Source organism: Rhodococcus sp. 05-340-2 (assembly GCF_002258915.1).
GTDB lineage: Bacteria > Actinomycetota > Actinomycetes > Mycobacteriales > Mycobacteriaceae > Rhodococcoides.
The window spans coordinates 230,687-288,357 of sequence record NZ_NOYU01000027.1 but is presented as its reverse complement, the minus strand read 5'-3'; the positions used below and the strand labels follow the sequence as shown (position 1 = coordinate 288,357).

Annotated in this window: 57 protein-coding genes (2 of these 57 running past the window's edge); 10 read left to right on the top strand and 47 right to left on the bottom strand. The window is 65.4% G+C overall.

What is annotated here, in order from left to right; all coding sequences use genetic code 11:
* Both CH271_RS16360 and mtr read left to right on the top strand, forming a co-directional pair.
* A protein-coding gene (locus CH271_RS16360; protein ID WP_179274652.1) for an alpha/beta hydrolase crosses the window boundary here: on the top strand, positions 1-607 show its 3' portion. Its footprint begins 434 nt before the window's first position; 607 of the gene's 1,041 nt are visible here — the last part of the coding sequence; its start codon lies beyond the left edge, outside the window; its stop codon occupies positions 605-607.
* A complete protein-coding gene (gene mtr, locus CH271_RS16355; RefSeq protein WP_037189611.1) occupies positions 604-1,989 on the top strand; it encodes a mycothione reductase in 1,386 nt (461 codons plus the stop codon). Before CH271_RS16360 ends, mtr begins: the two co-directional genes overlap by 4 nt.
* A gap of 6 nt (positions 1,990-1,995) precedes the next feature.
* Here mtr and CH271_RS16350 read toward each other — a convergent pair whose 3' ends face one another.
* The 3 genes from CH271_RS16350 to map form a co-directional block, all read right to left on the bottom strand.
* Positions 1,996-2,562, bottom strand: a complete 567-nt coding sequence (locus CH271_RS16350; RefSeq protein ID WP_094634225.1) for an alpha/beta fold hydrolase — start codon at positions 2,560-2,562, stop codon at positions 1,996-1,998.
* Positions 2,563-2,659: 97 nt separating this feature from the next.
* Complete coding sequence (locus CH271_RS16345; RefSeq protein WP_094634224.1) at positions 2,660-4,195, bottom strand: cobyric acid synthase; 1,536 nt, start codon at positions 4,193-4,195, stop codon at positions 2,660-2,662.
* A 34-nt stretch (positions 4,196-4,229) separates the two neighbouring features.
* Positions 4,230-5,105, bottom strand: coding sequence for a type I methionyl aminopeptidase (map, locus tag CH271_RS16340; RefSeq protein ID WP_052047578.1), 876 nt, complete (start codon positions 5,103-5,105; stop codon positions 4,230-4,232).
* Between the two features lie 138 nt (positions 5,106-5,243).
* Between map and CH271_RS16335 the strand changes: the two genes are divergently transcribed.
* Entirely contained in the window at positions 5,244-6,116 is an 873-nt protein-coding gene (locus tag CH271_RS16335; RefSeq protein ID WP_037189617.1) for a helix-turn-helix transcriptional regulator, read from the top strand.
* A 21-nt stretch (positions 6,117-6,137) separates the two neighbouring features.
* Here the strand turns inward: CH271_RS16335 and CH271_RS16330 are convergent, their stop codons facing one another.
* The 5 genes from CH271_RS16330 to dxr all read right to left on the bottom strand — a co-directional run bounded on the left by CH271_RS16330 (position 6,138) and on the right by dxr (position 12,605).
* A complete protein-coding gene (locus CH271_RS16330; RefSeq protein ID WP_179274651.1) occupies positions 6,138-7,952 on the bottom strand; it encodes a penicillin-binding transpeptidase domain-containing protein in 1,815 nt (604 codons plus the stop codon).
* 82 nt (positions 7,953-8,034) lie between these two features.
* The gene (locus CH271_RS16325) at positions 8,035-8,871 is read right to left on the bottom strand and encodes a GNAT family N-acetyltransferase (RefSeq protein ID WP_037189622.1); all 837 of its coding nucleotides are present in this window, start codon (positions 8,869-8,871) and stop codon (positions 8,035-8,037) included.
* A gap of 121 nt (positions 8,872-8,992) precedes the next feature.
* On the bottom strand, positions 8,993-10,156 hold the full coding sequence (ispG, locus tag CH271_RS16320) for a flavodoxin-dependent (E)-4-hydroxy-3-methylbut-2-enyl-diphosphate synthase (RefSeq protein WP_037189624.1): 1,164 nt from the start codon (positions 10,154-10,156) through the stop codon (positions 8,993-8,995).
* Between the two features lie 37 nt (positions 10,157-10,193).
* A complete protein-coding gene (locus CH271_RS16315) occupies positions 10,194-11,405 on the bottom strand; it encodes a M50 family metallopeptidase (RefSeq protein WP_094634222.1) in 1,212 nt (403 codons plus the stop codon).
* Between the two features lie 6 nt (positions 11,406-11,411).
* Entirely contained in the window at positions 11,412-12,605 is a 1,194-nt protein-coding gene (gene dxr / locus CH271_RS16310) for a 1-deoxy-D-xylulose-5-phosphate reductoisomerase (RefSeq protein WP_176460647.1), read from the bottom strand.
* A 69-nt stretch (positions 12,606-12,674) separates the two neighbouring features.
* On the opposite strand from dxr, the gene CH271_RS16305 reads away from it, so the two are divergent.
* Positions 12,675-13,196: a DUF1990 family protein gene (locus tag CH271_RS16305; RefSeq protein ID WP_037189627.1), complete on the top strand. Its 522-nt coding sequence runs from the start codon at positions 12,675-12,677 to the stop codon at positions 13,194-13,196.
* 1 nt (position 13,197) lies between these two features.
* Here the strand turns inward: CH271_RS16305 and puuE are convergent, their stop codons facing one another.
* The gene (gene puuE / locus CH271_RS16300) at positions 13,198-14,097 is read right to left on the bottom strand and encodes an allantoinase PuuE (protein WP_037190161.1); all 900 of its coding nucleotides are present in this window, start codon (positions 14,095-14,097) and stop codon (positions 13,198-13,200) included.
* A gap of 217 nt (positions 14,098-14,314) precedes the next feature.
* On the opposite strand from puuE, the gene CH271_RS16295 reads away from it, so the two are divergent.
* Positions 14,315-14,584 carry a DUF2631 domain-containing protein gene (locus CH271_RS16295; RefSeq protein WP_037189628.1) on the top strand — a complete coding sequence of 90 codons (270 nt, stop codon included), beginning with the start codon at positions 14,315-14,317 and terminating at the stop codon, positions 14,582-14,584.
* Positions 14,585-14,592: 8 nt separating this feature from the next.
* Here the strand turns inward: CH271_RS16295 and rlmN are convergent, their stop codons facing one another.
* A complete protein-coding gene (gene rlmN / locus CH271_RS16290) occupies positions 14,593-15,744 on the bottom strand; it encodes a 23S rRNA (adenine(2503)-C(2))-methyltransferase RlmN (RefSeq protein ID WP_052047521.1) in 1,152 nt (383 codons plus the stop codon).
* A gap of 159 nt (positions 15,745-15,903) precedes the next feature.
* Between rlmN and CH271_RS16285 the strand changes: the two genes are divergently transcribed.
* Entirely contained in the window at positions 15,904-16,323 is a 420-nt protein-coding gene (locus tag CH271_RS16285) for a LapA family protein (protein WP_037190165.1), read from the top strand.
* 105 nt (positions 16,324-16,428) lie between these two features.
* Positions 16,429-17,271: an HpcH/HpaI aldolase/citrate lyase family protein gene (locus CH271_RS16280; RefSeq protein ID WP_037189633.1), complete on the top strand. Its 843-nt coding sequence runs from the start codon at positions 16,429-16,431 to the stop codon at positions 17,269-17,271.
* A 45-nt stretch (positions 17,272-17,316) separates the two neighbouring features.
* On the opposite strand, the gene CH271_RS16275 is transcribed toward CH271_RS16280, so the two are convergent.
* The 6 genes from CH271_RS16275 to rpsB form a co-directional block, all read right to left on the bottom strand.
* Entirely contained in the window at positions 17,317-18,015 is a 699-nt protein-coding gene (locus tag CH271_RS16275; protein ID WP_256986462.1) for a class I SAM-dependent methyltransferase, read from the bottom strand.
* 38 nt (positions 18,016-18,053) lie between these two features.
* Positions 18,054-18,953 carry a phosphatidate cytidylyltransferase gene (locus tag CH271_RS16270; RefSeq protein ID WP_231893823.1) on the bottom strand — a complete coding sequence of 300 codons (900 nt, stop codon included), beginning with the start codon at positions 18,951-18,953 and terminating at the stop codon, positions 18,054-18,056.
* Positions 18,954-19,004: 51 nt separating this feature from the next.
* Positions 19,005-19,562, bottom strand: coding sequence for a ribosome recycling factor (gene frr / locus CH271_RS16265; RefSeq protein ID WP_037189636.1), 558 nt, complete (start codon positions 19,560-19,562; stop codon positions 19,005-19,007).
* Positions 19,563-19,617: 55 nt separating this feature from the next.
* Complete coding sequence (gene pyrH, locus CH271_RS16260; RefSeq protein ID WP_032397808.1) at positions 19,618-20,346, bottom strand: UMP kinase; 729 nt, start codon at positions 20,344-20,346, stop codon at positions 19,618-19,620.
* Positions 20,347-20,523: 177 nt separating this feature from the next.
* Positions 20,524-21,348, bottom strand: coding sequence for a translation elongation factor Ts (gene tsf / locus CH271_RS16255; RefSeq protein WP_037189637.1), 825 nt, complete (start codon positions 21,346-21,348; stop codon positions 20,524-20,526).
* Between the two features lie 160 nt (positions 21,349-21,508).
* Positions 21,509-22,396 carry a 30S ribosomal protein S2 gene (gene rpsB / locus CH271_RS16250; protein ID WP_037189638.1) on the bottom strand — a complete coding sequence of 296 codons (888 nt, stop codon included), beginning with the start codon at positions 22,394-22,396 and terminating at the stop codon, positions 21,509-21,511.
* Positions 22,397-22,757: 361 nt separating this feature from the next.
* Between rpsB and CH271_RS16245 the strand changes: the two genes are divergently transcribed.
* Positions 22,758-23,249 (top strand): M23 family metallopeptidase, encoded by a 492-nt coding sequence (locus CH271_RS16245; protein ID WP_094634546.1) that lies wholly within the window; start codon positions 22,758-22,760, stop codon positions 23,247-23,249.
* 3 nt (positions 23,250-23,252) lie between these two features.
* Here the strand turns inward: CH271_RS16245 and CH271_RS16240 are convergent, their stop codons facing one another.
* From CH271_RS16240 to CH271_RS16180, 13 genes are all read right to left on the bottom strand, one after another.
* Positions 23,253-24,461, bottom strand: coding sequence for a MinD/ParA family ATP-binding protein (locus tag CH271_RS16240; protein WP_306437408.1), 1,209 nt, complete (start codon positions 24,459-24,461; stop codon positions 23,253-23,255).
* A 209-nt stretch (positions 24,462-24,670) separates the two neighbouring features.
* Positions 24,671-25,597, bottom strand: a complete 927-nt coding sequence (locus CH271_RS16235; RefSeq protein ID WP_037189641.1) for a tyrosine recombinase XerC — start codon at positions 25,595-25,597, stop codon at positions 24,671-24,673.
* Positions 25,598-25,666: 69 nt separating this feature from the next.
* A complete protein-coding gene (locus tag CH271_RS16230) occupies positions 25,667-26,449 on the bottom strand; it encodes a siderophore-interacting protein (protein WP_094634220.1) in 783 nt (260 codons plus the stop codon).
* Positions 26,450-26,545: 96 nt separating this feature from the next.
* A complete protein-coding gene (gene dprA / locus CH271_RS16225) occupies positions 26,546-27,667 on the bottom strand; it encodes a DNA-processing protein DprA (protein ID WP_094634219.1) in 1,122 nt (373 codons plus the stop codon).
* The gene (locus tag CH271_RS16220; RefSeq protein WP_094634218.1) at positions 27,664-29,169 is read right to left on the bottom strand and encodes a YifB family Mg chelatase-like AAA ATPase; all 1,506 of its coding nucleotides are present in this window, start codon (positions 29,167-29,169) and stop codon (positions 27,664-27,666) included. The genes dprA and CH271_RS16220 overlap by 4 nt, the downstream gene beginning before the upstream one ends.
* A complete protein-coding gene (locus CH271_RS16215) occupies positions 29,169-29,525 on the bottom strand; it encodes a YraN family protein (RefSeq protein ID WP_094634544.1) in 357 nt (118 codons plus the stop codon). The genes CH271_RS16220 and CH271_RS16215 overlap by 1 nt, the downstream gene beginning before the upstream one ends.
* 357 nt (positions 29,526-29,882) lie before the next feature.
* A complete protein-coding gene (locus tag CH271_RS16210; RefSeq protein ID WP_037189646.1) occupies positions 29,883-30,227 on the bottom strand; it encodes a histone-like nucleoid-structuring protein Lsr2 in 345 nt (114 codons plus the stop codon).
* Between the two features lie 403 nt (positions 30,228-30,630).
* Positions 30,631-30,936 carry a DUF2469 domain-containing protein gene (locus tag CH271_RS16205; RefSeq protein ID WP_008717288.1) on the bottom strand — a complete coding sequence of 102 codons (306 nt, stop codon included), beginning with the start codon at positions 30,934-30,936 and terminating at the stop codon, positions 30,631-30,633.
* 37 nt (positions 30,937-30,973) lie between these two features.
* A complete protein-coding gene (locus CH271_RS16200) occupies positions 30,974-31,735 on the bottom strand; it encodes a ribonuclease HII (protein ID WP_179274650.1) in 762 nt (253 codons plus the stop codon).
* Entirely contained in the window at positions 31,732-32,508 is a 777-nt protein-coding gene (gene lepB / locus CH271_RS16195) for a signal peptidase I (protein ID WP_037189647.1), read from the bottom strand. Before lepB ends, CH271_RS16200 begins: the two co-directional genes overlap by 4 nt.
* A 184-nt stretch (positions 32,509-32,692) precedes the next feature.
* Positions 32,693-33,034 (bottom strand): 50S ribosomal protein L19, encoded by a 342-nt coding sequence (gene rplS / locus CH271_RS16190; protein ID WP_032378188.1) that lies wholly within the window; start codon positions 33,032-33,034, stop codon positions 32,693-32,695.
* A gap of 132 nt (positions 33,035-33,166) precedes the next feature.
* On the bottom strand, positions 33,167-34,021 hold the full coding sequence (locus tag CH271_RS16185; RefSeq protein ID WP_094634543.1) for a hypothetical protein: 855 nt from the start codon (positions 34,019-34,021) through the stop codon (positions 33,167-33,169).
* A gap of 115 nt (positions 34,022-34,136) precedes the next feature.
* Positions 34,137-36,488, bottom strand: a complete 2,352-nt coding sequence (locus CH271_RS16180; protein WP_094634217.1) for a Tex family protein — start codon at positions 36,486-36,488, stop codon at positions 34,137-34,139.
* 68 nt (positions 36,489-36,556) lie between these two features.
* On the opposite strand from CH271_RS16180, the gene CH271_RS16175 reads away from it, so the two are divergent.
* Positions 36,557-37,510 (top strand): serine hydrolase, encoded by a 954-nt coding sequence (locus CH271_RS16175; protein WP_094634216.1) that lies wholly within the window; start codon positions 36,557-36,559, stop codon positions 37,508-37,510.
* 5 nt (positions 37,511-37,515) lie between these two features.
* On the opposite strand, the gene trmD is transcribed toward CH271_RS16175, so the two are convergent.
* The 12 genes from trmD to ftsY all read right to left on the bottom strand — a co-directional run bounded on the left by trmD (position 37,516) and on the right by ftsY (position 50,265).
* On the bottom strand, positions 37,516-38,196 hold the full coding sequence (gene trmD / locus CH271_RS16170) for a tRNA (guanosine(37)-N1)-methyltransferase TrmD (protein WP_037189652.1): 681 nt from the start codon (positions 38,194-38,196) through the stop codon (positions 37,516-37,518).
* Positions 38,197-38,199: 3 nt separating this feature from the next.
* Positions 38,200-38,742: a ribosome maturation factor RimM gene (rimM, locus tag CH271_RS16165; protein WP_094634215.1), complete on the bottom strand. Its 543-nt coding sequence runs from the start codon at positions 38,740-38,742 to the stop codon at positions 38,200-38,202.
* Positions 38,743-38,756: 14 nt separating this feature from the next.
* On the bottom strand, positions 38,757-38,999 hold the full coding sequence (locus CH271_RS16160) for an RNA-binding protein (protein ID WP_027496687.1): 243 nt from the start codon (positions 38,997-38,999) through the stop codon (positions 38,757-38,759).
* Positions 38,996-39,472: a 30S ribosomal protein S16 gene (gene rpsP, locus CH271_RS16155; protein WP_037189654.1), complete on the bottom strand. Its 477-nt coding sequence runs from the start codon at positions 39,470-39,472 to the stop codon at positions 38,996-38,998. Before rpsP ends, CH271_RS16160 begins: the two co-directional genes overlap by 4 nt.
* Positions 39,473-39,660: 188 nt before the next feature.
* The gene (locus CH271_RS16150) at positions 39,661-40,491 is read right to left on the bottom strand and encodes a CPBP family intramembrane glutamic endopeptidase (RefSeq protein WP_170946042.1); all 831 of its coding nucleotides are present in this window, start codon (positions 40,489-40,491) and stop codon (positions 39,661-39,663) included.
* A complete protein-coding gene (locus tag CH271_RS16145) occupies positions 40,488-41,594 on the bottom strand; it encodes an amidohydrolase family protein (protein ID WP_179274681.1) in 1,107 nt (368 codons plus the stop codon). The genes CH271_RS16150 and CH271_RS16145 overlap by 4 nt, the downstream gene beginning before the upstream one ends.
* Before the next feature lie 19 nt (positions 41,595-41,613).
* Positions 41,614-43,173 carry a signal recognition particle protein gene (gene ffh, locus CH271_RS16140; protein ID WP_037190175.1) on the bottom strand — a complete coding sequence of 520 codons (1,560 nt, stop codon included), beginning with the start codon at positions 43,171-43,173 and terminating at the stop codon, positions 41,614-41,616.
* A gap of 130 nt (positions 43,174-43,303) precedes the next feature.
* Positions 43,304-44,197, bottom strand: coding sequence for a M23 family metallopeptidase (locus CH271_RS16135; protein ID WP_094634212.1), 894 nt, complete (start codon positions 44,195-44,197; stop codon positions 43,304-43,306).
* Between the two features lie 238 nt (positions 44,198-44,435).
* Entirely contained in the window at positions 44,436-46,967 is a 2,532-nt protein-coding gene (locus CH271_RS16130; protein ID WP_094634542.1) for a [protein-PII] uridylyltransferase, read from the bottom strand.
* A complete protein-coding gene (locus CH271_RS16125) occupies positions 46,957-47,295 on the bottom strand; it encodes a P-II family nitrogen regulator (RefSeq protein ID WP_019664269.1) in 339 nt (112 codons plus the stop codon). Before CH271_RS16125 ends, CH271_RS16130 begins: the two co-directional genes overlap by 11 nt.
* Before the next feature lie 72 nt (positions 47,296-47,367).
* Positions 47,368-48,657: an ammonium transporter gene (locus CH271_RS16120; RefSeq protein ID WP_170946067.1), complete on the bottom strand. Its 1,290-nt coding sequence runs from the start codon at positions 48,655-48,657 to the stop codon at positions 47,368-47,370.
* A gap of 201 nt (positions 48,658-48,858) precedes the next feature.
* Positions 48,859-50,265 carry a signal recognition particle-docking protein FtsY gene (gene ftsY / locus CH271_RS16115; protein WP_179274649.1) on the bottom strand — a complete coding sequence of 469 codons (1,407 nt, stop codon included), beginning with the start codon at positions 50,263-50,265 and terminating at the stop codon, positions 48,859-48,861.
* Positions 50,266-50,359: 94 nt separating this feature from the next.
* On the opposite strand from ftsY, the gene CH271_RS16110 reads away from it, so the two are divergent.
* Positions 50,360-50,992 (top strand): pyridoxamine 5'-phosphate oxidase family protein, encoded by a 633-nt coding sequence (locus CH271_RS16110; RefSeq protein ID WP_094634211.1) that lies wholly within the window; start codon positions 50,360-50,362, stop codon positions 50,990-50,992.
* Positions 50,993-51,008: 16 nt separating this feature from the next.
* Here the strand turns inward: CH271_RS16110 and smc are convergent, their stop codons facing one another.
* The 6 genes from smc to rnc all read right to left on the bottom strand — a co-directional run.
* Complete coding sequence (gene smc, locus CH271_RS16105; protein WP_094634210.1) at positions 51,009-54,710, bottom strand: chromosome segregation protein SMC; 3,702 nt, start codon at positions 54,708-54,710, stop codon at positions 51,009-51,011.
* A 60-nt stretch (positions 54,711-54,770) separates the two neighbouring features.
* Positions 54,771-55,046, bottom strand: a complete 276-nt coding sequence (locus CH271_RS16100) for an acylphosphatase (protein ID WP_094634209.1) — start codon at positions 55,044-55,046, stop codon at positions 54,771-54,773.
* On the bottom strand, positions 55,043-55,942 hold the full coding sequence (locus CH271_RS16095; RefSeq protein ID WP_143546063.1) for an SMP-30/gluconolactonase/LRE family protein: 900 nt from the start codon (positions 55,940-55,942) through the stop codon (positions 55,043-55,045). Before CH271_RS16095 ends, CH271_RS16100 begins: the two co-directional genes overlap by 4 nt.
* Positions 55,942-56,370 (bottom strand): OsmC family protein, encoded by a 429-nt coding sequence (locus tag CH271_RS16090; protein ID WP_094634208.1) that lies wholly within the window; start codon positions 56,368-56,370, stop codon positions 55,942-55,944. The genes CH271_RS16095 and CH271_RS16090 overlap by 1 nt, the downstream gene beginning before the upstream one ends.
* 124 nt (positions 56,371-56,494) lie before the next feature.
* Entirely contained in the window at positions 56,495-57,361 is an 867-nt protein-coding gene (gene mutM / locus CH271_RS16085; RefSeq protein WP_094634207.1) for a bifunctional DNA-formamidopyrimidine glycosylase/DNA-(apurinic or apyrimidinic site) lyase, read from the bottom strand.
* Positions 57,361-57,671 carry the end of a ribonuclease III gene (gene rnc / locus CH271_RS16080; protein WP_037189675.1) on the bottom strand. 472 nt of this gene lie beyond the right edge of the window, so 311 of the gene's 783 nt are visible here — the last part of the coding sequence; its start codon lies beyond the right edge, outside the window — the gene reads right to left on this strand; the stop codon is at positions 57,361-57,363. The genes mutM and rnc overlap by 1 nt, the downstream gene beginning before the upstream one ends.

Here is a 57,671-nt window from a genome sequence, read left to right as displayed (position 1 = left end):
AGGTGGGTCGGCCGGTCTCGGCCTGGCAGGCGTGGTCCTCAACAGCCCCTGGTTCGACCTGCAGGGTCCACCCGCCATTCGCAGCGTCGGCACCGCAGCGATCGACGTCATCGGCCGATTCAGGTCCAAGACACAGGTCCCCGGCGGCGGCCTCGACACCTACGGACTGTCGCTCGCTGCGTCCGAGAACGGCGAATGGGACTACGACCTCGACTGGAAGCCACTCGCCGGCTTCCCCATCACCTTCGGCTGGATCCGCGCCGTGCGCCACGGTCATGCCGAACTCCATCGCGGCCTCGACATCGGAATCCCGGCACTGATTCTGCGCTCGAAAGTGACGCACTTCTCACGCCGGTACAGTTCCGCAGTCGACGCCGCAGACGCCGTACTCGACGTTCGCCAGATCGCCCGGTGGGCCGGCTGCCTGGGCGACCGCACCACGATCGTGCCCATCGAGGGAGCCCGGCACGACGTCTTCCTGTCCACCGAGGATCCACGCGCGCGGGCGTTCGAGGAAATGGACGAGTGGATCGAGTGGTTGCATCGAAGCGAGAGCACCGACCACGCGTCGGGCAAAGACCATACCGAGAGCGGGCACATTTCATGACCGAGCATTTCGACATCGCGATCATCGGCTCAGGATCGGGCAACTCCATCGCCGATTCGCGCTTCGAGGACAAGAAGATCGCTCTGCTCGAAGAGAATTCCACCTTCGGCGGCACCTGCCTCAACGTCGGCTGCATTCCCACGAAGATGTTCGTCTACGCCGCCGAAGTCGCTCGCACGGTGCGCGATTCCGCAAAATACGGCGTCGACGCCCACGTGGACGGCGTGCGCTGGCCCGACATCGTCGACCGCGTCTTCGGCCGCATCGACCCCATCTCGGAGGGCGGCAAGCGCTACCGCGCCGAAGGCAGCCCCAACGTCACCCTGTTCGAGGGGCATGCCACCTTCGTCGGCCCACGCACCATCGACACCGGCACCGGTTCCGTCATCACCGCCGACCAGGTCGTCATCGCCGCCGGATCGCGGCCGGTGGTGCCGCAGTCCATCGCCGATTCGGGCGTCACGTACCACACCAACAGCGATGTGATGCGTCTGCCCGAGCTCCCCGAGCATCTGGTGATTCTCGGATCCGGTTACATCGCAGCAGAATTCGCGCACGTGTTCTCGGCACTCGGCTCGAAGGTCTCGCTCGTCGCTCGCAAGGACACCTTGCTCCGCGCATTGGACGCCGACATCTCGAAGCGGTTCACCGATCTCGCCCGCGCCAAGTGGGACGTCCATCTCGACTCCGGGGATACCCGCGCAGTGTCCGAGGGCGCGCTGCACGGCGTCGAACTGGCCGACGGCACCAAGGTTCTCGGCGACGCCTTCCTCGTCGCCGTGGGCCGCGAGCCCAACGGTGACCGTCTGGATCTCGGTACCGCAGGCATCGAGCTCGACGACGACGGCCGCATCGTGGTGGACGAATTCGGACGCACCACGGCCGAGGGTGTGTTCGCGCTCGGCGACGTGTCGTCTCCGTACCAGCTCAAGCACGTGGCCAACCAGGAAGCTCGGGTCGTCCAGTACAACCTGCTGCAGGACGCGTGGCACGGCGATACCTCGGCCCTACGAACGAACGACCATCGGTTCGTTCCCGCGGCGGTGTTCACCGATCCCCAGATCGCCGAGGTGGGCATGACCGAAGAGCAAGCCCGCGACGCCGGCCTGGACATCACCGTCAAGGTCCAGAACTACGGAGATGTCGCCTACGGCTGGGCCATGGAGGACAGCGAAGGTCTGTGCAAGATCATCGCCGAGAAGGGCACCGGAAAGATCCTCGGCGCGCACATCATCGGTGCGCAGGCCCCGACCCTGATTCAGCCCCTCATCCAGGCGATGAGCTTCGGGTTGTCGGCCCAGGACATGGCACGTGGCCAGTACTGGATTCACCCCGGCTTGCCCGAGGTGGTCGAGAACGCCCTGCTGGGGCTCGAACTGTAGTTCCGACTACCAGGGGCTGGTGCGGAGCACGATCTCGGTGGCCAGCGCAGCCGGCTCGTCGGCGACGACATTCGCGCCGCCGTCGAGTTGGACCACCCGGAAGTCCGAGTAGACGAACCTTCCGCTCGCGTCGGCGGATGCGCGGCCCAGCGAGGACCCGACGACCAATGTCGTCGGCAACTCGACCGGGGGGCAGTCCGCGGCACGCACGGTGCCCTGCTCGTCCGCGATCGCGGGGTGACAACGGTTCACCGCGATCAGACTGGCGAAGCGCCCGAAGGTCTTGGCAGCCAACGTCCATGCCGACTCCGCACCCGCTCCGCTGCCGACGAGATGCACCCACGACAGTTTCAGCTCGTCGAGAACCGTGAGGATCGCGTCGTCGCTGACGCCGTCGATGCTTTCCAGCGCAACGGTTTTCAGATCCGAATTGTGCAGCCGTTCACTGACGGCGTCGTACACATCCACCGGATCGCCTGCATCGGGAAGCAAGAGAACGGCGTGCCTGCTGTCCGGGCCTGCCACTCGCACCGAACATTGCCCACCCGCAGCACTCACATGCGTGAACTCCATGGGGACGACGGTACTGCCTGCGGTCGAGGCGGAGGAAGAGCAGGCCCCCGACCGACTCACGAAGACCTGGTCGGCATACCGGTGAGTCTCCGGCCGTTCACGACACGCGGCTGACAATCGTGTCGAGGCCCGGATCGACGCCGTGCTCGATGAGATCGAGGACGGCGTCGACGTCGAGGTTGTCTTCCACCAGATCCGCCAGCAGGTCCAACTGCTGCTCGCGCATCGCAGCGACCGACGTGTCGGATGCCACCCCGAATCCCGTGCGACCCGACTTCTCCGCCACCCAGGTGAGAAACGAACGCCGGAAGTCGTCGGACTCGAGCAATCCGTGCCAGTGGGTACCGAGAACGCTGCCGCGCAGGCTGCCTTCGGAGATACCCGACGCGGAGGTCGACAACGCGTCGTCGCCGTTCCGCACAACCCGCCCATGGTGAATCTCGTAGCCCGACACGGAATGCGTGCCGAACTGCACCGATCGCCCCGCCACTTGCGCGAGCACTTTGTCGGCCGCGAACTCGACCGAGAGATCGAGCAGACCGAGACCTCGGACTGCACCGGCTCCGGATTCGACGGTGTCGTCGATCGTTCGGCCCAACATCTGATAGCCACCGCAGATCCCCAGAACCGGGAGGCCCGCAGCCCCGCGTGCCGCGATCGCATCGGCAAGACCGTTGCGCCGCAACCACTCCAGATCAGACACGGTGGACTTGCTGCCCGGGACGACCACCAGGTCCACGTCCTCGAGCCGGGACGGCTCGGTGACCCAATGCACCGACACCCCGGGCTCGCAGGCCAACGCCTCGACATCGGTGGTGTTGGAGATTCTCGGCAAACGCACCGCCGCGACGCGCAGCCACTGCGAGCCGTGCGGTGCACGCGGTCGCCCCACCGGAGCATCGGGAACGGTTCCGAGTGAGTCCTCGGCGTCCATCCACAATCCGTCCGCGAACGGAACGACACCGTACGTCGGACGTCCCGTCAACGCGCGCAACTGCTCGAGACCGGGTGCCAGCAGAGCAGGATCACCGCGGAACTTGTTGATCACGAACCCAGCGACGAGCGCCTGATCCTCCGAAGACAGCACCGCAACGGTGCCGAACAGATGAGCCAGCACTCCCCCGCGATCGATATCCCCCACCACGATCACCGGAAGAGACGCCGCCGTCGCCAACCCCATGTTGGCCAAGTCCGTTGCGCGCAGATTGATCTCGGCGGGCGAGCCTGCGCCTTCACAGATCACTACATCGAATTCCGCCCGCAGAGAGGCCAATTCGTCTGCCACCACAGCGCGCAACGACTGCCGATGCTCGATGTAGTTGCTCGCACTCACCTGCGCCACGGCACGCCCGCGCACCACCAACTGCGAGGTCCGGTCACTTCCCGGTTTCAACAACACGGGATTGAAGCGCACACTCGGCTCGAGGCCACAGGCCGCCGCCTGCATCGCCTGCGCCCGCCCGATCTCACCGCCGTCGAGCGTGACCACCGAATTGTTGGACATGTTCTGCGCCTTGAACGGAGCCACCCGCACCCCGCGGCGCGCCAGCATCCGGCAGAGCCCGGCGACCAACACACTCTTGCCCGCATCCGACGTCGTCCCCGCAACCAGCAGGGCACCTTTCGGACTCACGGCATCGTATTTCTGTTCACTCCGCAGGCTCCGCTCACGGCAGGGTCAGAATCTCGCTACCCGTCTCGGTCACCACGAGCGTGTGCTCGAACTGCGCGGTCCACTTCTTGTCGTGCGTGACCACCGTCCAGCCGTCGTCCCACATCTCGGCGTTGATCGTGCCCAGGTTGATCATCGGTTCGATCGTGAACGTCATTCCCGGTTCGATGACGGTGTCCACCGACGGCTGGTCGTAGTGGAGAACGACGAGACCGTTGTGAAAGGTAGTACCGATGCCGTGTCCGGTGAAATCCTCCACCACGCCGTACCCGAACCGGTGCGCATACGACTCGATGACGCGGCCGATCACGTTCAGCGCGCGCCCGGGCTTGACGGCCTTGATGGCACGCATGGTGGCCTCGTGCGTGCGCTCGACCAGCAGGCGCGCTTCCTCGGAGACGTTGCCGGCCAGGAAGGTTGCGTTGGTATCACCGTGGACGCCGTCGATGTACGCGGTGACGTCGATGTTGACGATGTCACCGTCTTCGATCACCGTGGAATCCGGGATGCCGTGGCAGATGACCTCGTTGAGGGAGGTGCAGCAGGACTTCGGAAAGCCCTTGTAGCCCAACGTGGACGGGTAAGCGCCGTGATCGATCATGTACTCATGGGCAATTCGGTCCAGCTCGTCGGTGGTGACTCCCGGTGCCACTGCCCGGCCCGCTTCCTGCAGCGCCCTGGCCGCGATCTTCGACGCCACCCGCATCTTCTCGATGACCTCGGGGGTCTGAACCCAGGGCTCACTACCTTCTGCGACGGTCGACTTCCACGCGTATTCGGGGCGCTCGATCGACTTGGGTACCGCGAGGACGGGCGATACGACGCCTGGTACGAGGGGCTGACGGGGCTTGCTCTCGGCGGTCACAGACATGGCGTCCACAGTAGTCGGCTCGTATTCGGCTCCGAACCGCAGCGCAGTGCCCGTACCAGTCGAAACAGCGCACGGCGTTGTGGATATGATCCGGATCACGTTCGTCGCTCGTGCAGCCGACACGAGAAAGGAAGCACCGTGGTCCATTCGAATCTGTTGCGGCCCCGTGACGGTGATGCTCTGCGCGCCGAACTGCGCCAGGTGGCAGCGATGTCCGACGTGCCGGTCGTGTTCGGCGGTGAGGTCTCGTCGGAGACCCTGCACCTGAGTGAGTTCCACGGGACCAGAACCCGGGGCCTGGACGGACTCGCCATCCCACCCAGATCCGGCCTCGGCGGACGGGTCATGGAACAGCGCAGGCCCGCGGCAGTGAGCGATTACGGTGCCTCGATGTCTATCACTCATCACTTCGATCGCCCGGTGCTCGGCGAGGGCCTCAAATCGATACTGGCGGTGCCGGTGGTCGTGGCGGGTGTCGCGCGAATAGTGATGTACGCGGCGCTCCGCGAACGCGGCCCCCTCGGAGATCGTGTCGGCGACATCATGACGACCGCCGCCAGGCGCCTCGGTCAGGAGATCTCCGTACGTGACGAGGTCGACCGCAGGGTCCGTCTGCTGGCCACCACCCGTTCGATGCTCGACTCGGATGTCTCGCGTACGGCCGAACTGCGCAGCGTCCACGAGGAACTGTCCGATCTCGCCCGGTCGATCGGGGACGCAACGATCCGGCGCAGACTCGACGCAGTCGCAGCGCGGGTGGCCGCATCGTTCGGTCAGGACATACCCCACGACATACGGGCCCAGGAGGTGTCGCAGTCGTTGACACCACGCGAGATCGACGTGATCTCGCAGGTTGCCTTGGGCTGCACCAACATCGAGGTCGCTGCGCGCCTGTCGATCGGTGCCGAGACGGTCAAGTCGTACCTGCGCAGCGTGATGCGCAAAACCGAGTCGCACACCCGATACGAAGCCGTGGTCGCGTGCCGTCGACTCGGCGTGCTGCCCTCCTGAACCAGGGACACCGCAGCGCGGTCAGTACCCGGGCGGCAGTTGCTCGAACATCTCTCGGGTCACCGCAACGGCGTTGTCCGAGCTGCCGCCCCGCACCACGAGGGTGGCGAACGCAATGTCTCCGCGGTAGCCGACGAACCACGAGTGCGAGCCGCCGTCGACCTCTGCTTCACCGGTCTTGCCGTAGACCTCGCCCTGGTCTGCGATGCGCTCGGCCGTACCGCTGGTGACCACCGAACGCATCATTCCGCGCAGCCCGTCGACCATCGCAGGCTCGATCGGCGGATGCTCTCCGGTGATCACGGTGTCGCGTCCGACCAGGAGGTTCGGCACCGGCGTCGAGCCATGAGCCACCGTCGCGGCGGCCAGGGCCATACCGAACGTCGACACGACCACTCTGCCCTGACCGAAGCCGTCCTCGGTGCGTTGGACGAGCTCCTCGGCCGGTGGCACCGAACCGGAGTCGGTCGGCAGTCCGACGACGTCGTAGTCCGGGCCGACGCCGAACTGGGACGCCGCGACGGTCAACGCGTCGGGCGACATCTCGCTGGCCAGCTTGGCGAACGAGGTGTTGCACGATCGGGTGAACGCAGTACTCATCGTCACGTCACCGAGCGCGAACTCGTTGTAGTTGGGCACGCTGCGCTCACCGATCACGATGCGACCCGGACACGGGACGGTGCTGCCCGGAGTCGCAAGTCCGCTGGAGATCGCGGCACCTGCAGTGATGATCTTGAACGTGGACCCCGGCGGATAGAGTCCGGCGGACGCGACCGGCCCGTCCCGATCGGCAGCCGGATTCTGTGCCACCGCAAGGATGGCACCGGTGGACGGCTGGATGACCACCGTCATCGCCTGCTCGGTCCGCGCGTTCACCGCTCGCTGAGCCGCGACCTGAATGTTGCGATCGAGACTGATCGAGAACGACGGAGAGGGCTCCGGCGGGGTGTCGGTGAGGACATCGATGTCGACGCCGTTGCGGTTCGTGGTCACCACGCTCCACCCCGCCTTGCCGTCGACCTCGTCGATGACGGCCTTCTTGACCTGGCCGACGAGGTCCGGTGCGAACGTGGGGTCGGTGGACACGAGATCCGATTCGTCGGACGCGGTGACTCCCGGGATCTCGGTCAGTGCGGCCGAGATCGGCTGGTAGTCACTGTCTCGAAGCAACGCCACCGGGTAGTCGCCGTCGACCGAGGTGGCGGACTCGACGATGGACTGCGCGGTGATGGACGCATCGAACGGCGTCAGCAACGTCGACAGCGCCGTCGCCGAGGCCACCACATTGTTCGCATTCGCCGCGTCGAACTTGATTCGGTGCACCACGCCGGGCACCAACACATCGGTCCCGGAGCGCTCGTTGACTCGTGCGCGCGGAGCCGCCGTGGATCGCAGGGACATCGTCTGGGTGTCGCCGAGCTTGGGATGGATGTCCGACGCCGTCCAGCGCACCACCCACTCGCCCTCGCTGCGCCCCATGTTCAGCTGACCGTCGTACGTCCACACGCGATCCTTCGGCAGCCGCCACGTGTAGGTGTAGCCGACTGTGGCGGTGTCACCGTCGACCTGCACCGACGTCGTCTCGGCATCCAGGGTTTCGGCCTGAAGATTGGTCCACGCCTCGGTCAGTGCCGTGGCCGCCGCGTCGGGCTTGTCGGTGTCCGCCGCCGCGGCGGCGATGTCGTTGGACTCGAACGCGGCAAGAAATGCCTGGGCGGCCGGCTCGGGCCCGTCGGGCTTGGGGGTACATCCGGTGAGGGCGGCAGCAATGACGGCTGCGACCACCGATACCGCTCCGACCCGATACCGCACTTCGGTTGCACCACGTGATCTCATTGCGCCCCATCGTAATAGGGCGCTGCCTCCGGCTGCGGCAACGAATCGCGGTTCGCCACAACCCGATCGAGAGACGTTCGAACTAGTCGAGGAGCACCGTCGTGAAGGTCGCCACCTGGGTCAGGCCGATTTTCGCGTAGGCCCGTCGGGCGACGTAGTTGAAACTGTTGACGTACAGGCTCGCGGTGCGGCCCTGGCGGACCACCGAGTTCACCACCGCGGCGGTACCGGACGCGCCGAGACCGTGCCCCCGCCGATCGGGGTGAACCCACACCCCCTGGATCTGTCCCACCGTCGCCGACTGCGACCCGATCTCGGCCTTGAACACCACCCGACCGTCCTCGAATCGAGCCCACGCGCGCTGCGCAGCAATCAGACTCGAGATCCGTCGTCGGTATCCGCGGCCGCCGTCGTTCTGTCTCGGGTCGACACCGACTTCCTCGATGAACATCGCCACTGCCGCAGTCAGATACACGTCCAGCTCCTCGGGGCGAACGAGGCGGACGTGTGGATCGGGCGTGATGGACGACCGAACGGACGTGGCCAGCAGCGGCTGCTCACCGCGGACCTCGCGGGCGGGACCCCAGTCGGTCTCGAGCATCTCCCACAGCGGAAGCGTCAGTTCGGCTCGACCGACCAATGAGGAACACAGCCGTGGTCCGCGGCATGCGCGATCGGCGAACGAACGCAGATCGTCGCTGGATCCGAGCAGAGGAACGAGGTTGGCTCCGTAGAAACACAACGACTCGTCGGGGCCGCCTCGGCTCCACATCTCACCGTGAAACGATCTCGGATCCAGTCCGGATTCCTGCACCCGAGCGGCGACCATGCAGGTGGCGACCGGGTCGGCGTCGAGCACCCGCAGGACGTGCGCCACGTCCCGATTACCGAGAGGCTTCGCACCGAGGAGCTTGAGCACCTACCGACCTCCTGACCCACCTACCGCATACACACCGACCGAGCGTGTACCGCATCATTCCAGAGAACCTGTTCCGCCGGTGGCAGAGCGGCAAACCGGACACCGAACCGGTCGAACCTGCTCAGCTGACCGTCACGACCGGTGCGCCACCGTCTGCAGTCTCATCCTTGTCGAATTCCTCGGCGATGCGCATTGCTTCCTCGATCAAGGTCTCCACGATCTGAGCCTCGGGCACGGTCTTGATGACCTTGCCCTTGACGAAGATCTGGCCCTTGCCGTTGCCCGACGCCACGCCGAGGTCGGCGTCGCGCGCCTCGCCCGGTCCGTTGACGACACATCCCATCACGGCGACGCGAAGCGGAATCTCCATGCCCTCCAGTCCCGCGGTGACCTCGTCGGCCAGGGTGTACACGTCGACCTGCGCCCGTCCACATGACGGGCAGGAGACGATCTCGAGCTTGCGGGGGCGGAGATTGAAGGACTGCAGAATCTGGTTGCCGACCTTGATCTCCTCCGCAGGCGGGGCCGACAGGGAGACGCGAATGGTGTCGCCGATCCCCTTGGACAGCAACGCGCCGAAGGCGACTGCGGACTTGATTGTCCCCTGGAACGCGGGCCCGGCTTCGGTGACGCCGAGGTGCAGCGGGTAGTCGCACTGCGCAGCGAGTTGCTCGTACGCGGCGACCATGACGACCGGGTCGTTGTGCTTGACGGAGATCTTGATGTCGCCGAACCCGTGCTCCTCGAACAGACCCGCCTCCCACAGCGCGGACTCCACCAGGGCCTCCGGTGTCGCCTTGCCGTACTTCTTCATCAGGCGAGGGTCGAGCGATCCGGCGTTGACGCCGATGCGGATCGGAATGTTCGCGTCACCGGCAGCTTTGGCGACTTCCTTGACCCGGCCGTCGAATTCCTTGATGTTGCCCGGGTTCACTCGTACCGCGGCGCAGCCTGCGTCGATCGCGGCGAAAATGTACTTGGGCTGGAAGTGGATGTCGGCGATCACCGGAATCTGACTCTTCTTGGCGATGATCGACAATGCATCCGCGTCGTCCTGTGTGGGGCATGCCACACGCACGATGTCGCAGCCCGATGCCGTGAGTTCGGCGATCTGCTGCAGCGTGGCGTTGATGTCGTGGGTCTTGGTGGTGCACATGGACTGCACCGAGATGGGGCTGTCGCTGCCCACCCCCACGGACCCGACCTGGAGCTGCCTGGTCTTTCGACGCGGCGCGAGTACTGGCACCGGCGGTGCCGGCATTCCCAATCCGACTGACACGGACACAGTGGCCTTCTTTCCTAGCTACGACTGACGAGTCTACTTAGAACAATTGAATCGGGTTGACGATGTCCGCCGTGAGTGTCAACAAGGAGAACCCGATGAAAACGACGATGACCACGTAGGTGACCGGCATCAGCTTCATGTAGTCCACCGGCGCACCGTCGGGCAGGCCGCGACGGTTGCGGAAGATGTTCCTGATCCGCTCGTAGATGGTCACGGCGATGTGGCCGCCGTCCAACGGCAACAACGGCACGATGTTGAACGCTCCGAGGAAGAAGTTCAAGGACGCGAGCAGTCCGACGAACGTCGCCCAGTTGTTCGTCTCTGCGGCCTGACCACCGATGACGCTGGCACCCACGACGCTCATCGGAGTGTCGAGGCCACGTTCGCCGCCGAAGATCGACTCCCACAGCGCCTGCACCTTGGTCGGTAGCTGCACGAGAGCTTTGCCGGTCTGCACGAAGATCTCTCCGGTGAAGACGAACGTCTCGGGCACCGCTTCGATCGGGTTGTACGTGATGTTCGGCGGCGGACCTCCGGTGACACCCACCGCCCCGACCGTCGTCGATTCCTTCGCGCCGGTGTCGGGATCGATGACGTATCGCTGAACCTGTGTGACCGGGACCGTGATCGTCCGCGAAGCACCGTCACGGTCGACTGTCAGGTCGACCGAGCCCGACGACGCCTGGATGGCGAGCACGGCGTCGGACCAGACCTCCGTGGGCTTGCCGTCCACCGCGGTGATGATGTCGCCCTGCCGCAGACCTGCCGCCGCGGCCGGACCGTCACCCGTGCAGTCCGCGATCTCCCCGTCGACCGTTTGCGTCGTCCCGACACAGACGACACCCTGAACCGTCGTCGTCGGTGTCTCACGGTCGACCGTTCCCCAGCCGAGGACCAGCGCATAGACCAGCACGATGCCGAGTACGAAGTTCATCGCGATGCCGCCGACCATGACGACGATCCGCTTCCACGTCTTCTGGCGGTACATCGCGCGCTCGACCTCGTCGGGTGCGAGTTCGTCGATCGCGGTCATTCCGGCGATATCGCAGAAGCCACCGGCCGGGATCGCCTTGAGGCCGTATTCGGTCTCGCCGCGCCGGAAGGAGAAGATCTTGGGACCGAACCCGATGTAGTACCGGCGAACCTTCATGCCGAGCGCTTTCGCGGTCCACATGTGTCCTGCCTCGTGCAGTGCGATCGACACACCGATGCCGACGGCAAACAGAACCACGCCCAGAGCGAACAGCATGTGAGTCTAAAGGCCCTTCTGTTTCAGTAGCTCACGCGCATGTGCGCGAGCCCAGGAATCCGCCGCGAGGACGTCGTCCACGGTAGTCGGCACCGCCGACCAGTCCCCTCCGCCGTCGCTGACAACGGCCCGCACCGTGTGCACGATCTCGGGGAATTCGATGCGGCCGGCCAGGAACGCCTCGGCAGCGATCTCGTTGGACGCGTTGTACACCGCCGTCATGCACCCGCCCATGATTCCGGCCTCGCGGGCCAGCTGAACGGCGGGGAACACTCGATCGTCGAGTGGTTCGAAGTCCCAGGAGAACGCTGCAGTGAAATCGAGTGCACGCGCGACGTCGGGCACTCGCTCCGGCCACCCGAGCGCCAACCCGATCGGCAGCTTCATGTCCGGCGGGCTGGCCTGCGCAATGGTGGATCCGTCCACGAACGTGACCATCGAATGAACGATGGATTGCCGGTGCACGGTGACGTCGATCTTCTCGTACGGCACCCCGAACAGCAGATGCGCTTCGATGAGCTCGAGGCCCTTGTTGACCAGCGTCGCCGAGTTCAACGTGTTCATCGGACCCATCGACCAGGTGGGATGAGCCGCGGCCTGGGCAGGCGTCACCGACTTCAGTTCCGTTTCGCTCCAGCCTCGGAACGGTCCACCCGATGCGGTGAGGATCAGTCGATCCACCTCGCTTCGGTGGCCACTGCGCAGGCATTGCGCCAGCGCCGAATGCTCCGAGTCCACCGGAACGATCTGTCCTGGCGCGGCGGCAGCGAGTACGAGTTCGCCGCCTGCCACCAGCGATTCCTTGTTGGCCAACGCCAGCCGGGCTCCGGTCTTCAGCGCCGCCAACGTCGGTTCGAGACCGAGCGAGCCCACCAGCGCGTTGAGCACCACGTCGGCCTGCGTCGATTCGACGAGCTCGGTCACCGCACGGGGCCCGCTCAGAACCCCGGGAAGGTCGAGCTCGGCGGCAGCGGCGGGGTCGGCGACAGCGACACGCCGAACGCCGGTCTCGGCGATCTGACGACGAAGAAGGTCGATGTTTCCGCCGCCGGCCGCAAGACCCACGACGACGAAGCGATCCGGGTTTGCTGCGATGACGTCGAGCGCTTGGGTTCCGATCGAGCCGGTGCTCCCCAGCAGCAGCACGCGAATCGGCTCGGGGCGATCCGAGGTGGTCGTTCGCTCACGATGGTCTGACACCGGTCCATTGTTGCCTACCGAGCCTGAGAAACCCCTATGCGCTCCGCCGATGCTGGCAGGGTGGAAGACATGGACGTCTCGAAGTACACCGCAGCATCGTTCAACTACGCCGACGTAGGGGCAACGAGCGGCAGGCTCCCGACCGGTTACCACCACGTCGAGAAGTCGCGGGTCATCGGATCCGGAGTCGACGACTTCGTAGCCGCAGCCGACGCACTGATGCGCTGGGACATGCATCGCGGCACCGGGCTGAAGGTTCACTCCAGCAACGACAACGCCGTCCCCGACGCCGTGGTCGTGCTCACCCTCGGGCCCGTCCGCATCCCGTGCCGGGTCGTCTACGTCATCGACGAAGCCAACCGACAGGGCTTCGCCTACGGCACGCTCGACGGCCATCCCGAGTCCGGCGAGGAACTGTTCTACGTCGACTACTCCCCCGAGGACGGGACGGTCTCCGCGCACATCACCGCGTTCTCGAACCCCGGCCGCTGGTACACCAGGCTCGGTGGTCCGGTGGGCAAGCGGGTCCAGGCCCTGTTCACCGATCGCTATCTGGCCGCGCTGGAGTCTGCGTGCCGGTCGCCGCGCTGAGTCAGGAGGAGGGCGGGTGTACGGCGCGCCAGTGCTCGGCGATGTCGATTCGCTTCGCCACCCACACCTTCTCGTGAGACTGAACGTGATCGAGAAAACGTTCGAGGGCGGCGATGCGAGCCGGCCTGCCGACCAGCCTGCAGTGCAGTCCGACCGAGAGCATCTTGGGGCTGCCGTTCTCCCCCTCGGCGTACAGCACGTCGAACGCGTCCCGCAGATGCGCATAGAACTCGTCCCCGGTCGAGAAGCCGCCCGGCGAGGCGAATCTCATGTCGTTCGTGTCGAGGGTGTACGGCACCACCAGATGATCGACCACCTCGGAGCCGCGAGAGACCTTCTCCCAGTAGGGAAGATCGTCGGCGTAGGAATCCGAGTCGTACACGAATCCGCCGTGCTCGACGACGAGCGACCGGGTGTTCGGAGAGTCACGTCCGGTGTACCACCCGAGCGGGGCCGAGCCGGTGAGGCCCTGAAGGATGGCCACGGCCTCGGCCATGTGCTCGCGCTCGACGTTCTCGTCGATCTGCTGGTAGGACAGCCACCGCAGACCGTGGCATGCGATCTCGTGGCCCAATTCCGCCAGTGCGGCAACCACTTCCGGGTTTCGTTCCATGGCCTTCGCGACAGCGAACACCGTCAGGGGTAGGTCGCGTTTCTCGAACGCCCGCAGCACCCGCCACACGCCGGCCCTCGAGCCGTACTCGTACAGCGACTCCATGCTCATGTGGCGGTTCGGAAAGGCTTGTGCCCCGATCATTTCCGAGAGGAACGTCTCGGATTTGGTGTCACCGTCGAGGACGTTGTTCTCCGCACCCTCCTCGTAGTTGAGGACGAACTGAACAGCGATGTTGGCCTCACCCGGCCACTGGGCATGCGGCGGCGTGCGGCCGTACCCCACCATGTCTCGGGGGTAGCTCAACGGAAACTGGGTCAGCGGATGCGGAAGGCGCTCGGACGTCACCGCCGCAGTCTCTCATCGAAGTCGGCTGTCGCGCCGGATGAGCACACAACCCTGATGGCTACGACGGGCGGTCGTATGCCAATATTGTCCGAACGCGGCAGGCTCGACGCCCCGTGAAGGACGACTTCGAGAATTCATCACCCGAGAGGACCGACCGGTGGCCAATACCGAACTGGAATCCGCTTCGTACGACCAGGTCGTCGATACCCGCCACGAGGTGCCGGACGTGCCGTCCGCCGAGTGGGGGTGGAGTGGTGAGTCGAATCGCGCGATGCGGGTGGCCGCCATCGTCGTCGCCGTGTTCCTGCTGTTCATGATGATCGGCAACCACACCGGCAAGGTCGAGGATCTGTGGTTGATCGGATTCGCGGCGACGCTGGTCGGGCTCGTCGTGCGAGACGTGATCGTCCGCCGCAAGCCCCGCTAGCAACCGATTCAGTTCTCGGCTGCCAGCTGACCGCACGCCGCGGCGATCTCCTGACCGCGGGTGTCACGGACGGTGCACGAGACACCCTGCGCGATCACCCGACGAACGAATTCTCTCTCCACCGGCTTCGGGCTGGCGTCCCATTCGCTACCCGGAGTCGGATTGAGTGGGATCAGGTTCACGTGGACCCGCGAGCCGAGCGCCTTGTGCAGCTTCTTGCCCAACATGTCCGCTCGCCACGGCTGATCGTTCACGTCCCGGATCATCGCGTACTCGATCGACACACGCCGACCGGTCTGATCGGCGTAGTACCTGGCCGCCGACAGTACTTCGGCCACCGACCAGCGATTGTTGACCGGAACCAGCGTGTCGCGGAGCTCGTCGTCGGGCGTGTGCAACGACACCGCCAGCGTCACCGACAGTCCCTCGTCGGCCAGCTTCCGAATGGCCGGTGCCAGTCCGACCGTCGACACCGTCACCGATCGCTGTGAGAGGCCGAGTCCGTCGGGTGCGGGCGAGACGATCTTGCGCACCGCGGAGACGACCCTCTTGTAGTTCGCCAGGGGCTCGCCCATCCCCATGAAGACCACGTTCGACAGTCGTCCTTCGCCCCCGTGAACCACGCCGTCACGCAGATCGGCTGCAGCCGAACGGACCTGGTCGACGATCTCGGCCGTCGACAGGTTCCTCGTCAGACCGGCCTGGCCGGTCGCACAGAAGGGACAGGCCATTCCGCAGCCGGCCTGACTCGAGATGCACAGAGTCGCCCGATCCGGGTACCGCATCAGGACACTTTCGAGAAGTGTTCCGTCGTTGGCCTTCCACAGGGTCTTTCGAGTGTCACCGTCGTCACATGCCAGGTGCTTGATCGGCGTCAGCAATGTGGGAAAGAGATCGGCACCGACCTTCTCGCGGGCCTCGGCCGGAAGGTCGGTCATCTTGGTGGTGTCGGCCTCCAGACGCCCGTAGTAGTGCCGGGCCAGCTGATCGGCGCGAAACGCAGGCAGACCGAGCGCCTTGACCGCATCCCGCAGACCCTCTTTGTCCAGGTCGGCGAGGTGACGCGACGGCATGCCGCGACGCGGCGCAGTGAAGACCAAGGGGAGATTGGGCCTCTTCTGCTCGGTCGACGTGTTCGTTGCCTCGGCGGAGTCACTCATGCTCCACCCCCCATCTTTCGCTGACGCTGCATGTTTCCATTGTCCACCTCATTGCCTCGCAGTCCTATTCGCGCCGGTTTCCGTCCGTTACCCGATGGGTATCGAGGTCGTGGCCGGATGCGCGTGCATTCGGCCTTCACGTGCGGAAGGATCATCGACATGGCCACCAGAGCTGACGACAGTCACGAGACATCGCTGGACACATCAGGTGCGGTTCACCCCGGCGACCACAGCGCCTCGGGTGACCTCGCTCCCATCACGACTCCGGATTCGGACGGTCATTCCGCGCCGGATCCCGAGTTCGTCCCGGAGCCCCAGGCAGGCAGCTCGACCGACATCGCCCACACCCGCACCGCTGCGCTGTGGACCGGCCTCGTGGTCGGGGCCGTGGTCCTGGTCGTTCTGCTCGTGTTCATCGTGCAGAATCTCGACTCCGTCACCGTACAGATCTTCGCCTGGCAGCTCGATCTGCCATTGGGCATCAGCATGCTGCTGGCCGCGATCGCAGGTGCACTGGTCATGGCGATGGTCGGCGGAGCTCGAATCCTTCAGGTCCGGCGCGCAGCGAAGAAGAAGTAGCAGCACAGATCGTGAACACTATGTACAGAAGGTGGCGCGCATCGACTGAATCGATCAGGCTTGGGGTGCCCCACTTCACTCGAGGAGCATGACGTGACAACTTTCATGGAGACACCCGTGGCATCCGGCGTAGCCCCCGACCGAGCACGGTCCTGGCTGCTGGTACCGGCCACCAAGCCCGAAACCTTCGGCGACGCCGTCGCGTCGGGAGTCGATGCCGTCATCCTCGACATCGAAGACGCAGTCGCGCCCGCCAAGAAGCCGGCCGCGCGCGAGGCCGTTGTGCGGTGGCTCGGCGAAGGAAACTCTGCGTGGGTCCGCATCAACGACGCAACGACCCCGTACTGGGCCGATGACCTCGCCGCTCTGTCCGGCCTACCCGGTCTGGTCGGTGTCATGCTCGCGAAAACCGAGAGCGGCGGCCAGGTCGAGGCAACAGCTGCTCGCCTGGCACCCGGCACCCCGATCCTGGCACTGGTGGAGTCGGCGATGGGCCTCGAAGCCGCAACGGAGATCGCCCGCGCGGATTCGACGTTCCGTCTCGCCTTCGGCAGTGGCGACTTCCGCCGCGACACGGGCATGAGCGACGACCCGCTGGCGATGGCATACCCCCGCTCGCGCCTCGTCGTGTCCTCACGCGCAGCGCGCATCCCGGGGCCGATCGACGGACCGACACTGACGGCCAACGACAGCATCCTCGGACGCGATGCAGCTCTGACCCTGTCGATGGGCATGACGGGCAAGCTGTGCATGCATTCGGAGCAGGCTGCCATCGTCAACCGCGAGCTCGCCCCGTCACCCACGGATGTGTCGTGGGCCCGTGACGTCATCGATGCCCTCGGTGCCGACGGAGCACACGTCAAGGACGGAAGCGACCTACCTCGTCTGGCGAAAGCACTCAAGATCAACGAACTGGCGGAGATCTTCGGAATCTCTGCCGCCTCCTGATACAGCCCCGCAGTCGAGGTGCGTCGGCCGTTGCCCACCGGCTCGCTAGCGCAACTCGATTCCGGTCGGCTTGTATCGGACGTGGACTCGATACCGGACATCGAACGACACCCCGTCCACCGACTTCATGGCATCACGCGCAACGCGTGGGCCGAACTCGATTCCCAGCACATCGCGCATCACGCGTCGATTCGGGAACGACCACCTCGTGTCGACGCGGGTCAGTGCAAAACCCTGTGCCTCGAAGAACGCCTCGACCGTGAACGGGTCGTAATGCGGTAGATCGGCCCGCATCCAATCCCCGTACGGCGACGCGGTGGCGTCCAGATCCACGACGACCAACGCTCCGCCCGGCCCGAGCACGCGCATGGCGTCGACGATTCCCGGCCCGCAGCCCGGTCCGAAGAAGTACGCGGTGCGCGCATGGACGACGTCCATTGTGCCGTCGCCGATCGGCAGGGAATCCGCCTGCGCCGTCCTCACCTCGACGTTCGGCAGGTTCGCGACTCGTGCTCTCGCCGAGGCAGCGAGTGGTTCGTGCGGCTCGATTCCCAGTACTCGTTGGGCGTCGGCCGCGAAGATCGGAAGATGGAAGCCGCTTCCGCAGCCGACGTCGACGACAGTCTTCGCCGACCAGTCCGCAACCGACCGGATCGCATCGAACAGTGCACCGTCGACGTCCTGAGCGCGGTTCTCCGCCTCGTACAGGTGTGGCCAGTTCCAGATGTTGGGGCTGGGAATCACCCCGGTGACATCACTGCGCACGCCCGAGAGCAGTCTGCTCAGAGGAGAACGGTGAAGACGAGCCATGCCACGAAAGCCGAGGGCAGCAGCGAGTCGAGCCTGTCCATGATGCCGCCGTGGCCGGGCAGCAGGGTGCCCATGTCCTTGATGCGGAGATCACGCTTGACCTGCGACTCGATCAGATCGCCCAACGTGCCGGTCACCACCAGCACCACGCCGAGAAGGATGCCGATCATCGAGTTGGCCTCGAGGATGAGCGTGACCGTCAGCAGACATCCGATGATGCAGAAGATGAGTGACCCGGCGAGCCCCTCCCAGGACTTCTTCGGGCTGATGGCAGGTGCCATCGGGTGCTTTCCGAACAACACACCCGCGATGTAACCGCCGATGTCCGAGCACACGACGCCGATGACGAACACCAGGATGCGGCCTGCGCCGTTGTCCTGCAGCACCATCAGGACGGTGAACGAGGCCAGCAGCGGCAACCAACATGCCACGAGGACGGTGACGGAAAGTTCTTCGAGGTAGTTCTTCGGAGCGGTGCCGAATCCCTGCCGCAGCAGCAGCCACACCATGCACACCAGGACAGTGCCCACCGCAGCGCTGAGCACACCGACCGCCCCGAACGGCCAGCCGAGCCAGATCATCGCCTGACCGCCGAGGATCAGGGGAATGCGGGGCACCAGTACCCCACCCTCGCGCAGGCGCTTCGACACCTCGTAGGTGGCAACGGCCAGCGCGACGGCCACCACCCCGATCCACACCAGCGGCACGAAGACGAGGACGAGAATCAGACCGATGCCCAACGACCCGCCGACTCCGATCGCGGCGGGCAGATTACGGCCTGCCTTGCCCGTCGACTTCGCTGCGGCGACCCCGGACGAGGCAGCGGGCGTACCGCTGCCCTCCTGCCGATCCGGTCCCACCACTGTCGTCATCTCCTCGAATTTCATCGTCGTCCGTCGTGAAAAGCAGCTGTCGAGGTCGGGTCAGACCTCCATCAGCTCGCCCTCTTTGCGCTTGACGAGTTCGTCGACGGAGGCGGTGTACTTCGCAGTGGTCTTGTCGAGATCGTTCTCGGCGCGGACGACCTCGTCCTCGCCTGCTTCGCCGTCCTTCTGGATTCGCTTGAGCTCTTCCATCGTCTTCCGGCGGACGTTGCGAATCGACACCTTCGCGTCCTCGCCCTTGCCCTTGGCCTGCTTGACGAATTCGCGGCGCCGTTCCTCGGTGAGCTGCGGAACTCCGATTCGAATGAGGTTGCCGTCGTTGGTGGGATTGACACCGAGGTCGGAGTTGCGAATGGCGGTTTCGATGGGCCCGAGCTGATTGGACTCGTACGGCTTGATGACCACGAGGCGCGCTTCGGGGACGCTGATACTGGCGAGCTGGGTGATCGGCGTCAGGGCACCGTAGTACTCGATGACGATGCGGGAGAACATTCCGGGGTTGGCACGTCCGGTGCGAATCGAGGACAGATCGTCACGTGCAACCGATACGGCCTTTTCCATCTTCTCTTCGGCATCGAAGAGAGCTTCGTCAATCACGATCTGTCCTCCATCGTCTTCGTCTTCGATTCGCTCACGTCACTGTCGGCGACGATCACGACGTGACCAGCGTGCCGATCTTCTCACCGGACACAGCGCGAGCGATATTTCCCTGAATCAGCAAATTGAACACCAGCATCGGCATCTGATTGTCCATGCACAGGCTGAAGGCCGTCGCGTCGGCAACCTTGAGTCCCTGTTCGATGGCTTCGCGGTGCGTGATGGTGTCGAACATCGTGGCATCGGGGTCGAGGCGCGGATCGGCCGAGTACACGCCGTCGACCGCCTTGGCCATCAACAACACCTCGGCACCGATTTCCAGCGCGCGCTGGGCAGCCGTGGTGTCGGTGGAGAAATACGGCATGCCCATGCCGGCTCCGAAGATCACGACGCGCCCCTTCTCCAGGTGCCGTCGCGCACGCAGCGGGAGGTACGGCTCTGCGACCTGACCCATCGTGATCGCGGTCTGCACCCTGGTGGCAACGCCTTGCTTCTCCAGAAAGTCTTGCAGCGCAAGACAGTTCATCACGGTACCCAGCATGCCCATGTAGTCCGAGCGAGACCTGTCCATGCCGCGCTGCTGCAGTTCGGCACCACGGAAGAAATTGCCACCGCCGATCACCACCGCGACCTGAACCCCGGTGGCCACCACCTCGGCGATCTGTTCGGCAACGTTGTTCACGACATCCGGATCGAGACCGACCTGGCCGCCTCCGAACATCTCCCCACCCAGTTTGAGCATCACGCGTCGGAACCCGGGACGGTCAGGGGCCGGATCGGTCATAGCTCTCCTCGGTACTCGTCGAACACTACGGTTTCTTCTTGGATCATCCTGCCCTATCGATGCCCGGGTGGTGGACAGGGCTCCGTCCTGCACACCCACCTGCCCCGCGCACGAGCGATGCCGCCCACTCGATGGAATCGAATGAACGGCATCGCCTCGACCGAACCGGTGCGCAGACTAGCTGGCGCCGACCTCGAACCGAGAGAAGCGGGTGATGGTGACGCCGGCCTCGTCGAGAATGGCCTTGACGGTCTTGTTGCCGTCCTGCACCGACTTCTGTTCGGTGAGAACGACGTCCTTGAAGAATCCGTTCACGCGACCTTCGACGATCTTCGGCAGTGCCTGCTCCGGCTTGCCTTCTTCGCGAGCGGTCTCCTCGGCGATGCGACGCTCGGCGGCCACGAGGTCCTCGGGGACCTCGTCGCGCGTGACGTACTTGGCCTTGAGGGCTGCGATCTGCATCGCAGCTGCGCGTGCGGCATCTCCTGCGGCATCGCCGTCACCGGTGTACTCGACCAGCACGCCGACGGCAGGCGGCAGGTCCGCGCTGCGCTTGTGCAGGTACGTGGCGGTGTTGCCGTCGTAGGACACGACGCGACGCAGTTCGAGCTTCTCGCCGATCTTCGCCGACAGCTCGTTCAGAGCCGTTTCGACCGTCTTGCCGTTCAGGTCGAGCGCCTTGAGGGCATCGACGTCGGCCGGCTTGCCTGCTGCAGCCGTCGCCGCGACGGACGCGGCGAACGTCTGGAACTCGTCGTTCTTGGCCACGAAGTCGGTTTCGGAGTTGATCTCCACGAGCACTCCACCCTCGGCGACGACGAGGCCTTCGGCGGTGTTGCGCTCGGCGCGCTTGCCGACGTCCTTGGCACCCTTGATACGCAGGTACTCGACGGCCTTGTCGTAGTCTCCGTCGTTCTCGGCGAGCGCGTTCTTGCAGTCCATCATTCCGGAGCCGGTGAGCTCACGGAGCCGCTTGACGTCGGCGGCAGTGTAGTTCGCCATCGTGGGCGAGCCTCCTCAAAAGTCTGGGTACGGGCGTTGACGAAAAATGCTGTTCACAGGGCGGGATCGACGGGCTCACTGCGGAGCCGTAACGACCACAACCCTGACATACCGAAGCGGCCCCGGCCCACCCCTGAGGGTGAACCGGGACCGAATTCGATCAAGCCTGAGCGGCCGGTGCTTCTTCTGCTGCCGGAGCGTCCGCTGCGGGAGCCTCTGCTGCCGGAGCGTCCGCCGCGGGGGCCTCTGCTGCGGGAGCCTCTGCTGCCGGTGAAGCCTGAGCGAGCTGCTCGAGCTCCCACTCGGCGAGGGGCTCGCCTGCGCCGACCTCGGGCTTGGCGTCGGATGCAGTGTTCTGACCCGCTCGCGCCTGCACGCCCTCGGCGACTGCGGATGCGACGACTTTGGTCAGCAGCGCAGCGGAACGGATCGCGTCGTCGTTACCCGGGATCGGGTAGTCGACCACGTCGGGATCGCAGTTGGTGTCGAGGATCGCGATGACCGGGATGTTCAGCTTGCGAGCCTCGGCAACCGCGAGGTGCTCCTTGTTGGTGTCGACGATCCAGATGGCCGACGGAACCTTGGACATGTCCCGGATGCCACCGAGGGTGCGGTCGAGCTTGGTCATCTCACGCGTGAGCATGAGGATTTCCTTCTTGGTGCGTCCCTCGAAGCCACCGGTCTGCTCCATGGCCTCGAGCTCCTTGAGGCGGAGCAGACGCTTGTGCACCGTCTGGAAGTTGGTGAGCATGCCACCGAGCCAGCGCTGGTTCACGTAGGGCATGCCCACGCGGGTTGCCTCAGCGGCGATGGACTCCTGCGCCTGCTTCTTGGTGCCGACGAACAGAACCGTGCCATTGTGGGCAACGGTCTCCTTGACGAACTCGTAGGCCCTGTCGATGAAGGTCAGAGTCTGCTGCAAGTCGATGATGTAGATGCCGTTGCGGTCGGTGAAGATGAATCGCTTCATCTTCGGGTTCCAGCGACGGGTCTGGTGTCCGAAGTGTGTGCCGCTGTCGAGCAGCTGCTTCATTGTTACTACAGCCATGGCTGAAGAACTCTCTTTCGATGGTGCGGTTGACGCAGAGTGTCGGTGACCTCTGCCCTGGCGCCCGCTGAAGTTGCCGGACCTGACATCACGAAGATCTCAGGACCGCCGACAACCGGTTCTCGTATCGGTGATTCTGATCGAAGCAGACGATGCGATGACGCGGACGCGCGAAGTCGACCCGTGCACGCACAGGCCGCAAGTGACGAGTGTAGACCTGCCACCGCCCCCGTCATAACCAGGCCCGACTGTCAAGAGATTCCGGGGCCTGTGGACAAAGAAATCACTTGTCCACAAATCACCCTCGGGTCCGTTCGATCGCTCCGATCCAGGAGATGGTCGACGGGTGAACACCTCTCCCATGCGCCGCACACTCGCCGTGTGCCTCGCGACGGCGGTAGCTCTCTCGACGCCGGTCGCATCGGCGCAGCCAGGCACGTTCGCCTGGCCGCTGCAGCCGCGGCCGCAGGTCGTCACCCCGTTCGACCGTCCCGAGCAGAACTGGCTGCCCGGCCACCGTGGTGTGGACCTGGCCGCACAGGAGGGCCAGTCGGTTCTGGCCGTCGCCGACGGCACCGTGGTGTTCTCTGGGTCGGTCGCGGGAAAGCCCGTCGTATCGGTGGATCATCCGGGCGGACTGAGATCGACGTACGAACCTGTGCTGGCCTCGGTTGCCGCCGGCGCGCGAGTTCGTCGAGGGACCGTGCTGGGTTCGTTGACCTCGGGGCACGAGAGCTGCACGTCAACGTGCCTGCACTGGGGCATCAGACGTGGCCGCGACTATCTCGATCCCACGGCGTCGGTGCGCGCGACTCCGATCAGGTTGAAACCCCTCGACGAAGACGGCAGATGATCGTCAGCGCTGTGGGCCGGAGTGTCTGCCGGACGCCGCGGGAAAATCGTCGGCGACCATCGCCGCGAGTTCGACGAACGCACTTCGAGTCTGGGGACGCAACAGGTCGAGATCGACCACGGCACCCTCGGCGAGGTGCTCGTCGAACGGAACCACCAGCACGGCGCGACAGCGCTCGAGGAAGTGCTGTTGCAGCAAGTTCATGTCCACCGCCGACGAACCCGGGCGGACAGAGCTGATCACCACCACGGTCCGTTCGACCAGATGGCCGTAGCCGTGCAGCTCCAGCCAGTCCAGCGTCGCCGCAGCACTGCGCGCACCGTCGACTGCCGGCGAGCTGACCAGAACCAGCGCGTTCGCCAGTTGCAGCACCCCGTTCATCGCCGAGTGCATGATCCCGGTGCCGCAGTCGGTCAGGATCAGGTTGTAGTACACCTGCAGCATGTCGATGACGGCGCGGTAGTCCTCTTCGCCGAACATCTCCGACGCGGCGGGGTCGCGCTCGCCTGCCAACACTTCGAGTCGACTCGGCGCCTGCGAGGTGTGCTCGCGGATGTCGGAGTAGCGACGAATGTTGGGTGCGGCGGCCAGCAGATCGCGCACGGTCGACGCCGTCTGACGCGGAACTCGCTCCCCCAGGGTGCCGAAGTCGGGATTTGCGTCCACCGCGATGACGCAATCTCCGCGCAGCGATGCGAAAGTCGAACCGAGGCCCAGCGTGGTCGTCGTCTTACCGACGCCACCCTTGAGCGACAGGAAGGCGATCCGGTAGTCGCCGAGCACCGGCTGCCGAATGCGTTCGACCTGGTTTCGGTACCGCTCTTCGGCCGTCGATTCGCCTGGGTTGATGACGCCGCCGGTGAGCCGGTGCACGCCTCGCCGCCAGCCCGAGTTCGACGCTCGCTTGGGACGCTTGAGCAGCGAGTCCGCGCCCAGATCCTGACTGTTGGGTCGATAGGCGTTGGGTGCCCCCGACCAGGGTTGTGGCGACCATCGATCGGGGTGCGTCCGAGAATCCTCGGTGTGCGGCGGCACCGGCAGGTATCGGTCCGGCTGGTATCGGTCCGGCTGGTATCGGTCCGGCTGCACGGCCGGAGGCCCGGGCTCGACCGGCACCGGCGGGTTGTACCGCGGCGGCATCGGCTGTCGGTCGCCCGAGTCGGGTGTCTGCCAGGGTGGCGGCTGCCGAGGCGTCGAGCGGGGAGTGGACATCGAATTCGACGATACGGGCCCGCCGGCAGTGTCGCGTGCGCTGTCCGACCGACCAGAGGAGCTCTGATGATCGGCGGCGGAGCCGTTCCGGACATGCATGGACCACGTCTCCGAAGTACCTTGCGGTCGGTCGCGGTCCACGGTCCCCCGTATTCGGTGTTGTCAGTCGGTACACGACGCTACCAAACGTTGTGCTGCCGACGCTCGGCTCACGCTCGGGGATGAGCCTGATCGTGCACGGCACGCAGCCGCTCCACCGACACGTGTGTGTAGATCTGGGTGGTCGCCAGAGAGGCGTGGCCGAGCAACTCCTGCACCACCCTCAGATCGGCTCCACCTTCGAGCAAGTGAGTTGCCGCTGTATGACGCAGGCCGTGTGGGCCGAGGCTGGGACCACCGGGGACGGTGTCGAGTACGGCGTGTACCGCCGTTCTCGCCTGCCGTTGGTCGAGCCGTCCACCTCGACGTCCCAGCAGCAATGCCGCACCGGATCGATCCGAGACCAGTTCGGGTCTGCCGCTGACCAGCCAGTTCTCGACCGCGTGGGCTGCCGGTCCACCGTACGGAGCCGAGCGTTCCTTGTTTCCCTTGCCGATGACGCGGACCAGGCGGCGCTCGGTGTCCACGTCGTCGATGTCGAGTCCACACAACTCCCCCACGCGCACCCCGGTCGCGTACAGCAACTCGACGATGAGCCTGTCCCGCAGCGCGATGGGGTCGAGCTCGGCGGCACCCGATTCGGCAGCGGCCAACGCCTGTGCCGCCTGGCTGTGGCGAAGAACACCGGGCAGCGTGCGGTGGCCGGCCGGACCGGCCAGGCGTTCTGCCGGTGCCGCCGTCACTGCTCCCACCCGCTCGAGCCACTTCCCGAACGTCCTCGCCGACGAGGTTCGCCTCGCCATCGACGTTCTGGCCGATCCGGCCGCCGAGTGCGTGGCCAACCACGAACGCACTGCCCGGAGGTCGAGGTCGGCGATCGTGGCATCCGGCGAGGACTCGGCGAAGTGCGCGAGCAGTGAACGAGCATCGGAGACGTAGGCCCGGATGGTGTGCTCGGATCGCTCTCGACCGAGTCGAAGATGCTCGGCGAACTCCTCGACGTGAACGCCGAGGTGAGGCGGCAGCGAATCGGTCATCGGCTCAGCTTGAGCGCTGGCCGGCCGCGCGACAACCGGACACGCCGTCCGAGCTGGGTTGTCGCCGGATCAGGCATCGACTCCGGATTCGGCCTGTGCGAGTTCGCGCTTCCACACGCGGAACGTCTCCTCGGTTCGGCCGCGACGCCAGTACCCCGAAATCGAGGCCCACTCGGCACCGACCCCGCGCTCCTTGCGGATGTAGGGCCGGATGTTGTGCATGACCGCCTGCGCTTCCCCGTGTACGAAGACCTGCGCTTGCCCCGGCAGCCATTCGGTTCCCTTCACCGCTGCGATCAACGGCGCGTTGTCTCCCGCCCGGTCGTCCCCGACCTCGTTCGAGGAGGCACCCCGGTGGACCCAGGTCACATCGACGACGGCGAGCGTCTCCATGTAGATCTCGTCGTGCCGGTCGGCGACTTCGATGAAGACCTTGGCGATGGCGTCTTCCGGGAGCGCCTCGACGGCAGCCGAGATCGCCGGAATCGCCGATTCGTCGCCGGCGAACAGGTGCCAGTCGGCGTCGGGGCGCGGGGCGTACCCACCGGAGGGGCCGAAGAACGACATCTCGTCTCCCGGCTTCGCGCGGGTGGCCCACGGCCCGGCTACTCCCTCGTCTCCGTGCACCACGAAGTCGATGGCTATCTCCCGCGCGCCGGTGTCGACCGAGCGAACGGTGTACGTGCGCATGATCGGTTCGTCCTCGGTACCGAGGAACAACTTGACGTAGGCGTCGGTCTCGTCGATCGCATCGAAGTCGTCGAAGTTGGCCCCACCCAGGTAGACCCGGTGCATGTGCGGGGTGAGCGCTTCGGTGCGCTGGACGGACAAGGTGGTTTTCTTGCGTGGCACTTCGGACCCCTCTTCGAGCGAACGACGCCGATACCCGATGCATCGACTAAGCATTACCTAACACCCTACCGTCCGAGCTCGTGAACGATAGTGCGCTCACCCACGCACCACGCGGAACCATCCGGTCTCGTCGCTGGCCACGAATCCGTCCATCTCCATTACCGGCAGGGATGCGCGCACCTTGCTCAACGGCACACCGGAGTGCTCGGACAATTCTCGACTCGACAGTGATCCGGATGCCGGCAACGCGTCGTAGATCAACAGGGCCGTGTCCGAGAGCGCATCGGTTTCACGAAAGAGGTCGGGCCGAGACTCCTCCGGGGACCCGAGAGCGCCCGCCTCGGCGACCACGTCGTGAGAGTTCGACACCAGCACGGCCTCGCCGTCCCGGATCATGCGGTGACAGCCGGTGGACGAGGGCGACGTGACCGGCCCAGGGACCGCCAGCACCGGCCGACCCAGTTTCGCTGCCCATGCCGCCGTGTTGCGAGCACCGCTCCGCCACCCGGCCTCGACGACCACCACAGCCGATCCGAGTGCCGCGACGAGCCTGTTGCGAGCGAGGAAACGATGCTTCGCCGGCGTCGTGCCCGGCGCGTACTCACTGAGAACCAGCCCGTGAGCAGCGATCTGCCGCAGTAGCCGCGAATGGCCCGCTGGATACGCACGATCGACGCCACAGGCGAGCACCGCCATCGTCGTACCCTCGACTCCGAGGGCCGCCCGATGTGCCGCGGCGTCGATGCCGAAAGCCGCTCCCGAGATGATGGTCCAGCCGTCGAGCGCCAGATCGGCGGATATCTCCGCCGTCACATGATCGCCGTAAGGACTCGATGCACGAGTCCCGACGATCGACACCGATCGCTCGGTGATCGTTGCCACCTGTCGAGTTCCCAGCGTCCACAACGCAATCGGCGGACAGGTGTCCACCCCTGCGGTCATTCCCGGTCCGTCGAATCCGAGAAAGCGCCACGCCGGCCATTCGTCGTCGTCCGGCGTGATCAACCGGCCACCGAGCGCAGCGATGTGGTCGAGATCTGCTGCTGCGGTGTCGATGTGGGCGCGAACCGCTAGCCGCTCCCCCAATCTGCCCGCCCGCACGGCTTCTGCCGTCGCTTCGGGACCGTGAGCTGCAGCATGCTCGACCACCGGCCGATGCGGGCCCTGCGCCACGCGAGAGAGATACGCCCAGGCGAGTCGCCGTGCGTCGTGCGTCATGCCACGCCCCTGTCACGGAAGTCCAACGCGGCTCCGACCTCGTCGGCGCCGGGGACCGAACCACCGGCCAGATCGTTCAGCGTCCACGCCACCCGAATGGCGCGGTCCGCGCCGCGCGCGGTCAGCGATCCGTTGCGCAACGCGCGCTCGACCGGAGCGAGCGTCGAGCGCGCCAATCGAAATCGTTGGCGCAGAGCGGGTCCTGGAACCTCCGCGTTGGTTCTCCAGCCGAACTCCCGCCACCGCTGCGCAGCGGCGTCCCTGGCCCCGGTCACGCGTGCGCGGATCTCGCTCGTACCCTCCCCCACCTCGTCGACCAGTGCACCTGTCGCGACACCCATCATCTGAATGCGCAGATCGACGCGATCCAGCAACGGCCCGGACAGCTTGCCGAGATATTTGCGTCGCGCTGTGGGCGGGCAGACGCAGTCCACCTGCCGCGCGGGTGCACACGGGCACGGATTGGCTGCGAGAACCAACTGAAATCTGGCCGGATACCTGGCCACACCGTCGCGACGGGCAATGCGAATCTCGCCGTCCTCCAACGGAGTACGCAACGCCTCGAGTACCCGAACGCTCATCTCGGCGCACTCGTCCAGAAACAGGACTCCTCGATGTGCGCGACTGACCGCTCCCGGTTTGGCCATTCCGGTTCCGCCCCCTACCAAGGCGCTCACCGAGGTCGAATGGTGTGGAGCGATGAACGGCGGCGACGTGATGAGCGGCCGCGCCGTGGTCAACAGGCCCGCCACCGAGTGGATCGCTGTCACTTCGAGCGCTTCCGATTCGGTCAGCGGGGGCAGAATCCCCGGAAGACGTTGCGCGAGCATCGTTTTTCCGATGCCCGGTGGCCCGGTCAGCATGATGTGATGTGCGCCTGCGGCGGCGACCTCCAGAGCCCATCGCGCATCCGCCTGTCCCGCAACGTCACTGAGGTCCGGGTAGATCTCCTCGTGCCATTCGGTCGGGATGGGTGATTCGAGGGCCTCCTCACCACGTAGCCAGGCCACCACGTCCCCGAGCGAACCCGCACCCAGCACCTCGATCCCGTCCACCAGCCCCGCTTCGGGCAGACACTGCAGCGGAACGACCACCCGCTGCCAGCCAGCACTCTTGACCGCGAGCACCCCGGGCAGGACCCCACGAACTGCGCGCAGCCTGCCATCGAGTGCCAACTCACCCAGAAACACGGTGTCGGACAGGCATCCACGCGGAATCGCTTTGGCAGCGTCGAGAACCGACAGCGCCAATGCCAAGTCGTACACCGATCCGCCCTTCGGCAGGGTCGCGGGCGACAGAGCGAGAATCACCCGGCTGTCCGGCCACGTTCCGCCCGAGTTCTTCACCGCAGCCTTGACTCGATCACGCGATTCGTTCAGAGCAGTATCGGGCAACCCAACCAGATGCGTACCGGGCAAGCCCTGCCCGATGTCCGCTTCGATCTCCACCAACACACCGTCGACCCCGTTGACCGCAACCGAATGCGCTCTTCCGAGTGGCATCAGAACGCGGACCGAACGTGCGTGATGACCGGTTCTTCGTGACGACCGACCACTATTGCGATCACATCGAACCTGATCTGTACCCACGGTCCCTGCTGCAGCGAAAGCCACCGCAGCGCGAGACCTCTGATTCGCGTCTGCTTCGCGTACGTCACCGCTTCGGCCGGTGTTCCGTAACCGATTCCCGAGCGAGTCTTCACTTCGACGAAAACCATGGTGTCGCCGTCGCGCGCGATGATGTCGAGTTCTCCGGACCGATGCCGCCAATTCCGCTCGATCACATCCAGGCCGATGTCCTCGAGATGGCGCACCGCGAGTTCCTCACCGCGCGCACCGAGCTCCTGGTTGGTTGCCATGTCCGCCATTCCTCCACTCTCCGACCGTGTATTGCGGCCGATTCGGTCGTCTCGACGGTGGCACGACCCGAAAGAGGAGAAACGAAGAAAGTGCAGGTGGGAAATTGCCCTGTGGACAACTACTCGACTGTGGACCGACGGTCCGATTGTCGGCGGCGATCGGTCCGCTGTGTCGGACCGCCGTGCTACGGCCCGAGCGTGTTCGAGCGGCCGGGTGAGAGCAGACCCGATACGCAAAAAGCTCCGTCCGGATTCATGAAATCGGACGGAGCTGATGCGGTGTATCGGTACCGAAACCCGAAAGTACCGATACGTAGAACGTCTGCCGAGACTTCATGCCTCGGTTTTGAAGGACTGTCAGTGAGCAGCCTCGTAGGCCGCCTGCACATCCTGACTGATGCGGCCGCGGGCACTGACCTCGTGGCCGTTCTCGCGTGCCCATGCTCGAATGTCCTGCAGATCGACCTTGCCGCGAACCGGTGCTGCTGCAGCACCGCCCTTACGGGTACGGCGTCCGGAAATCTTCTCGGCATGCTCGATCCAGAATGCCAACTGTTCGTGCAATTCGTTGGCATGCTTGAGATTCAAATCGATGCGGTACTGGTTTCCACCGATGCCGAATTCGATGGATTCACCTTGGCCGTCTTTGATGACCGATCCGTCCACATCGTCGATCATCTGCACAAGTGTCTTGCGTGCCATCTCGTACCTCTTACACGTCTGGGGGATGTGATATTCAAGTTCTACCACCCATTCTCGTATCCACGCAAAGAACTGCAGGCGTTTCGCATCGTGTCGAATCGACGAATATCGGTGCAGAAATTGATCAGCTTTTCGGGTGACTAATCTCTGAATTCGAATATCGCTGTTGCGCAGTCGGTTTCACGCGCGTAGCCCACGTGCATCATTCGACCGAGCACAGCTTTTCCGTGACACCGGACACGAAAACAGGACATGCGGACCGATTTGGCCGGGTGTCCAGTTTTTCGTGCGGCATTACGCTCGGAACAACAGCGATCGCATCGAATCAGGCGGTTCACAGCTCGCTGCTCCGACGTCCGACGCTCGGGCGACTCCGTCACGCCGGACCGTCGGACGAGGAGAGCTATTCCGGCAGACGAAGATCTGGTTTGTCCAACTCTTCGATGTTGACGTCCTTGAAGGTGATCACCCGGACATGCTTGACGAAACGGGCGGGGCGATACATGTCCCACACCCACGAGTCGGACATTCGCAATTCGAAGTAGATTTCACCGTCGGCGTTGTGCGGAATGAGTTCGACGGAGTTCGCCAGATAGAACCGACGCTCGGTTTCGACGACGTAGTTGAACTGACCCACGATGTCCCGGTACTCGCGATACAGCGAGAGCTCCATCTCGGTTTCGTACTTTTCGAGATCTTCGGCACTCATCGGTCTCTTTCATCCTCCAGTCGGGCGTGAGAGGCAATCATCGCGCACGTGCGTCCGGGCAGTCCATTCGCCCCAGGGCGTCGACTCTCTCGCGTGACATGCCTGCCGCCGCTGCCGCGACGTTGGCGTACGACATGCGATGTTCCCTACTCGGGCCGAGTGCCGTCATCGCGGCGGAATGCGCGCGCGTGCTGTACCCCTTGTGCACGGCGAACCCGTAGCCGGGAATCGTCTCGTCCAGCTGCACCATCCATCGGTCCCGGGAGACCTTCGCCAGCACGCTCGCCGCGGCGATGCACGCCGCGGTGGCGTCGCCGCCGATCACCGGCAACGACGGAACCGGAAGACCGGGTACTCGGAAACCGTCGGTGAGTACGTAACCCGGGGTCATGCCGAGCCCGGCAACCGCGCGTCGCATTCCTTCGATGTTCGCCACGTGGACTCCGATGCGGTCGACCTCGGCCGCATCGATGGACACCACGCTCCATGCCAGTGCCAGCCTCTGAATCTTGGGGAAGAGCTCCTCGCGTCGTCGCTCGGTCAGCTTCTTCGAGTCGTCCAGGTCCGCGAGAGCCGCATGAGCCCGCGCACCGAGCACACACGCCGCGACCGTCAACGGACCGGCGCATGCTCCTCGTCCCGCTTCGTCGACTCCCGCGACCGGTCCCAGACCACCCCGCTCCAGCGCCGATTCCATCGTTCGCAAGCCGGCCGCTCGTCGGATGATCGGACGCGGCGGCCACGACGACCGCGTCAGAGAGGCGCGTGCGCGCGGCGCGCGGCGACCGGATACCGTCATCGACCCTGGATGTCGGGAGAATCCAGGAGGCCGGTTCGTGACGGTGGAAGCGCGATGAACACGGCCTTGCCGATCACGTTGTCGAGCGGGACGGTGCCCTTGAACTCGTCCTCGATGTGGTACCGGGAATCCCGTGAATTACTTCGGTTGTCGCCCATCACCCAGATGTTGCCCTCCGGCACCGTGATGGGATCGAAGCATCGTCCGGACTTCAATTCGGTGTCGCACGTCATGGTGCCGGGAGTGAAGGGGAAGTCCATCTGTATGTACGGCTCGTCCAACGGCTGCCCGTCGACGAGAACTCGACCCTGGTCGTCGCAGCATTCGACCGTCTGACCGCCGGTGGCGATGACGCGCTTGACCAGATCGTTCTCGTCGGGAGCGACAACTCCGATCAACGAACCGACTTCCTGTGCCCCACGAATCACCGAATTGTCGGACCGCTGTGACACGAACTCGTCGTTCCACGAATCCGGGCCGCGGAAGACGACGATGTCACCGGGCTTCGGGTCGCCGAATCTGTATCCGATCTTCTCCACCACGATGCGGTCACCGGTGCAGCCGGTGCAGCCGTGCAAGGTCGGCTCCATCGATTCGGACGGGATCAGATACACCCGAGCGACGAATGTCTGGAGCAGAAAACTCAGCACCAGCGCTACCAGAATCAGAATGGGAAGCTCGCGCCAGAACGATCGGGGCTTGCGTTCCCGACGCTTCTTCCGTGAAGACTCGTCGTCGGGCTCGTCGGTTGGATCCTGTGGGGACTGCGTCACGTGATCAGGTTAGCCGGAACCGTCGACCACACGGCCGGACGGTCTGCGCATCGGCGGTTCACGGCTCTCGATCCGCCCGTCGGCAGGGTGGAACGCGGGACGATCGCGGGCAAAACGAACCATGCCGCGTCGCCCTGACGGGCGACGCGGCATGGTGTGAACTGATGTGTCCGGGCGGAACCGGTCAGCGCTTTTCCTTGATCTTGGCGGCCTTGCCACGCAGATCGCGGAGGTAGTAGAGCTTGGCGCGACGGACGTCACCGCGGGTGAGGACCTCGAACTGCGCAATGTTGGGGCTGTGCACCGGGAAGGTGCGCTCGACGCCGACGCCGAACGAGACCTTGCGGACCGTGAACGTTTCGCGAACGCCTCCGCCCTGACGTCGGATGACGACGCCCTTGAAGATCTGAATGCGCTCCTTCGAGCCTTCGATGACCTTGACGTGCACGTTCAGTGTGTCGCCGGGGCGGAAATCGGGGATGTCGCCACGCAGCGACTGATTGTCGAGAAAGTCCAGTGTGTTCATCGGTTGTGCCATCCTTGCGTTCTGCGCATGAGTAGAGGAACCGAGCGGCTCGCTGATGCAACGGCTCGACTGGTTCGTACTCCGAGTGAGGTCCGTGCCTGCTAGAGGCAACCCGACCATTGTGCCAGACCATCAGGCGTTCGAAGAAATCGGCGCTTCCCGGCTTGTAGCCGTCCCACTCGCCATCGGCGCAGGTAGTACCGTCCGCGCCAGTTCCTGCTCGGTGGCCTCACGTGCGTGCACGATGCTCGGCTTGCCTGCGATCGCGTCCTGGAGATAGATCTTGGCCCGGATGATCGGCCGTCGCCACCGCTTCTCCCGGCGCAGAGCGCGTTCCATCTTCTTCGGCCTGGTGGTGTAACGCCACCTCGCCCATGGGGCGCTCGGCCTGCTCAACCGCACTGCGGCCAGGACGAGGATCGGCAGGACGAACAGCCCGAGCAGTCCAGTCCAGATCTTTCCCTTGAGCAGGACGACGACACCGAGCGCGAGATTGGCAAGGGCCAACACAGCCAGGGTGCCGCGCACCCACGGGTCGGGATCGGCGCGGAAGCCGGCCGGGCTCAGCAACTCGAGAGGGTGGAAGCCGAGCAGCAGCAGGCCGGTGAAGCCCACTGCCGCGAACACGGCGTCCACCGACGTTCGCCCCTGTTCGGACCAGTAGACATCGCGGAGATAGAAGATCAACGCGAACTCGTCGAGGACGAGAGCGGCGCCGATACCGAAGATCGCCGCCAGCACCGCGCCGACCGACTCGGAACCGTCGACGTACACCGCGATCAAGCCGATACCCGCCAGCAGCATCAGCACGATTCCGAACACGACATGGTGGATGTGCTGACCGCCCGGCGTGATGTTTCCCGGCCACCACTTCACATCTGCGCGAATCATCCTGACGCTGAGTCGGATCAGCAGGAAGCCCACCAACAGTCCCAGTAGGAAACACAGCAGCGGCAGGCGGCCGTGATCGATGACCCCGTGTTGCAACCACCTCACGTGTGCCTCACGTCCTTCCTGCCGAACGGCCGAACGACCGGTGAACGCGTTTCACACTATTCGCGTCCGGGACCGCCCACGGCAGCATCGACCGAGGAACCGCTCGCTATTTTCCGAATCCTGCCTTCCGTAGCGCGTCGGCCATCGAACCGGCAGCCGGTGTCGCCGCGCCAGCACCCCCGGCCGTTCGGCGATCCCGTTGCGGGCGTGCGTCTCGACCGCGGCCACCCTGGTTCGCGCCCGGGGCCCGTCCCTGACCCCGAGGCCGATCCTGCTGTCCGCGGGCGGAGTCCTTGCCACCACCGGCACCGGGCTCGTCGTCCAGCCGCAGACTCAGACCGATGCGCTGACGGGGGATGTCGACCTCCATCACTTTGACGCGCACGACGTCCCCGGACTTGACGACCTCGCGGGGGTCCTTGACGAAGTTGTGCGACATCGCCGAGACGTGCACGAGCCCGTCCTGGTGCACACCGACGTCGACGAATGCCCCGAACGCCGCCACGTTGGTCACGACTCCCTCGAGCATCATGCCCGGCTTCAGGTCGGCGACCTTCTCGATTCCGGCGGCGAAGGTCGCGGTCTTGAACTCCGGACGAGGGTCGCGTCCCGGCTTCTCGAGTTCGGAGATGATGTCCGTGACGGTGGGCAGACCGAATCGCTCGTCGGCGAATTCGGCGGGGTCGAGTCCGCGCAACAGCGCCGTGTTGCCGATGACCTCCCGCACTCCGACGCCGGCCTTGCCGACGATGCGCCGCACGACGGGATATGCCTCCGGGTGAACACTCGACCGGTCCAGTGGATCCTCGCCCCCGGAGATGCGGAGGAATCCGGCGCACTGCTCGAAAGCCTTGGGGCCCAGACGCGGTACGTCCTTGAGTGTGCTGCGGCTGGAGAACGGACCGTTCTGATCGCGGTGCGCAACGATGCTCTCGGCAAGAGAGCCGGCGATACCGGAGACCCGTGAGAGCAACGGTACCGACGCGGTGTTGACGTCGACGCCGACGGCGTTCACCGCGTCCTCCACGACGGCCCCGAGGGAACGGGCCAGCAGGGTTTCGGAGATGTCGTGCTGGTACTGACCGACGCCGATCGACTTGGGATCGATCTTGACCAGTTCGGCCAGCGGATCCTGCAACCTGCGGGCGATCGAGACGGCACCGCGGATCGAGACGTCGAGTTCGGGTAGCTCGCTCGAGGCGTACGCGGACGCGGAGTACACCGACGCTCCGGCCTCGGACACCACGACCTTCGTCAGGTTGGCGGCAGGGAACTTGGCGATCAATTCTGCTGCCAACGAGTCGGTTTCACGCGATGCGGTGCCGTTGCCGATGGCGATCAGTTCGACGTTGTGCTTGGCGGCCAGGCCTGCCAGGGTGGCCACCGCCTGGTCCCACTTGCCCTGCGGTTTGTGCGGGTAGATGGTGTCGTGGGCGACGACCTTGCCGGTGGCGTCGACGATGGCGACCTTGGTGCCGGTACGGAAACCCGGGTCCAGGCCCATCGTGGTGCGGTTGCCCGCCGGAGCGGCGAGCAGCAGGTCCTTGAGGTTGCTGGCGAAGACGTCGACGGCGTCCTTCTCGGCCGACTGACGCAGGCGCATCCGGGTATCGAGGGAGACGGTCACCAGCATCTTGGTGCGCCACGCCCATCGGACGGTGTCGAGCAGCCATTTGTCGGCCGGCCGTCCCCGATTCGCGATTCCGAACTTGGTGGCGATCCGACCCTCGTAGACGCTCGGCACCCCGGGGGTCGGTTCGTCGCGCTCGGGTTCGAAGCCGAGCGAGAGCACCTCTTCCTTCTCGCCTCTGAGCGCGGCGAGGATGCGGTGCGAGGGCAGGCTCGTGAACGGTTCCGAGAACTCGAAGTAGTCGGAGAACTTGGCACCTTCCTCCTCCTTGCCCTTGCGGACCGACGCGACGAGCTTGCCGGATGTCCACATCAGTTCGCGCAGCTCGCCCACCAGGTCCGCGTCCTCGGCGAAGCGCTCGACGAGAATCGCCCGTGCGCCGTCGAGTTGCTCCTGATCGAACTGGGCCGGGTCGGTGGAGGGGTCGGAGAACAGGGCGTCGGCGACGGGCTCGTGCCCGGCCTCACGCGCGATCTGAGCCTTGGTGCGACGCTTGGGCTTGAACGGCAGATAGATGTCCTCGACGCGCGCCTTGGTGTCGGCCAGCATCAGCGACTGCTCGAGCGCGTCGTCGAGCTTGCCCTGCGAGCGGATGGACTCGATGACGGCGTCTCTGCGCTCGTCGAGCTCGCGCAGGTACCGCAGCCGCTCGTCGAGCTGACGCAGTTGTGCGTCGTCGAGGGTGCCGGTGACTTCCTTGCGGTAGCGCGCGATGAACGGGACCGTCGACCCGCCGTCGAGTAGTTCCACGGCGGCACGAACCTGTTCTTCACGAACGTCGAGTTCTTCGGCTATGCGCTTGTTCACAGATTTCAGAGCAGTGGTCACGGCGATGGACCCTACCGCTACTGTGGGACAAGTCGGTCAGCGGTTCAACGTGTGGGAGAGATACGCGGATGGTCAGGGGGTCTCGGTTCCTGGCTGCAGCCTGCGCCTCACTGATTCTGGCCGGGTGCTCGGTTCCTCCCGACGATCAGATCGGTGACTCCGCCTCGAAGGAAACCGCAGAGACGTCGGCATCGCCCTTTCCCGATATGGAGAAGGTCGACGGTGTAGCTCTCGAAGCTCGTATCCCGATGGCGATCGCGTCGGCCGAGTCCCGTGGTGCCGATGTCGATTTCGCGCTGTTGGATCGTCAGACGGGCTCCTACTACAGCAGCAATGCCGATGTTCAGGTCGAAACCGCGTCGGTGTCCAAACTCTTCATCGCCGACGAGGTGTTGTTCCGCGCGCAGTCGGAGAACCGTCCGGTCTCCGCCGATGACCTGGACACCATGACCAGCATGCTCGAGTTGTCCGACGACAACGCCGCATACACGCTCTGGTACCGCTACGGCTCGTCCGAGATCGTGCGGACGGTCGCGGCTCGCTACGGCTTGACGAACACCACGGCTCCCGGTGACGACCAGTGGTACAACACCGAGACCACGCCCAGCGACCTGGTCGGTTACTACGCGGGGTTGCTCAACGGTAGCGGCGGTCTGACGACTGCCTCGACGGACGTCGTGATCGAAATGCTGCGGCGTTCGGCACCGATTGCCGCGGACGGCTACAAACAGCATTTCGGGATCGTCGACGGTCTGCCAGGCGAGAGCGTGCACGCTGTGAAACAGGGCTGGATGTGCTGTGTGTCCGATCGGTGGGTACACCTGTCGACAGGCACGATCGGCGTCGACAACCGCTACGTTCTGGCTCTGTCGTCACGCGAGGACATCTTCTACGCAGACGACATGGAACGCTATCCGGACACCGCCGTCGTCGACGTCAGCGACGACGCCAGCGCCCTGCATGCGCGGGAAACTCTCACCGGCTTCGTCTCGATGCTCTTCCCCGCCGGCACCGTCAGCTGAATTCGTCAGTCCTGCAACAGGTCCGGACGACGCTCGGCGGTCCTGTCCAGTGATTGCTGTCGACGCCACGCAGCGATCTTGGCGTGATCACCCGAGAGAAGTACCTGCGGAACGTCGAGATCACGCCACTGTGCGGGGCGCGTGTAACTCGGTCCTTCGAGCAGACCGTCGGAGAACGAGTCCTCCTGATGCGACTGCTGATTGCCCAGGACACCCGGCATCAATCGCACCACGGCCTCGGCCATGACGAGGACGGCCGCCTCGCCGCCGATGAGCACGTAGTCGCCGATGCTGACTTCCTCGACCCGGACGCGACGTGCGGCGTCGTCGAACACGCGTTGGTCGATGCCTTCGTATCGGCCGCAGGCGAAGACGAGATGCTGCTCGGAGGACCATCGCTCGGCCGTCCGCTGGGTGAACGGCACTCCGGCCGGCGTCGGCACGACGAGGAGAGAATCGTCTGTCAGCACGTCGTCGAGTGCGTCTCCCCAGACAGTCGGTTTCATGACCATTCCCGGTCCGCCGCCGTAGGGCGAATCGTCGACGGCCTTGTGCACGTCGTGCGTCCACGACCGCAGATCGTGGACCTCGACCGAGACGAGGCCGCGGTCGATTGCTTTGCCCAGCAACGCAGTTCGGAGCGGCGTGAGGTATTCGGGGAAGATGGTGACGACGTCGAGGCGCACGATCTACTCCGGATCCAGCAGACCCTCGGGCGGATCGATCTCGATCGTCTTGTCTGCCAACGACACCGACGTCACGATGGCCGCCACGAACGGCACGAGAATCTCGGTGCGTGTGGCTTCGCCGGAGCCCGGACTCGGCGTGATGGAGAGCAGCTCCCCCGCTGCGGAGTGGAGGACTTCGCGGACCGTTCCCACGACTGTGCCGTCGGTCAGGATCACCGTGAGGCCTTCGAGTTCGTGGTCGTAGTACTCGTCCGGGTCGTCGGACGGCGGAAGGTCGGTGGATTCGACGACGAACAGAATGCCCCGAAGTTGGTCGGCGGCCGTCTTGTCGTCGATACCGTTCAGACGCAGCAGAAGCCGCCCGGAGTGTTCCCGGACGGCGTCCACTGTGTACGAGGCTGGTTCGGCGTTCGATCGAGGCTTGCGGCCCGAGAGAACGGTTCCTGCGGCAAAGCGATCGTCGGGGCTGTCGGTGCGAACCTCGACGACGACTTCGCCTTTGATGCCGTGCGACTTCGCAACACGGCCGATGACCAGCTCCATGATGGGTGTGTGACCTACTGGTCCGTGTCGACCACGTCGACACGGATGCCGCGACCACCGATACCCGAGACGAGCGTGCGCAGTGCCGTGGCGGTGCGACCGCCACGGCCGATGACCTTGCCCAGATCGTCGGGGTGCACGTGGACTTCCACGGTGCGGCCACGACGGCCGGTGATCATCTCGACGCGAACGTCATCGGGATTGGCGACGATGCCGCGAACGAGATGTTCGACGGCATCGGCGACAACGGCACTCACTTCTCAGCAGCCTCGGCGGCCGGCGCGTCTGCCGTCTCGGTTGCTGCAGCGTCGGTGGTCTCCGCAGCGGCGTCGTCGGCCTTCGGAGCCTTCTTCTTCTTGGCGGTGGTGGCCTCGCCCTGGGGCTCGGAGTCGGCCTGCGCCAGTGCGGCGTTGAACAGGTCGAGCTTGGACGGCTTGGGCTCGGCGAGGCGGAGGGTTCCCTCGGCGCCGGGGAGGCCCTTGAACTTCTGCCAGTCACCGGTGATCTTGAGCAGTGCCTCGACAGGCTCGGTGGGCTGTGCGCCGACGCTCAGCCAGTACTGCGCCCGCTCGGAGTTGATCTCGATGATGCTGGGGTCCTGCTTGGGCTCGTACGTGCCGATGGTCTCGATCGCACGGCCGTTACGACGGGTGCGGGCATCGGAGATGACGACGCGGTAGTGCGGGGTGCGGATCTTGCCGATACGCATGAGCTTGATCTTGACAGCCATGTTCTGGTGAAGCCTTTCGAAAGTTGGTCACGGCGCAATTCAGCGGTCCGCACGGCATGCGAACCCGGTTTTGCGTTGAGGGTTGTTGTGACCGCCGCTCGGTACGTAACCGGATGACGGGCGAACAACTGTTCATTGTGCCAGACGGATAGCACGATCGGTGAATCGGGCCCGCAGAACCGCTCCCGTCAGGCCAGCAGAATCACCAGGGCAGGGAGAGTGTTGTTCAGCGAGTGGGCCGTGGTCGACGCGACGATCGAACCGGAGCGCATTCGAGCGATGCCGATCGCGAACCCTCCCCACAGCAGTACCACGAAGCGCCACCACTCGCGGTGCCAGATCGCGAACAACACCGCGGTGATCGCCAGCACGACCCATCTATTGCCCAACCAGGCCATGGGCATGGGGCTGGTGCGTTTCTCGAGCGCTCCCCACAGCATGCCGCGGAACATCGTTTCCTCGCAGATCGGTGCACCGATCCAGATCCACAGTGCCAGAACGATCTTCCATCCGACGGCCGTATCGGTGACGTTGCCCAGCGGCGTCGGGTCGTCGAAATCGATACGGGACAACAGAATCAGAGCCAGCACGATGCCACCGACCACCGCGACGCCACCCCACGCCAACCCGGATCGGAGGTGACCGAGGAATTCGGGGGTGGATCTGGGGAGGCCGAAGTCGACGACGGGTCCGTTGCCCCGCGCCTTCGAGATGGCCACCGCCAGTCCGGCAGCGAGCAAGCTCGGAATCATGATGCCCACCACGAAGACGGCCGACGCGTCCGACGACACGACGACGCCGAGCATCAGGAATCCCGCGAGATTTAGCCCCAGTACCAGCGCCGCGGCCGGTAGTCCCCACCGTTGACCGCTCGTGCGTTCGAGCGCGGCCTGCTCGGCCCGCCAGTAGGTTTCGGACAATCCCGATCCTTGCTGCTGAACGTGATTCATCGGTGCCATTCCCGCCCAGCTGGGGCGGTCCGGATCGGATTGTCCTGCAGCGCTTCTCGGATCGGTCACCCTCGGGCCGCCGCTCCACTCCTCGTGCGACCGCGCCGGTCGGTCACGCGTCCGCGCAGGATGACCAGCTCCGGGTTCGACAGCACATCCGGTCCCCCGCGCGGATCTTCGGCGTAGACGACGAGATCTGCGGGCGCGCCGTGCTCGAGCCCCCGTCGACCCAGCCACGACCGGGCGTCCCAGCAGGCAGCGCCGAGCGCGTCGGTCGGTGAGAGTCCGACGGCAGCGAGCGCGGCGACCTCGTCGGCGATGCGGCCGTGCGCGATCGAACCACCTGCATCGGTGCCCGCGTAGATGGGAATGCCTGCGTCGTGAGCACGTCCGATGGTATCGGCGACGCGTTCGTGCAGCGCCCGCATGTGCCGGGCGTACACGGGGTATCGGGTGGCCGAGTCCGCGATTCCGGGAAACGTCTCGATGTTGATGAGCGTCGGTACCAGGGCGGTGCCGTGATCGACCATCATCTCGACGGTCTCGTCGGTCAGGCCGGTGCCGTGTTCTATGCAGTCGATTCCCGCCGCGATCAGTCCGGGCAGGGCATCCTCGCCGAATACGTGGGCGGTCACTCGCGCACCCTCGGCGTGAGCAGCCGCGATGGCGTCGACGAGGATCGAATCGTTCCACAGCGGTCGGAGATCTCCCACCGAGCGGTCGATCCAGTCGCCGACGAGCTTGACCCAGCCATCTCCGAATCGAGCCTGCTGAGCCACCGCCTCTGGCAGTTGCGATTCGTCCTCGATGTCGATCGCCAGACCCGGGATGTATCGCTTGGGTGATGCGATGTGGCGGCCCGCTCGGATGATCCGAGGAAGGTCCTCGCGCTCGTCCAGAGCGCGCGTGTCGACCGGCGACCCGGCGTCGCGCAACAGCAGAGCGCCGACGCCTCGCTCGGTCTCGGCCTGCCGGATCGACCCGCTCAGGTCGGTGTGTCCCCCGCCGTATTCGATTCCGACATGGCAGTGGGCGTCCACGAGACCGGGCAGAATCCAGCCGCCGTCGTACACGAATTCTGCATCCGAGATCGGCTCGGTCGACAGAACGCCGCCGTCGATCCAGAGATCGATCTCGGTCCCGTCCGGCAGCCCGCGGCCCCGCACCCGCATGGCCGACACGTGTACGCGCTTACTTCTTGGGCAGTTTCAGCTGCGACAGATCGATGCCTTCGAGCCCCGGCGGCAACTGGTCGAGACCCTTGGGCATGGACGACAGGTCGGGCATACCTGCGGGCATTCCGCCCGGCATGCCGGGGAATCCACCGCGGATCTTCGGCTGCGTCGGACCGCGAGCGCCCTTCTTGCCTTTCTTGCCCTTCTTGTTGTTCCGCACCTGCTTGCGCGCACCGGGCATGCCCATTCGACCGGCCATGGCCGACATCATCTTGCGCGCCTCGAAGAACCGATCTACCAGCTGATTGACGTCGGAGACCTTCACGCCCGAACCGTTCGCGATACGCAACCGACGTGATGCGTTGATGATCTTCGGGTCGGTACGCTCCTGCGGCGTCATGCCGCGGATGATCGCCTGAACGCGATCGAGCTGCTTCTCGTCGACGTTGGCGAGTTCCTTCATCTGGCCGGCACCGGGCAGCATGCCCAGCAGGTTTCCGATCGGCCCCATCTTGCGGACGGCCATCATCTGCTCGAGGAAGTCGTCGAGCGTGAGCTGTCCCGATCCGATCTTGTTGGCCGTCGCCTCGGCCTGCTCGGCATCGAAGTGCTGTTCGGCCTGCTCGATCAGGCTGAGCACGTCGCCCATGCCGAGGATGCGGCTGGCCATACGATCGGGGTGGAAGACGTCGAAATCTTCGAGCTTCTCGCCGGTCGACGCGAACATGATGGGCTGTCCGGTCACCTCGCGGACACTGAGTGCTGCGCCGCCACGCGCGTCGCCGTCGAGCTTGGTGAGCACAACGCCGGTGAAGCCGACTCCGTCGCGGAACGCCTCGGCGGTGCTGACGGCATCCTGGCCGACCATCGCGTCGAGAACGAACAGTGTCTCGTCCGGCTGGACCGCGTCACGAATTCCCGCGGCCTGACTCATCAGCTCGGTGTCGATGCCGAGGCGACCGGCGGTGTCGACGATGACCACGTCGTACTGCTTGCTCCGAGCCTCGGCGATGCCGGCCCGGGCGACCTCGACGGGATCCGCGGCCGATACGCCGAGCGCATTGTCGCCGCCGCCGATGGACGTGCCCGGATGCGGCGCGAAGACGGCGGCACCGGCGCGCTCGCCCACGATCTGCAGCTGGCTCACGGCACCGGGACGCTGGAGGTCGCACGCGACGAGCAACGGGGTGTGGCCCTGGCCCTTGAGCCATTTCGCGAGCTTGCCCGCGAGCGTCGTCTTACCCGAACCCTGCAGACCGGCGAGCATGATCACCGTGGGCGGGTTCTTGGCGAAGACGAGCCTGCGAGTCTCGCCGCCGAGGATGCCGACCAGTTCCTCGTTGACGATCTTGACTACCTGCTGGGCAGGGTTGAGCGCGCCGGAGACCTCGGCACCCTTGGCCCGGACCTTGATGCGGTTGATGAACTCACGTACGACGGGCAGTGCCACGTCCGCTTCGAGCAGGGCCAGACGGATCTCACGGGCGGTGGCGTCGATATCCGCGCCGGACAGTCGACCTTTGCCACGCAGGTCCTTGAGAGTCCCGGTCAACCTGTCTGAAAGGGATTCGAACACCGATTGCACTCCTGAGCTAGCCGATCACCGAAAACGAGCCGAATCCGGCACGGTCACCACACTAGCGGCAGCACGCCGCGTCGTCGCTGGGGCGTTCGACTGTCGAGTCGAACGTGGCGATGTCGAGCGGTCAGGCCAGCCGCGCGGAGTCGTTCCACGTCACTGCCACGCCCCGCGTCGCGAGCCACTGCGCGGGGTCGACCTTGACGCCCGAGGGATCGTGTACCTCGAAGTGCAGATGTGGGCCCGTCGACTGGCCACGGTTGCCCACGGTGGCGATCTGCTCACCGGCCGACACGCGCTGGCCTGGCTGGACGGAGAAGTCGTTGACGTGTCCGTAGACCGTCTCGGTGCCGTCGTCGTGCCGCACCTTGACCCAGAGACCGAAGCCGGATGCCGGTCCTGCGTCGGACACGGTGCCGTCGGCAGCCGCGTGGATGGGCGTCCCGATGGGTGCCGCGATGTCGAGGCCGCTGTGTTGAGTGCCCCATCGCGAGCCGAAGTTGGACGTCAACACCCCCGCCACTGGCTGCACTGTGCCCTTCTTCAGCGAGCGCAGGCTGTCGAGGGGTGACTGCGCACCCAACTGCCCCAGGCCCACATCGTCGAGCCACTGCTGGGCGGCGGCAGCGGGATCGGTGACTCCGAACGCGGCCAGTGGCTCGGCAGCCGGTGCCGGTGCGGCCTCGGGCGGTACGGGCTGTGACGGTGCGGGCGGGGGCGCGAACTGTGGGGGTACGAACTGCGGAAGCTCGAACTGGGGCAGCTCGAATCCCGCGGGGAGCAGACCCTCCGGTACCGCGAACGAGAGTCCGGCTGCTGGTGCCTCCTGGATCGGCGCGGCCCCTGCAGTTGCGGCACCCATCGACGTCGCTCCGACGACGATCGCGCCGGTCGCGGCGACGATCGTTGCCGCGCGTCGACCGAGGTCGGGGGTGTCCTGAACGGCGCGGTGTCTGCCGCGCGTCGGACGCGCTGCGATGTCGGTCGGTACGTGGACGGTCGACCGTCGGTGGGATCCCACAGTTCGTGCCTCTCGAATGATCAGGAGTGGAGCCTGCAGGAACGACGTGGTTCGAGCAGAGTGGAGCCTGCAGGAACGGCGTGGTTCGAGCAGTGTGGAATGTGCAGGAACGATTGAGAGTGTCGTTTCTGCGTCGGGGACGAATGTAACAAATCGGCATCGGCGGCATACCCGTCGGCCGGAAGTTCGTGAATAGTCACCAGCGCGGGTCGGTCTGCTGTCGCTTTCCGACCCGCGGTCAGGTGCCTTCCGGCTTCTCCGGGGGCTTGGGCGGTTCCGGGGCAGGTACGACCGCGAGGATCGCACGCTCGAGGTCTTCGCGGACCGCCCTGCTGTCCGCTCCCGCCAGGTCGATGCAGAAGGAGTCGACCACCGAGCTGCCCAGGGTCGAGACGCGGGCCCATCGGATGTCGAGTCCCTGCTGTTCGATCGCGCTGGCCAATCGGCACAGCAGACCGAGCCGGTCCTCCGCTCGTAGTTCGAGCACCACCTGACCTGGTTCGTTGTCGTCGAACCACAGCACCCGAGGCGGAGCTTGGGCGTACAGAACCGGGACTGCCGAATCCTCGGCGTCGTCCTCGACGGTTTCGGCTCTGGCGTCGCGTTCCTTGGCGTCGAGCACGGCGACGAGGTCGAGTTCGCCTGCCTGGGCGCGGATTATCTCCTGCCGCAACAGACCCGCCTGTGGCGGAGATCCGAAGAGCGGCGCAACGTCGAACGAGTTGATCGCCGACCCCTCGTGACTTCCGAGGGAGGCCGAGAGCACACGAAGCGAATGGAGTGCGAGGACTCCCGCAGCGTCGGAGAGCAGCCCGGGCGTGTCGGGGGCGATGACGGTGACGACGAAGGTGTGCAGCCCGTCGGTCGGCGAGATGTCGACATGGACGCCTCCCCTCGCTGCGAGTTCGATGTGGGCGGGGTCGAGTGGATCCGGGGAGGGCAGACTCTCCCCCGCCATCACCAATCGGCAGCGACGCACGAGCTCGCGGATGAGCGATGCCTTCCAGTCGCCCCACACCCCGGGTCCGGTGGCGAGCGAATCCGCCTCGGCCAGTGCGTGAAGCAGCTCGAGCAGGATGGTGTCGGCACCGAGTGCGTCGACGACGGTTTGCACGGTTGCTGGGTCGTCGAGGTCGCGTCTGGTGGCGGTCTCCGGCAGCAGCAGGTGGTATCTCACCATCGACGTCAGCAGGGCCACGTCGGACGGCCACAGTCCGAGCCTGTTGCCGATCTGGATGGCCAGATCGGCTCCGACGACGCTGTGGTCGCCGCCGCGTCCTTTGCCGATGTCGTGGATCAGCGCGCCGAGCACCAACAGGTCCGGACGCGCAACTCGGGTGGTCAATGCGCTTGCGTAGGCAGCAGTTTCGACCAGATGCCGATCGACTGTCCACGTGTGCACGGCATCTCGCGGCGGTAGATCGCGTACCGCACCCCATTCCGGAATGAGCCTGCCCCACAGTCCGGTTCGATCGAGAGCTTCGATGGCCGCAATGGCTTTGCGACCCGATCCGAGCAACACGAGCAGATCGTTGAGGGCTTCCTTCGGCCAGGGTTCCCGGAGCTCGGGCGCACTGTCGGACAGTCGGTTCAGGGTCGAGGCAGACATCGGCATCCCGGTCTGCGCCGATGCCGCGGCGACGCGCATGATCAGACCGGGATCCTTGTTCGGCCGCGCGTCGCGGGCGAGAACGACCTCGCCGCCGTGTTCGACGACCCCCTCGTCCAGCGGCCGCCTGACCGGGACTCGACGAAGGCGTGAAAGACCCTTTCGGGGAAGCGAATTGCCGGCGGTACGCAGTCCGACGTCGACCGAGTAGCTGATGGTGCGGGCCGAATCGCTCAGTACGCGAGCAAGATCGAAACGGTCACCGATTCGCAGCGCGGCACCGATCTCGTCGGCGTCCTGTGCCCGCAGTTGATCCCGTGCTCGACCGGCGACACGATGCAGTTCGGTGCGCACGTCCAGCAGGCGTCCGTGTGCGAATGCCAAACCACCACCCGGCGATTCGGGTCCGAGCCCGGGCATACCGTCGGTCAACTGCGCGATGGAGAGGGCGTCGAGCAACTGAACGTCGCGCAGTCCCCCGCGACCGCTCTTGAGATCGGGTTCGGCGCGGTGCGCGATCTCACCGCTGCGCGACCACCGCCCGCGGGTCTGCTCGATCAGCTCGTCGAAACGCCCTCGAATGCCGTTGCGCCACTGGCGACGTACGCCGCCGATGAGAAGGTTGCTCAATTCGACGTCGCCGGCGATGTGACGCGCCTCGAGCATTCCGAGCGATGCCGTCATGTCGGCTGCAGCGACCTGCAGAGCCTGCGGCACCGTTCGCACGCTGTGGTCGAGCTTGATGTGTGCGTCCCACAGCGGGTACCAGAGCTTGTCTGCGACGTCGGAGACGATGCGTGGTTCGAGATCGTCGTGCAGCAGGATCAGGTCCAGATCCGAATGCGGCAGAAGTTCACGACGCGCAAGACCGCCGACGGCGACGATCGCGAAACCGGAGTCCGGTTTGATCCCCAGCTCGGCCCCTTTGGTGGTCAGCCAGAACTCGTGGAGATCGACCAGAGCCTGCCGAAGCGAGGGTGCATCGAGGCGACGATTGCGTGTTCCGCCGTCGAGTAGTTGTTTTCTGGCCCGAGCGAGATCTGCTGCAGCATCGCTCGTGCCCTTCGATGCGGAGCCCATGGAGACCGAAGACCCCGATCCTGACGCTTTCGCGCCAGAACCGGGGCCCACGGCCCGAGACCCTTTGGGGTCAGAGTGCATCGGCGCCACGTTCTCCGGTGCGGACTCGGATGACCGAGTCGACCGGGGAAACCCAGACCTTGCCGTCACCGATCTTGCCGGTGCGAGCAGCCTCGACGATGACCTCGACGACCTTCTCCACAGCGGCGTCGTCGACGACTACCTCGACACGGACCTTCGGGACGAAGTCGACCGAGTACTCGGCACCTCGGTACACCTCGGTGTGGCCCTTCTGGCGGCCGTAACCCTGAACTTCACTGACTGTCATTCCGAGTACGCCGGCCTGCTCCAGCCCCGTCTTGACGTCCTCCAGGGTGAACGGTTTGACGATTGCCGTGATCAGCTTCATTTTTGCTTCCCTTCACAAGACCTCGAGTGCCCGTTGTCGTACGGTGCAGCGTTCACGTCTATCTCTACCTTGTCAGGCGAAATCATATGCAGTCTCGGCGTGCTCGGCTTCGTCGATGCCGTTCGCCTCCTCCTCGTCCGATACGCGCCAGCCGAGAGGCTTGAGCGCGAACGCGATGACCGCGGTGACGATGGCGGTGAAGATCAACGCGAACAGTGCGATGACGATCTGCACGACGAGCTGCTTGTAATCGCCGCCGTAGAACAGGCCGGTCTCGGATGCGAGGAAGCCGATTCCGATCGTTCCCCACAGGCCTGCGACGAGGTGCACGCCCACGACGTCGAGCGAGTCGTCGTAGCCGAACTTGAACTTCAGGCCGACCGCCAGCGCGGAGAGCACGCCGGCGATGACGCCGAGGATCATGGCACCGACCGGCGTGAGTGCGCCTGCGGCCGGGGTGATGGCGACCAGACCTGCAACGATGCCCGAGGCAGCGCCGAGGCTGGTGGCGTGTCCGTCGCGAATGCGCTCGGTGATGAGCCAGCCCACGATTGCCGCTGCCGTGGCTGCGGTGGTGTTGACCCAGGCCACACCGGCGATTCCGTCGGCTGCGAAGGCGGAACCGGCATTGAACCCGAACCAGCCGAACCACAGCAGAGCTGCACCGAGCATGACGAACGGCAGGTTGTGCGGGCGGTAGGCGACCTTGCCGAAGCCGGCACGCTTGCCGATGATGATCGCCAGGATCAAACCGGCGATACCGGCGTTGATGTGCACCACCGTGCCACCGGCGAAGTCGATCGGAGCCACGTTGGCGACGAGTCCACCTTCACCGTCGTCGGTGGTGCCGAAGATCATTGCCGCAAGACCGTTCTCGGATCCGGAGAGCAGTCCGCCGCCCCAGACCATGTGCGCCAGCGGGAAGTAGGCCAGAGTGACCCAGATGCCGGAGAAGGCGAGCCAGGTGCCGTACTTGACGCGACCGGCGATCGAGCCGCTGATCAGTGCGACCGTGATGATGGCGAAGGTGACCTGGAATGCCACGTCGATGACGTTGGCGTAACCCCATGCGCCGGCGATGTAGTTACCGTCCGCATCGGTGATCGAATCCTTGAGTCCGAAGAACTCGAACGGGTTGGCGAAGACACCGCCGATGTCCTGGGTGCCGTAGGACATCGACCAGCCCCACAGGAAGTAGATGATCGAGACGACGGCCATCGCTCCGAACGACATCATCATCATGTTCAACACGGACTTCGACTGCGACATACCGCCGTAGAAGAACGCCAAGCCCGGCGTCATCAGCAGTACCAGCGATGCTGCCATCAGCATCCACGCGGCGTTGCCGGAGTTGGCCAACATATCCTCGGGACTCACGTACACCCTCCATTCTCCTGCACACCGGTTGGCGCGCCGTTACGCAAGAAGAGTGGTTTCACGAGGTTTCATCCGTGACACTCTGGTGTTTCGGATATGTGAACGCATGACCGAATCCTGTTGCAAAAAGGTTTCGTGCTGGCGTTTGTGCTTTTACCCCGGTTAGCGGGCCGCCCCCGCGGTCGATCAGCCGAGCAGTGCGTCGACGAACGCCCCCGGCTCGAACGGAGCCAGATCGTCGGCACCTTCACCGAGACCGACGAGCTTGACGGGCACTCCGAGCTCACGCTGCACCTGAAAAACGATGCCACCCTTCGCGGTTCCGTCGAGCTTGGTCAGCACGACTCCCGTGATGTTCACGATCTCGGCGAAGACACGGGCCTGTGTCAGTCCGTTCTGGCCCACGGTTGCGTCGAGAACGAGCAGAACGTCGTCGACGTGGGCCCGCTTCTCGATGACGCGCTTGACCTTGCTCAGCTCGTCCATCAGACCCGATTTGGTGTGTAACCGTCCCGCAGTGTCGATCAGAACCACGTCGACACCGTTCTCGATCCCCTTGCTCACCGCGTCGAACGCGACGGCGGCCGGATCCGCGGCCTCCTTGCCGCGAACCACCTCGGCCCCCACTCGCTCGGCCCAGGTCTGCAGCTGATCGGCCGCAGCTGCGCGGAACGTGTCGGCGGCACCGAGCAACACCCGCCGTCCGTCGGCGACCAGCACGCGAGCCAGTTTGCCCGTGGTCGTGGTCTTGCCGGTGCCGTTCACGCCGACCACCAGCAGCACGGCGGGCGCGCCGTCGTGTGGCAGAGCACGAATCGACCGATCGAACTCGGGATGCAGCTGCGCGACCAGAATCTCGCGCAACAGGGCCCGGGCATCGGCTTCGGTGCGAATACTGCGCGCCGCCATCTGCTCACGCAGCGTTCGCATGATCTCCGCGGTGGTGGCCGACCCGATATCGGCGATCAGCAGGGTGTCCTCGACCTCTTCCCACGAGTCCTCGTCCAGGTCTCCGCCGCCGAGCAGGCCGAGCAGGCTCTTGCCCACCGCGGACTGGGATCGCGCCAACCGGCCACGGAGACGGTCGAGCCGTCCCTCGGTCGGGTCGATGGTGTCCAAGCGGCGAGGCGCAGGGGCGACGGTGTCGACTACGGGGGGCTCGGGCGCAACAGGCTCGGCGACGGAGACGTCGGTCGCCGGGGCCTCGGGTTCGAGCACCTCCGGCTCGATCCACACGGTCTCCGTTTCGACCGGTTCAGGCGCTGGAACCACCGGCGGCGGCTCGACGGGGATGTTCTCGACCGGCTTCGGTTCGGCAGGCTTCGGTTCGACCGGCTTCGGTTCGGCAGGCTTGGGGGGCTTCGGGACCGCGGGCTCGGCTGTCGCCGTTCCCTGACTGAACGAGAAACCACTGCCCGCGGTGTAGCCACCGGATCTGTCCTTGGCGGCCGCGTCCTCGATTCGTGCGGCCTCGTCCGACTTGAGGGACACTCTCCGACGACGGGAGAGGACAAGCCCGACGACGAGGACGACGAGCAGGACGGCAGCGATCGCCGCGACGATGATCCACGCTTGGTTACTCACGTAGGACATCCTCTCAGGCGATCATGGCCGTCGGTCACCGGTGGTGCACCGACCGTGAAAATCCGCTCCCGCCCGGAGTGGAGTGTCGATAGCGTTCACGGTCATGGAGTGGACCACGGTGCGCGACGCCGCCGAACTGACCGAGATGTTCGGAGAGCCGAGCTTCCGAGCCGCCAACAAGGACCGACGCACACTGCACCCTCTGGACGTGCAGTGGCTCGCTGCCTCACCGTTCTGCCTCCTCGGAACCTCCGACGCGAGCGGGCGATGCGACGTCTCACCCAAGGGCGATCCGCCCGGCAGTCTGGTGCACGTCCTCGACGACGCCACGATCGCTCTCGCCGAACGGCCGGGCAACCGCCGGATGGACGGCTATCGCAACATTCTCGAGAACCCGTTCGTCGGGCTCAACTTCTTCGTCCCCGGTCGCGGCGACACCCTCCGCATCAACGGTCGAGCCTCCCTGGTCACCGACGCCCCGTTCTTCGACGAGCTACAGGTCAAAGGCCACCGACCGATCATGTGCCTGGTCGTCGACATCGAGCAGGTGTTCCACCACTGCGCGAAGGCATTCATGCGATCCAAGTTGTGGCAGCCCGAGACCTGGGAAGCCGACGCCATCCCCGACGTCGCGACGCTGACGAAGGCGCTGATTCCTCAGGCTCCCGAGACGGTGGAGGAACTACGCGAGTACTACGGACCGTCCTACGCCGAACAGCTCTACCCCAAGCAGTAGCTCCGGCGGACGAACCTCAGGACACGGTGTCGGATTCGGCGACGACAGGTGTCGCCTCCGGCTCCGTTGCGTCCGGCTCGGCTGCGTCTGGCTCGGCTGAGTCCGGCTGTGGTGCGTCCACTGCGACGCGTTCTCGGTTCAACCGCTGCGAGATGACCGTGGTGATGCCGTCGCCGCGCATGCTGACGCCGTACAGCGCGTCGGCCACCTCCATCGTCGGCTTCTGGTGGGTGATGACGATCAGCTGCGACTTCTCGCGGAGCTGCTCGAACAGTCCGATCAGTCGACGCAGGTTGGTGTCGTCCAGTGCAGCCTCGACCTCGTCCATCACGTAGAACGGAGACGGTCGGGCACGGAAGATGGCCACCAGCATGGCCACCGCGGTCAGCGATTTCTCGCCACCGGAGAGCAGCGAGAGCCGCTTGACCTTCTTGCCGGGCGGGCGGGCCTCGACCTCGATTCCGGTGGTGAGCATGTCCGACGGGTCGGTCAGGATCAGTCGTCCTTCGCCGCCTGGGAAGAGCTTGGCGAACACCCCGGTGAATTCTCGTTCGACGTCGAGCCAGGCCTCCGTGAAGACCTGCAGGATCCGTTCGTCGACGTCGGCGACCACGCCGAGCAGGTCCTTGCGCGCGGATTTGACGTCCTCGAGCTGAGTGGACAGGAAGTTGTAGCGCTCCTCGAGGGCCGCGAACTCTTCGAGGGCGAGCGGGTTCACCTTGCCGAGTGTGGCCAGGTCACGCTCGGCGCGTTTGGCGCGCTGCTCCTGCGTGGCTCGGTCGAACGGCATCGGGGCAGGTGCCACCACCTGCTCACCACGCTCCTTGGCCGCCTCGTACTCGGCCATCTCGAGTTCGGTGGGAGGCAGTGCCACGTCGGGCCCGTACTCGGCCACCAGATCGTCGAGGCCGATGCCGTGCTGTTCGAGAATCGTCGTCTCGAGCTGTTCGATCCGCAGCGCTGCCTGTGCGCGGGCCACCTCGTCCCGGTGCACGGCGTCGGTGATCGACGCGAGCTGACCCTGCAGGGCGCGGACTTGCTCTTTCACCTTGTCGAGTTCGATTGTGCGCGTTGCACGTTCGGCAGAGAGCTCGTCGCGCCTACGTGCAGCTGCGGCAACGACCGTAGCCAACCGCGCGGCGACCTCCTCGCCGGATTCTCCGACCGCCGCGGCCACTGCGGCCGCGTGCCGACGCGCTGCGCTCTCGCGTTCGGCTCGCGCCCTGGCCTCGCGCTCGGCTCGCGCCGCCCGTCGAAGCGAATCTGCCCGGCCTCGCACGGACTGTGCACGCTCTTCGGCGGTCCGCACGTTCAACCGAGCTTCGACCTCCACGGCACGTACTTCGGTCAGTGCCGCTGCCGCCATCTCCCGTTCCATGGTGGTCGCCGCATCACCGCTCTCGCCGTCTCCCGCGAAACCGGATTGCTCGTCCTCAGCCGTCCGCAGATTTTCTTCGAGCTCGGCAAGCCGGGCAATCGCTTCTTCTCGGCTGGCCTCGGCAGAGCTGCGCTGCGTCGTCAACCGTGCCGACTCCGCGTGCGCCGAACGCGCCAGTTGACCCAATCGGCCCAGCTGCTCGTACACCGCGGCCATCGCAGCGTCTGATTCGTTGAGCGCTGCGAGCGCTTGCTCGGCCGACTCGCGCCGATCCCGTTGTTCTGCCAACGCTCCCGACAGCGCTGCGTCGAGCTCCTCCGCTCGTCGGACTGCCGCCGCCAACTCCACCGTCGACGTGTCGATTGCCGACTGCACCTCGAGGGTGCTCGGGCGACGATCCGAGCCGCCGGTGACCCAGCCGGCTTCGACGACGTCGCCGTCCTTGGTCACCGCACGCAGCTCACCGGAATCGGAGACGAGACGGTGTGCAGCGTCGAGCGACTCGACGGCGACCACACCGTCGAGCAGGGCCGCCATGGCCCCGGCCAACCGGTCCGGATACTCGATCAGGTCCAGCACCCATCGAGCGCCGCTCGGGAGGTCCGGACGTGGAACCGGTTGCGCTGCAGCCACATTGCCGTGCACGATGGACGCGCGGCCACCGTCGGCAGCACGCAGCGCCAGCACCGCATCACGCGCGGCATCGAACGATTCGGCGTGTGCGGCATCGGCGGCCGGACCCATTGCCACTGCCACCGCGATCTCGTACCCCGGCTCGACCGTGAGATGGCCTGCGAGCAGACCCGACAGACCGTCCTGCTGGTTCTCCACCAGCCACCCGGCACCGTCCTTGCGTTCGAGGCCCATCGTCAGCGCCTCGATCCTGGCCTCGAACGACGCCACCCTCTTGCCCGCGATGCGCTCTTCGGCCTGCAGCTCCGTCACTCGGGCATCGGCATGCCGCAGCGCGGCGACGGCTCGTTCGTAGTGGGTGTCGAGGCTCAGTTCGCTCGCGTCGAGGGTGCCGATCTGATCCTGCACACTCTCGAATTCACGCTGAGCCGATTCGCCGCGCTCTCGTGCCTCGTCGATGGCCACCGACAAGCGCGCCACCTCCGCGTCGATCGACTCGACCTTGGTTCGGAAGGTGTCGACTCGGCCGGACAGGCGCGCGAACCCCTCGCGGCGGTCGGCCACCGCGCGTACGGCCGCAAGGTGGGCACGCTCGGCGGCCGCAGCAGCGGCTTCGCGCTCGGCCAACTGCTCACGTGCCGCCTCGAGGGTTTCGCGTGCCATCTCGACGGCCTCGACGAGTTCCATCTCTTCCTCGGCCACTCGCTCGGCCTGCGCTTCGAGCTCGTCCGGGTCCTGTCCGCGACCTGTGCTCTGGACGGCGTCGAGATGTCGAGCTCGTTCGTGCGCGATGCGCACCGTCGCATTCACGCGTTCGGCCAACGCGGAGAGACGGAACCACGTCTGGCCGGCCGCTTCGGCGCTCGGAGTCAGCCGAGCGACGGCCTGCTCGTGTTCGCCGAGTGCCACCGAGCCTGCTTCGAGGGCGTCCTGCACCATCGCGTACTGCTCACGAGCCGCTTCCTCGTCCTGAGTCTGGTTCGCGAATTCCTCGCGCCTGGCCACCAGGTCGTCGGCAACCAGTCGCAACCGGGCATCGCGCAGGTCGGCCTGGACGGTCTGCGCGCGACGCGCAACCTCGGCCTGCCTACCGAGAGGCTTGAGTTGGCGGCGCAATTCGGTCGTGAGGTCGGTCAACCGCGCCAGGTTGGCCTGCATCGCGTCGAGCTTGCGGACGGCCTTTTCCTTGCGCTTGCGGTGCTTGAGCACCCCGGCTGCTTCCTCGATGAAGGCTCGCCGGTCCTCGGGCCGCGATTCCAGGATCGCGGCGAGCCGGCCCTGCCCCACGATCACGTGCATCTCGCGGCCGATACCGGAGTCGCTGAGCAGTTCCTGGACGTCCATCAATCGGCACGAACTGCCGTTGATCTCGTACTCACCCGCGCCGTCTCGGAACATTCGCCGGGTGATCGAGACCTCGGAGTAGTCGATCGGCAGTGCGCCGTCGGAATTGTCGATCGTCAGAGTAACCTCTGCGCGGCCGAGCGGGGCTCGGCCCGACGTGCCCGCGAAGATGACGTCTTCCATCTTCCCGCCGCGCAACGCCTTGGCACCTTGTTCACCCATCACCCAGGTCAGGGCGTCCACGACATTGGATTTACCCGAACCGTTGGGCCCGACGACGCAGGTGATTCCGGGCTCGAAACGAAGAGTCGTCGCCGAAGCAAAGGACTTGAAGCCCTTCAGCGTCAGACTCTTGAGATACATAGCGTCCGTACTTTACCGGTAGTACGCAGCGATGTGCGCCGAGCCGTCCGCATCGGGCGATCAGCGTTCGACGAAGCCCGTCAGATCTCCGCGGGCGGTGTCCCAACTCTCCACGACGAGCGTGACCGTGCCCGGGGTCCGATCGCCTCGGAGCAACTCGAGAAGCGCCTCGAGACGCTCACGTGGGCCCTCGGCTATCACCAGAACACGTCCGTCCGCGTGATTGGTCGCGTGCCCGACCAATCCCAGCTCCAGCGCACGCGAGCGAGTCCACCACCGAAACCCGACCCCCTGAACCAGTCCGTGCACCCACGCCGTCAGCCGTTCGTCCGTCATACCTGACTCATCTTTCGGACTGTTCCGTCGAAACTGGTGGCGTACAAGGCCTTCTCGTCGAATCCGACCCCGCCGAAGGCGACCGACGAGGTCAGCGGAACACCGGTGGCCATCACGCAGGACGATCCGGTCTCGGGGTCGATACGGACCACCCTGCCGGCGAGATTCTGTGCGAGATAGACCGTTCCGTCATCGGCCACGGTCAGATCGTCCGACATCGTGAGCGGTCCGATACCGTCGATACGAATGCGCTCGGAGGGCCCGGACGGATTGTTCGCGTCGAGCACGGTGAGCGTCGTCTCGAGATCGAACGTGTTGGCCACGTAGATCTTTCCGCCGCCGATGCCGATTCCGTTCGCCGTGCCCACGTCCGTACGTACCGTCGACACGGTGCGATCGGTCGCGATCCGGCTCAGGCCTGCAACGACACCCAGATTGCGGGTGGTGAACAGATCACCCGTCTCCGATCTCGCCAGCCCGTTGGGCATGGCCAGGCCCGACGCGTACGTCGACCGAACCCCCGTACCGAGATCGATCGTGTCGACAGTGCCGGTTCGGGTATCGAAAAACCCTGCCGCAGCGCTGTTTCCGGTCGTGAAATACAGAGTGTCACCATCGGTGACCAGTCCGCCCGGCGACTCGACGTCGGCAACGAGTGTGCCCCGGTCACCGCCCGGAGCCACGGTACGCAGAGCGCCGGGTCCGATGGGAGAGGTCTCGGAGACGACCATCGAACCGCGGCCGTCGAATTCGAGATTTTCGAGCATCCCGAATCCCGACGCCACCGTGCTCACCGACCACGGAGTGCAGCTGCTCGACGCGTCCGCGGTGGGTGACAGGGCGGTCGCCGCGCCGAGGAGCAGACCCGTGACGACCACGGCTGCCCCGGCTTTCATCAGGCGTCCACGTCGATGTCCAGGGTGACAGTCGTACCGGCCTTCAGGGTCCGCCCGACGGTGCACACCTTGTCGATGGCGCGCTGGACGACCGTCAGCAGACGCTCCTGCGCCTCGGGATCCATCTCACTGAGGTCGACTCGGAGAATCTCGTTCAGTTCCGGGTACCGCTCGTTTTCGCGATCGGCGGCACCGGACACCTCGACGGTGGCGGCGTAATCATCGCCCAGTCGACGCGAGAGCGGTAGGTCCGAGCTCATACCGGTGCAGGCGGCGAGTGCGATCTTCAGCAACTCGCCGGGGGTGAAGACGCCCTCGACCGACTCGGACCCGATGAGCACTTCGGCTCCTCGTGAGCTGCGGCCGGTGTAGCGACGGGTGCCTGTGCGCTCGACCCAGAGGTTGGTCGGCGTGCTCTGTTCTGCCATGACCGAAATACTAGGCGGGCGGTTCGGGAGTGGAGCCCGCGGAATGACGTGTTCGCACAGGAGTGGAGCCCGCGGAATGACGTGTTCGCACAGGAGTGGAGCCCGCGGAATGACCTGCGCCCGGTCAGCCGCGCACGTGTCGGGGTCGCGGCTGGCAGGTTGGGCAGCTGAACGAGGAGCGATTCATGAACTTCTCGCGTCTGATCGGGGCTCCGCACCGAGAACAGGGCAGACCCTCCTGACCGTAGGCGTCGAGGGAACGATCGAAGTAGCCGGATTGTCCGTTGACGTTCACGTACAGCGCGTCGAACGAAGTTCCGCCCTGTGCCAGCGCCTCGCCCATCACCGCGTGCACCGCGGTGAGAAGGCGTCGCAGTGCCGGCCGCGTCAGGGTCTCCGCGATTCGATTGCCGTGGATCTTCGCACGCCACAGCGCCTCGTCGGCATAGATGTTGCCCACGCCCGAGAGCACGGTCTGGTCGAGCAGTGCCCGCTTGATCTCGGTGTGCTTGCCGCGCAACACGTTCACCACCGATTCGGCGTCGAACAGTGGATCGATCGGGTCGCGGGCAATGTGTGCGACCGGTTCGGGTACCTCCGTGCCGTCCACGGTGACGATCGGGGCGAGAGCCCAGCCGCCGAACGTGCGCTGATCGACGAAGCGCAGATCGGTGCCGTCGTCGAGTCGAGCGCGAATCCGCAGGTGCTTCTCGTCCGGGGCGGACGGCGGCTGCACCAGCATCTGTCCGCTCATACCCAGGTGCACGACGGTCGCGAAGTCGCCGGGTTCCATCACCAGCCACAGGTACTTGCCGCGCCGCCGAGCAGAGGAGACACGCTGACCGCGCAGCTGGCCGATCAGATCGAGGCCCCCGAGATCGTGTCGTCGCACGGCGCGCGGGTGCAGCACCTCCACCGACCGCATCGTCCTGCCGACGACGTGAGATTCCAGACCGAGCCTGACGACCTCGACCTCGGGCAGTTCCGGCATCAGGTCTCGTCGGTTGCCGACTCGGCCGGAATCGCAGTGTCGTTGTTCGACAGTGTGTTCCACGCCAGACTGGCAGCCTTCTGTTCGGCTTCCTTCTTCGATCGACCGATACCGACGCCGCGAGGGAATCCGCCGACCAACACGGTCGCGGTGAATTCCTTGTCGTGATCGGGCCCGGTGGACGAGATCTCGTACGCGGGAACGCCCAGTGCACGTTCGGCGGTCAATTCCTGCAGGCTCGTCTTCCAGTCCAGCCCCGCACCGAGCTTGGGAGCCCGATCGAGGAGACCTGCGAACAGCGTCAGGACCA

Excerpts from the sequence above, each read along its gene's own strand:
- mtr (WP_037189611.1), top strand. The coding sequence starts at position 604 with ATGACCGAGCATTTCGACATCGCGATCATCGGCTCAGGATCGGGCAAC.
- CH271_RS16350 (WP_094634225.1), bottom strand. The coding sequence starts at position 2,562 with ATGGAGTTCACGCATGTGAGTGCTGCGGGTGGGCAATGTTCGGTGCGA.
- map (WP_052047578.1), bottom strand. The coding sequence starts at position 5,105 with ATGTCTGTGACCGCCGAGAGCAAGCCCCGTCAGCCCCTCGTACCAGGC.
- CH271_RS16330 (WP_179274651.1), bottom strand. The coding sequence starts at position 7,952 with ATGAGATCACGTGGTGCAACCGAAGTGCGGTATCGGGTCGGAGCGGTA.
- CH271_RS16315 (WP_094634222.1), bottom strand. The coding sequence starts at position 11,405 with ATGCTGTTCGCTCTGGGCGTGGTTCTGTTTGCCGTCGGCATCGGTGTG.
- CH271_RS16305 (WP_037189627.1), top strand. The coding sequence starts at position 12,675 with ATGGACGTCTCGAAGTACACCGCAGCATCGTTCAACTACGCCGACGTA.
- puuE (WP_037190161.1), bottom strand. The coding sequence starts at position 14,097 with ATGGTGGGGTACGGCCGCACGCCGCCGCATGCCCAGTGGCCGGGTGAG.
- rlmN (WP_052047521.1), bottom strand. The coding sequence starts at position 15,744 with ATGAGTGACTCCGCCGAGGCAACGAACACGTCGACCGAGCAGAAGAGG.
- CH271_RS16285 (WP_037190165.1), top strand. The coding sequence starts at position 15,904 with ATGGCCACCAGAGCTGACGACAGTCACGAGACATCGCTGGACACATCA.
- CH271_RS16280 (WP_037189633.1), top strand. The coding sequence starts at position 16,429 with ATGGAGACACCCGTGGCATCCGGCGTAGCCCCCGACCGAGCACGGTCC.
- CH271_RS16270 (WP_231893823.1), bottom strand. The coding sequence starts at position 18,953 with ATGACGACAGTGGTGGGACCGGATCGGCAGGAGGGCAGCGGTACGCCC.
- pyrH (WP_032397808.1), bottom strand. The coding sequence starts at position 20,346 with ATGACCGATCCGGCCCCTGACCGTCCCGGGTTCCGACGCGTGATGCTC.
- tsf (WP_037189637.1), bottom strand. The coding sequence starts at position 21,348 with ATGGCGAACTACACTGCCGCCGACGTCAAGCGGCTCCGTGAGCTCACC.
- rpsB (WP_037189638.1), bottom strand. The coding sequence starts at position 22,396 with ATGGCTGTAGTAACAATGAAGCAGCTGCTCGACAGCGGCACACACTTC.
- CH271_RS16245 (WP_094634546.1), top strand. The coding sequence starts at position 22,758 with ATGCGCCGCACACTCGCCGTGTGCCTCGCGACGGCGGTAGCTCTCTCG.
- CH271_RS16240 (WP_306437408.1), bottom strand. The coding sequence starts at position 24,461 with ATGTCCACTCCCCGCTCGACGCCTCGGCAGCCGCCACCCTGGCAGACA.
- CH271_RS16235 (WP_037189641.1), bottom strand. The coding sequence starts at position 25,597 with ATGACCGATTCGCTGCCGCCTCACCTCGGCGTTCACGTCGAGGAGTTC.
- dprA (WP_094634219.1), bottom strand. The coding sequence starts at position 27,667 with ATGACGCACGACGCACGGCGACTCGCCTGGGCGTATCTCTCTCGCGTG.
- CH271_RS16220 (WP_094634218.1), bottom strand. The coding sequence starts at position 29,169 with ATGCCACTCGGAAGAGCGCATTCGGTTGCGGTCAACGGGGTCGACGGT.
- CH271_RS16215 (WP_094634544.1), bottom strand. The coding sequence starts at position 29,525 with ATGGCAACCAACCAGGAGCTCGGTGCGCGCGGTGAGGAACTCGCGGTG.
- CH271_RS16210 (WP_037189646.1), bottom strand. The coding sequence starts at position 30,227 with ATGGCACGCAAGACACTTGTGCAGATGATCGACGATGTGGACGGATCG.
- CH271_RS16205 (WP_008717288.1), bottom strand. The coding sequence starts at position 30,936 with ATGAGTGCCGAAGATCTCGAAAAGTACGAAACCGAGATGGAGCTCTCG.
- CH271_RS16200 (WP_179274650.1), bottom strand. The coding sequence starts at position 31,735 with ATGACGGTATCCGGTCGCCGCGCGCCGCGCGCACGCGCCTCTCTGACG.
- rplS (WP_032378188.1), bottom strand. The coding sequence starts at position 33,034 with ATGAACACACTGGACTTTCTCGACAATCAGTCGCTGCGTGGCGACATC.
- CH271_RS16175 (WP_094634216.1), top strand. The coding sequence starts at position 36,557 with ATGGTCAGGGGGTCTCGGTTCCTGGCTGCAGCCTGCGCCTCACTGATT.
- rimM (WP_094634215.1), bottom strand. The coding sequence starts at position 38,742 with ATGGAGCTGGTCATCGGCCGTGTTGCGAAGTCGCACGGCATCAAAGGC.
- rpsP (WP_037189654.1), bottom strand. The coding sequence starts at position 39,472 with ATGGCTGTCAAGATCAAGCTCATGCGTATCGGCAAGATCCGCACCCCG.
- CH271_RS16145 (WP_179274681.1), bottom strand. The coding sequence starts at position 41,594 with ATGCGGGTGCGGGGCCGCGGGCTGCCGGACGGGACCGAGATCGATCTC.
- CH271_RS16130 (WP_094634542.1), bottom strand. The coding sequence starts at position 46,967 with ATGCACTCTGACCCCAAAGGGTCTCGGGCCGTGGGCCCCGGTTCTGGC.
- CH271_RS16125 (WP_019664269.1), bottom strand. The coding sequence starts at position 47,295 with ATGAAGCTGATCACGGCAATCGTCAAACCGTTCACCCTGGAGGACGTC.
- CH271_RS16120 (WP_170946067.1), bottom strand. The coding sequence starts at position 48,657 with ATGTTGGCCAACTCCGGCAACGCCGCGTGGATGCTGATGGCAGCATCG.
- ftsY (WP_179274649.1), bottom strand. The coding sequence starts at position 50,265 with ATGTCCTACGTGAGTAACCAAGCGTGGATCATCGTCGCGGCGATCGCT.
- CH271_RS16110 (WP_094634211.1), top strand. The coding sequence starts at position 50,360 with ATGGAGTGGACCACGGTGCGCGACGCCGCCGAACTGACCGAGATGTTC.
- smc (WP_094634210.1), bottom strand. The coding sequence starts at position 54,710 with ATGTATCTCAAGAGTCTGACGCTGAAGGGCTTCAAGTCCTTTGCTTCG.
- CH271_RS16100 (WP_094634209.1), bottom strand. The coding sequence starts at position 55,046 with ATGACGGACGAACGGCTGACGGCGTGGGTGCACGGACTGGTTCAGGGG.
- CH271_RS16095 (WP_143546063.1), bottom strand. The coding sequence starts at position 55,942 with ATGAAAGCCGGGGCAGCCGTGGTCGTCACGGGTCTGCTCCTCGGCGCG.
- CH271_RS16090 (WP_094634208.1), bottom strand. The coding sequence starts at position 56,370 with ATGGCAGAACAGAGCACGCCGACCAACCTCTGGGTCGAGCGCACAGGC.
- mutM (WP_094634207.1), bottom strand. The coding sequence starts at position 57,361 with ATGCCGGAACTGCCCGAGGTCGAGGTCGTCAGGCTCGGTCTGGAATCT.